This is a genomic window from Alicyclobacillus sacchari (assembly GCF_004366795.1).
In the GTDB taxonomy this organism is placed as follows: Bacteria; Bacillota; Bacilli; order Alicyclobacillales; family Alicyclobacillaceae; genus Alicyclobacillus; species Alicyclobacillus sacchari.
The window spans coordinates 115343-173013 of the sequence record NZ_SORF01000001.1 but is presented as its reverse complement, the minus strand read 5'-3'; the positions used below and the strand labels follow the sequence as shown (position 1 = coordinate 173013).

Genomic DNA, 57671 nt, shown 5'->3' with positions numbered 1-57671 from the left:
GAGCAGGCTGTATTGTGCGGCGGCCTTTCGGCATTGATCAAGGCAGGTTTCGAGACCTTGGTGGAAGCTGGATATCAGCCGGAAATTGCGTACTTCGAATGTTTGCATGAAATGAAGTTGATTGTCGACCTCATTTACGAGGGTGGATTGGAATACATGCGTTATTCCATTTCCGACACGGCTCAATGGGGCGATTTTACGTCGGGGCCTCGAGTTGTCACCGAAGCGACCAAGGCTGAGATGAGGAGAATCCTGGCCGAGATCCAGAACGGAACGTTTGCCAAGGGGTGGATTTTGGAAAATCAGGCGAATCGACCGATGTTCAACGCCATCAACCGCCGCGAGCAGGAGCATCCCATCGAAGTGGTTGGTCGTGAGTTGCGTTCCATGATGCCGTTTATCAAATCGAAAAAGCCAGTGGAGGCTGCATTTCCTGCTCCAGCAGCACGGATTTGATCGTTTCCAGGGGAGCTGGTTGCCGGCTTCCCTGATTTCCTCTTGGAAGCTCGTGAAGCGAAATTCTACTATGACTCTCAACTCACCTCATCATGGATATAAGGACAGTGTTTACTATGACGAAGCGAATCGTAGTTTTGCCTGGCGATGGCATCGGCACGGAAGTGACAACCGAGGCTCGGCAGCTCTTGGTCGAGATTGCCGCTTTATTGGGGGTACAGTGGGAACTTGACGAAGGGCTGATTGGCGGTGGCGCTTATGACCAAACTGGCTCGCCATTGCCCGAAGAGACAGTTGCGAAGTGCTTAGAGGCGGACGCTGTACTGCTTGGTGCCGTCGGCGGTCCGCAGTGGGACAATTTGCCGGGGGATGTACGTCCAGAGGCAGGGTTGCTCGGCATCCGGAAGCGGTTGAACGTGTTTGCCAACTTGAGACCCATTCGCACGTGGCCTGGGCTGATGCTCGCTTCTCCGTTGAAACCAGAATTACTGGAAGGCGTTGATATGATCATCGTCCGCGAACTGACGGGGGGGCTCTATTTTGGACAGCCAAAAGCCCGCGTCGAAGGAGGGCGAGCGGTCGTCGATACCTTGTACTATACTCGCGGCGAAATCGAACGTGTCGTGCGCCGAGCGTTCACATTGGCGCAGGCGCGCCGGAAGAAACTGACATCCGTAGACAAAGCGAACGTCCTCGAATCGAGCCGGATGTGGCGTGAAGTGGTCAACGAGTTGTCCGTAGAATATCCCGACGTCGTCGTTGATCATGTGCTTGTCGACAATGCGGCGATGCAGTTGGTAACGCGGCCGAACAGTTTTGACGTGATCGTCACCGAGAACATGTTCGGCGATATTCTCAGCGATGAGGCTGCGATTCTCACGGGCTCCATTGGCATGTTGCCGTCGGCCAGCATTGGTGGCGACGGACCGGGGCTGTACGAGCCCGTTCATGGATCGGCACCGGATATCGCGGGGCAGGGTGTCGCCAATCCGCTTGCGACGTTCTTGTCCGTCGCGATGATGTTGCGTCATTCCCTCGGATATCCGGAGGCGGCTGATGCCATCGAAGCTTCGGTATTGGCTGTCATTGAGCAGGGGGTGCGCACGCGCGATCTCGCTGGTTCGGGCCAAGCTTGGGTCGGTACGAAGGAAATGAGCCAATTGGTGCGCGCCGATGTACAAAGGAGGCTGGCATAAGAAAATGGGCAAAACGTTGTTTGAAAAGGTATGGGACGCACATGTGGTCAAACAACTTCCGGATGGGCAGGCCCTGCTCTATATCGATCTGCATCTTGTCCATGAAGTGACATCTCCACAGGCTTTCGCCGGCCTGCGTTTCGCAAAACGGGCTGTGCGTCAACCGGCGCAGACGTTCGCCACGATGGATCACAATGTGCCGACGGTCAACCCTACCGACGTGCGTGATGCAATTGCGAAAAAGCAGATCGAAACACTGATGGAGAACTGTCGTGAATTCAACGTCTCACTTGCCGGACTCGACAGTCCGTTTCAGGGTATTGTGCACGTCATTGGCCCGGAATTGGGGCTTACTCTCCCTGGGAAAACCATCGTATGCGGGGATAGCCATACGTCGACACACGGTGCGTTTGGCGCATTGGCGTTTGGCATCGGTACGAGCGAAGTGGAACATGTCCTGGCAACGCAATGTCTGTGGCAAAATCGTCCCAAAACGATGCGTATCCGACTCAACGGTTCGCTGCAGTCTGGGATTACGGCAAAAGACGTGATACTTGGACTCATCGCCAAATACGGTGTAAACTTCGGAACCGGCTACGTGGTCGAGTACGCAGGTACATTGATACCGCAGTTGTCCATGGAACAGCGGATGACCATTTGCAATATGTCGATTGAATTCGGTGCGCGCGCTGGTATGATGGCACCCGACGAAACGACCATTGCCTATGTCAAGGGCAGGCAGCATGCACCAGCGGGCGAGGCCTGGGAAGCCGCTGTGACTGAGTGGAGGACGCTTGTGTCTGACGCGGATGCTCAGTTTGATCTCGATATCGAATTTGACGTGAACGCACTTGAGCCACAGGTGACGTGGGGTACGAACCCGGGGATGGGCGGCGGTGTCAACGGGATCGTGCCAGATCCAGCTGATGCGGCGACCGAGACAGAAGCGCGGGCCATCCGACAGGCTTTGGAATACATGGGGCTGGAACCTGGCACAAAGATATCCGAGATACCCATCCAGCACGTATTCATTGGCTCCTGTACGAATGCGCGGATCGAAGACTTGCGTCTTGCCGCAGCGATTGTCGAAGGACGCAAGGTGGCAGCTGGCGTACACGCGATGGTCGTACCAGGATCCAAGCAAGTCAAACAGCAGGCGGAGGAAGAGGGCCTGCATAAGATCTTTTTGGCCGCGGGATTTGAGTGGCGCGAACCGGGCTGCAGCATGTGCCTTGGCATGAATCCCGACATCATTCCGGCTGGTGAGCGTTGTGCGTCCACGTCAAACCGCAACTTTGAAGGGCGTCAAGGCCGTGGGGCGAGAACGCACTTGGTCAGTCCCGCAATGGCTGCTGCGGCGGCTATCGCCGGCCATTTCGTAGACGTGCGCACGTTTCAATCGGAAGGAGTTACGGCCTGATGGAACCTTTGGTAAAACACGAAGGTAAAGTGGTATGTATGAATCGACTGAATGTCGATACGGATCAAATCATTCCGAAACAGTTTCTAAAGCGGATCGAACGCGATGGATTTGGCGAATTTTTGTTCTACGATTGGCGCTACGAAGCGGATGGGACGCCGAATGCGGAGTTTGAGCTGAATACGGCTCGCGCCCAAGGGGCGACCATCTTGCTCGCCGATGAGAACTTTGGCTGTGGATCGTCACGGGAGCATGCTGTGTGGGCACTCGCCGACTATGGGTTTCGCGTCGTCATTGCGCCATCGTTTGCGGATATCTTTTTCAACAACTGTTTTAAAAATGGCGTTTTGCCGATTGTCATTCCTTCTGATCTCCGAAAAGAATTGGCAGAGACTCATGCCAAAGGTCAGTGGGAGCGAGCGACGGTTGATCTAGAAGCGCAGGTCATTGAGACGGACTGTGGGCAACGATTTCAGTTCGAAGTCGATCCGCACAAGCGCTACATGCTACTGAACGGGTTGGACGACATCGGGTTGACGTTGCAGTATGAGGATGACATTCGCGCCTATGAGGCGAGCCGCAAGGCGTATCAATTCGTGTATTAAATAGCTGCGAGCAGATTCTACACAACATACCACCTTCGCCAGACGAGGGTGGTATTTTCGTGTGTTTGTCCCCGTGGTACACTAGCGACGAGAGTGAGGGGCTTTGCATTGGCGTCGTCATGGGCAGAACAAGTGACAAATGCGATTCGATTTGTGTTTGCATCGTATGGCCGGCTCCCGAAGGAACGGCACATCGGTTTTGATCGCGACATACGGCACCCGGAGTGGACGGGCCGGGCATTGGATGCATTAGGGCGCCCGGATCGACACGGCTACAATATTGCCGTGACCGGCAGCAAGGGAAAGGGATCCCATGCGATTCTGACGGCTGCGATATTGGAACGCCTGGGATATCGCGTTGGGCTCTTTACGAGTCCGCACCTCGTGGATTTCTTGGAGCGAATTCGCCTGAATGGCGAGATGATTCCAGAATCGGAATTCGTTCGCGTTGCGGCGACCGTGCGGCAGGTGGTGGACAAGCTTCCTATTCCGCCGGACGAGTACATAGGTCCTGTTGGTGTTGTCGCTGTCATGGCGGCTCTTTGGTTTATGGAGCAGCAAACTGACTTTAATCTATTTGAATTGGGGCGCGGTGCACGCCACGATGATGTGAATCAAATCGTGCATCATGGAGCCATCATCACGCCCGTTTTTCCAGAGCATTTGGATCGACTGGGTCCAACTTGGGAAGACGTCGTCACTGCAAAAATGGGCATCCTTACGGATGACGTGTCATGGGTAGCTGTTAGCGAGCAGGCTCCGCGAGCGATGGCTGCGATGAGGCCATACCTGGCACGCGTGCGCAATCTTGCGTACAGCGGCGAGGCGTTTCGGGTTGATGTAGTGCCCGTCGAACGTTCGGGGATGTATCTGGTGCGCGCGTGGCATCAAGACAAGGTGCACTCTGCGCACATTGATGAAGGTTTGCTGCCATATCCGGACAATGTAGGTCTTGCACTGGTTGCGGCTGCGCAGGCGATTGCTGATGAGTCTCGCGGTCAACGTGACCTGCAGGCCCAATCCCCCATCAATGTCGATCTCCGTGATCTCATCCTACCAGGGCGTTTGCACGTCGTGCGGGAATCGCCGACGGTTGTTGTGGATGGTGCCATTCACGCAGTGAATGCGGCCTTTGTGCGCAGGTTTGTCGAACGCCGCCAGGCCGAGCGGCCGGGACGAGTGGTCGCCGTGTTATCCTTGCCCGATGACAAAGATGCGGATGGCGTCGTGTCCACGCTTGCTCCGGTCGTAGACGGCTTCATCTTCACGACGGCCAGCAATCCACATTTGCAATATACGCGCGATCTCGCACGCCATACCAGAGATCAAGGCCTGACTGCTGTGTCTGTTCCCGACGTCGAACGCGCAATTGAGCGTGCCATATCTTCGGTGGGCGGAAACGATCTCGTTCTTTGCGTCGGTACACAATCCTTTGTAGGTGACACACTGCGCTTCTTTCACGTGGCAACCGGATCGATCTGGAGATCCAGGATGGGGGATGAAACACACTGATTTGGCAATTGATTCTTTTCGGCCTTGCGATGGGATCGAACAATGCACTGGCCTCGGTCGGCCTTGGGACTTCACAGTTGACGCGGGCACAACAGTGGCGGACAGCGCTCATTTTTGCGGTGTTTGAGGCCATTATGCCGGTTATCGGCATGGTCATTGGCGAGTCAGTGGCTGGTGATATCGGCCGACGAGCGAAACTGGTCGGGATTGCCGTCCTGGTCGTCATGGGTGTCTATAGCTTACTTCGGCGCGAGGATGACGATGATGAAGCGGAGCAGGCGGCAAAAGCGCGGGGTATGAAGATTTTGTTTCTCGCGATCGCGCTGTCGTTGGACAACCTCACCGTTGGCTTTGGCATCGGTATGTTCAACGCGCCACTCGGTGTGGCCGCGGTCGTCTTTGGCGTCATCAGTCTTTGTCTAACGCTCCTAGGCCTGGAATTGGGGCGGCATCTCGGCAAGCGCGTAACGGTTTCGCCAGATAAGTTGTCCGGCGCTGTATTGCTTATCGTTGCCGGCGTCATGGCTTTTGTGTAAGACGGCGCACCTCACTTTGATTTGGGCAAAGTTTACACTTTTTGAGGGCGACTGTGATTGTAGTATAATGGCCGAGTACAGCAAGCGGCATTTGGCCCATGGCCCGCATATGTGGGCCTCTAGCAGCAGGGAAGAGGAGGTTCTGCTTTCATGGCAGCGGATACAGGTTTTAAAGCCGGGTTGGAAGATGTAGTGGCAAATACATCGGAAATTTGTTTTCTGGATGGTAAAGAAGGACGCTTGATATTTCAAGGCTATGATATTCACGATCTCGTCAATGGTGGGTCCACTTTTGAGGAAGTAGTCTACCTTTTATGGCACGGCGAACTTCCGTCCAAGACGGAACTGAAAGCGTTCACGGAGAAATTGGCGAGCGAGCGTGCCTTGCCTGAGCCAGTTTTGGATATGTTAAAACGCTTGCCGAAAGATGCGAACGCCATGGCGGTTCTTCGCACAGCTGTTTCCCACCTCGGTTTGTACGATCCAGATGATGGCGACGAAAGCATCGAAGCCAACCTTCGCAAGGCGGCCCGATTGGTCGCGAAAATCCCCACCATCGTCACTTCATTTGAGCGCATTCGCCAGGGACTCGAACCAGTAGTACCGCTTCCGGAACTCAGTGCCGCGGCAAGCTTTTTCTACCAGTTGCGAGGGGAGCAACCGTCGGAATTTGAGGAGAAAGCGTTCAATACGGCTCTGATTTTACACGCCGATCACGAACTCAACGCATCGACGTTCTCTGCCCGCGTCACGGCGGGGACCTTGTCCGATATGTATTCGGCGATCACTTCTGCGATTGGCACCCTAAAGGGCCCATTGCACGGTGGTGCAAATGAGCAGGTCATGCGTATGCTTCTTGAAATTGGCGACAAGGATAAGGCGTTGTCGTGGATTGAAGAGGCGCTTGCCAACAAAAAGAAAATTATGGGCTTTGGCCATCGCGTCTATCGCACGGAAGACCCTCGTGCCACGCACTTGCGCCAGTTGAGCAAGCAGGCCGGCGAGTTGGCTGGGGAAACCAAGTGGTTCGAGATGTCGCAAATCATTGAGCAGTTCGTGAAGGAAAAGAAGGGGCTCAACGCAAACGTTGACTTTTATTCTGCATCCACGTACTACTCCATGGGTATTCCGACACACCTGTATACACCCATTTTCGCGTGCAGCCGCATTTCCGGTTGGACCGCTCACGTTTTGGAGCAGTACCGGAATAATCGCTTGATTCGCCCACGTGCGGAGTACGTCGGCAAAGTCGGACGCAAGTACGTTCCCATTGCGGAGCGTTAAGCTACGAATTGCCACTTGATCCTCGATTGTCTTGGCGTGATGACATCCCTTTCGGGAACAATGTGTTCAGGGAGGGATGGGGCATGGCCAACAACAATCGGCTGTTGCTTTCGCAAGCTTCCAAGGCGTTGCAGGATCTCAAGTATGAAATCGCAGGAGAACTCGGCATCACGCCGCCGGCAGACGGTTATTGGGGATTTGTCTCGTCATTCGAGAATGGTTCCATCGGCGGCAGCATTACGCGCAAACTGGTTGCATATGCGCAACAAAAGTTGGCCGAAGGCTCCACAGAAATCGAGTAACACACACAGAAGGGCTGTACCTTTCTCGGACAGCCCTTCTGTATTTTTTTGGCCATTCAGGCCAACAAAAAAGGGGCCGCAGCCCCTCCATAGACAGTGTGTCAATGTAGGACACTATTTTGTGTTTCCGTGCGAGCCGAAATTTTGCTGAGGGCATCGCCGGCTTCGTTGATGTGAATGTCGACCGTGGCCAAGTCGCCAATGGAAACAATCCCGCACAACTCGCCCTGAGCATTGACGATTGGCAAACGACGAATTTGGTGCTGAGCCATCAGGTCAGCTGCCTCATGGGCATCCATGTCAGGCGTCGCTGTTACGACTGTATTTGTCATGCAATCTTCGACACGCGTGTCGATTTTGCCACGTGCAACCGCTTTTAGGACGATGTCGCGGTCCGTGATCATTCCGATCACGCGTTTATTGTCACAGACCGGAATTGAACCACAGTTTTGATTCTTCATTGCCTGTGCCGCTTTCTGAATCGAGTCGGTACCACAGCAGCAGGTGACGTCGGTGGTCATGATCTGTTGCAGCTTCATGCAATATCCCTCCTGTGGACTAAGCGTTCACAGGGTAGTATGCCCGGGCAGTTTGGTTTAAGAAGCGGAAGATGTTTGTTGCCGACGCCAATCCAAGATTTCGCGAATGGCGCTACCGCCGCCCCATAATGCAATCAATTCCCGAATCAGAACATCCAGTGGTTCTTGTTCACCGATATAGCGAGCCCATTCGTTCGCGGGTGCAGTCAAGCCGAGGATGGCCCAAAGAAAACACGCGATCCCGACGGCAAACAGCACGGCCACGGCTGTACGGTGCCGCCGTCTTGCGGCCCATATGGAAATGAGCCCAAACGCAAGGTAGATATAGGATTCTGCAGACGTAAAGTGCAGGTAAGATCCAAGTTGCCCGTATACGATGCCAAGTGCCCCTAATGTGGTACATGTCCAACCAATCAGTCGGCACACCGTTTTACTCCTGGTCATGCTCCCATCCCTCGTCTTCACACACTGGGTATGTCCCATGTCTACGCGTCGGATGACCAAATATGCAGTGAGTAATCACCAATTCGTATGGTATGTTAGTTGGTGATGAATGTAGGAGGGGTTCGGGTGCTGCGCGAAGGCTACGGCAAGAGGCGAAGGTTGGTCATCTTGGTGATTTTCTGCGTGATCGTCGCTGCCAGCCTTGTATCCGCTGTCTTTTGGCGATCGCGACACGCCATTGTACAAGTTCAAACGGCAAGCGTACAACTTCAGCATATGCAGCGAGTGACCATTAGCACGGGTGACGTCCGTCCGGTCAACAGACAAATCGTCGAAGCGGCGAGTCTGCCGCAGCCCGTTGCCCGTCTCTACGTGTCGGTCGGTCAACACGTACGGGTGGGACAGCCTTTATTGCAGTTGAATACCAGTGCGGCCTCGCTCGCGGTAAGCCAGGCAACGACGGCTGTGACGCAGGCACAACTCGCCTATCAGCGTACGCTTACACAATATCAACAGGCACCTGCTGCCTTGAAAGGTCTTTGGCTGCCACAGGTTGACGCCGCACAATCAACTTTGGTACAGGCGGAGGGACAACTGGCTCAGGCGAAGGCGCAGCTCAACCAGATGACCATTGCGGCAAGTGTAACTGGAATTGTCCTGATCGCGAACGCAAACGGACTTGACGCCGAAGGCAATCAAACGCCTGTGGTGGAAGTCGTCAGCCCAAACAAGCAGGTGGTCTTGGAATTGTCGGAAGTGGATGCGGCCCAAATACAGCCGGGGATGGCGGTGAGCATGACGACCGACGCCTTCCCCAATCAGGTGTTTCGAGGTGTGGTACAACAGGTTGCACCCTTTGCCAGTGTGTCGGCGAGTGGGACGCCGCAGGTACAAGTGCTCATCGCCCCGCAAGGAGCCTTGCCGGTCCCTTACGGGTATCAAGTGAATTGTCGGATCAGCAGCGTTACGCCGGAAAAAGTTCCAACCGTGCCGTACGGCGCATTGGTTCAGGAAGGCACGAGTTATGCAGTGTACGTGGTGCGGGGTGACCGTGTGTCGTTGGTCCCAGTTAAGCTTGGTATGACGAGCGACACCGCCGTGCAAGTGATTTCCGGGCTTCGTCCCGGGCAAACCGTGGTCGTCAATCCACCTGACACGCTGACGAATGGAGAGGTAGTGAAGCCGACGTGATTGAACTTCATGGCGTGTACAAGACATACAGGGTCGGTGACGAGCCATTGACGGTCCTGCACGGCGTTGATCTGCGGATCGAAGAAGGGGAGTTTGTCTCGATCATGGGACCGTCCGGCAGCGGAAAATCGACCTTGATGCACATCATTGGCTGCTTGGACACGCCGTCCGTGGGCGAATACCGCTTGCGCGGCACGTTGGTAAGCAACCTTTCGGCGCGGGAACTCGCCGTGTTACGAAACCGCATGATTGGCTTTGTGTTTCAAAATTTTCATTTGCTCCCTCGCATCACAGCCGTGCGCAACGTGGAATTACCTTTGCTCTATGCAGGCGTAGGGCGGGCTGAGCGGCGTGCTCGCGCGCTGGACTTGCTGGCGCGTGTGGGTATGGCGGATCGGGCACAACACCTGCCCACGGCGCTCTCAGGTGGACAGAAGCAACGGGTGGCCATCGCTCGTGCTTTGGCGAACGATCCGGCACTGATCCTGGCGGATGAACCCACGGGAGCACTGGATCAGCGTACGGGTCTCGAAATTATCCATTTGCTGCGCGATTTACATCACGCTGGGCGGACGATTGTCGTGATCACGCACGATCCGACTGTTGCCGCGGCGGCGGATCGCACCATTTATATTGTTGACGGCCAAATACGGCGCGAGGAGGTACGCCGAAGATGAACGCCTGGGAAATGATCAACATGGCGTTGATTTCCTTGCGCACGAATAAACTGCGCTCGTTTCTGACCATGCTTGGCATTTTAATCGGTGTGGCGTCCATTATTGCCATCGTCGCTATCGGCAACGGTGGAAAGGCGGCCGTTTTAGGTGCAATTGCAAGCGGTAGTGCACAGAACACGATTCAAATTGTTCCGCGCGAGCTCGTCGCGCCTGGCTTGCCGCAGCCTGGCCAAGTGCTGGCCATCGATGAGTCTGACTTGGCGATAGCGGCTTCATTTTCCGGTGTGCAACAGGTCAATTACACCTTGTACGGCACGGCTGTTGTCAGTTCCGGCAATCGCTCCGATAACGCGTCCATTGAGGCGGGGCCAGCGAACTTAAACGAATTGACGAGACTGCGCATCATAAGCGGTCACATGTTTAGCCAAGCGGACGTGATCGGCCATCGCGACGTGGCGGTTCTAAGTCAGTCTCTCGCAAATAAACTGTTTGGCAGTGGGAATCCCATCGGTGGGTTGGTGAACGTGTCCGGAGTGCCTCTACAAATCGTCGGTGTGGCAGTCTCCCAAGAGACGAGCCTGTTCTCGTTGTTTATGGGAAGCGACGCCTTGTACATGCCTGCAACGACGTGTCAGGACTTGTTTCCAAACTGGAGCGTCAGCGAGATGGACGTTCAGGCCGCACCTGGCGCCAACGTGCAAAGTCTCGCGCAGCGCATTGTTACGGCCCTGAATATTCACGCAGGAGATGCGACTGCCTTTGCGGACTCGTCAGGACTGGCTTCGAGTGTGGGGGCGCTGCTGTCGAAGGTGACAACGATATTGACCTTGGTTATTGGTGCTATTGCGGGCATTGCTCTGCTTGTTGGCGGCGTCGGGGTCATGAACATCATGTTGGTATCCGTGACCGAGCGGACGCAGGAAATTGGTATTCGCATTTCGCTCGGCGCCACCAGAACAGTCATATTGCTGCAGTTTCTCGTTGAGTCGGCGACGATCACGGCGATAGGTGGGCTTGCAGGCGTCGTGATCGGCTGTTTCATCGGCCTTGGCATCCGAATTACAACCGGAATTCCTGCGTCTGTTCCGTGGCCGGTTGCGCTCATAAGCTTTTTGTTTTCTGCTGCGATTGGCGTCATTTGTGGACTGTATCCAGCAAACAAGGCGGCTCGCTTGAATCCCATCGAGGCGTTGCGTTACGAATAAGGGCGCTTCGTTTGTTTGGCGATCCGCCGTCCGCTATACTGAAATCAGTGGTTCTTTGCCACCGTCAATCTCAGATTTCGTATTGCGCGATAAGGATGGTTGTCATGCGCCTGGGATTCAATATCGAATACGATGGCAGGAATTATGATATTCTGGAACTGCCGAACGAAGCGTTTGTATGCATGATTCCATGCATGAGCAAGGATCAATTCAATCGTATGAATCGTAGATTTCAAGAAGTCTGGCCGGATCCGACGGTCCGTCGCAATCACATGTTGGCTTTCACGGCGGATCGCGTGCATACATCAATAGATTTTCTGTTTCTATACCGAGGAACATTTTGGTTTGATGACGAAGATCTTGATCGTTATATTCACACACATACGAAGCAGGGACATCGTCCGTCGTAAGTGGCTGCGGGGGAAATAGATTGCGCACTGTCATGGTGTTTTTTGCAGGAAACGAGGTGGGGGGAGCGGCGTCTCACCTGCGCACGTGGGCCGAAGGGCTCATTGAGGCGCAAACGCAATATCAATATCGATTTGTCAGCTTGGGCGATGGCCCATTAGCGTCTGCCATGGAGTACGGAGGGATTCCACTGACCAAGATCAGGGGAGGCTTCCGGAGCGCTATCGACGAGCTTGCTCGCCTCATCCGGCAGGAACGGGCATGGCTTTTACATTCACACGGGCCTCGCATGAACATACTGGCGTCGTATGCCGCGAAGCGTCAACAAATATCTTGGACTGCCACCATTCACAGCAATCCGCTATACGATTTTCTTGGACATCCACTCAAAACGTTTTTATTCCCGAAATTGCACCTTTGGCATCTTCGCCGGGCCTCAGGCTTATTCGTTGTCCAGCCGTCACTGGGTGACCTCTTGCCCTGCAAGACCATCCTGGAGGTTCCAAACGCCATTTCGCTCCCAGTCGCGGCTCGGTCCCAGGCTGAATACCGGACCTTATGGCAAGCGAAGCTTGGGTTGCCTCCATCGGCGAGATTCATGGGCACGGCGGCTCGCCTCGACCCTGTGAAGAATCTCGATGTATTGATTCAATCGGTGGCAAAATTTCCGGAAGTAGATGTGCACCTTTGTATTGCTGGCGATGGAAGGGAAAGAGCGGCACTTGAGGCGTTGACCGATCGTCTTGGCGTCCGGGACCGCGTTCATTTCTTGGGATTTCTCGAATCGCTCGAGGATTTTTATGGGGCGCTCGATGTACATGTCTTGCCATCGAGGAGTGAAGGTGCCCCGACATCTGTTCTAGAGGCCGGCTTTTATGGCGCTGCAAACGTCGGATCGGACATTCCGGCATTGCGCCGCATGCTGTTGGACGGTCAGGCAGGTGAAATTGTGCCGGTTGGCGATGCGCAGGCATTGGCAACAGCCTTGCGTCGACTATTTGCGGATGACATGCTGCGAGCGCATTACGTGCAGGTGTTTCGAGAGCAAGTGTTGCCATTGTACTCTCGCGATCGCATGATTGCCGCATATGAGCGTGGGTATACCGTTTTGGAAGAGGATGCTGTACGAGCAGGGAAGATTGTACCGTTAGAGAATTGAACGGAGTGGTCGCGCGAATGAGGCGCTTTCGAATGCAGTTTCGGCCGGCGGGCGGAGACCCGGTACCGGCGGGATGGACTTTGCTGGTTCTCAACGTTGCGTGGTACGTGATTGTCGAATCGGCAACCGGCAGATCCGCAGCCGGGCTGTTGCGAGCAGGGGCCATGCTGCCTGTACTCGTGCAACGAGGGCAAGTATTCCGCATTTTGTCTGCTATGTTTGTTCACGTAAGTCCAGTACATATCCTGGTTAATATGATTTCTCTTTGGACGCTTTTCATTGTTGAACGGTTATTGACGACGCCTTTTTTTATTGTGCTCTACGTTATTTCCGGCGCGATTGGAAATCTGCTGAGCATGCCGTTTCTCCCTAATGCAGTGTCGGGTGGGGCGTCAGGCGCTATTTTCGGACTCTTTGGTGCCATGTTGGCGCTTGCTTTCATGGGCCAGTTTCCAGCCTTCGTTCGCAACCAACTCCTCATTGTGCTTGCGGTGAATGTCGTGATCGACATCGCCAACTTAGGGACCATTGGGTGGATCGCGCATTTGGGAGGCATGATTTCGGGTGCTTTGCTCACCTTATTATTTGTACGATACGCCCGTCACCGGCGCCTTTGGCTTGGCGTTTGCGCCGTCTGTTGTGTTGCAACGGCACTGAGCCTCGTATGTGCCTTGGTAACCCCACTGCCTTTTGGTTAAGGAGCCCACATAATTCCTTATTGCAAATTGCGGGTCCACAACGTATACTACACATCGTAATGTTTGCAAGTTGGACTGCGTACTGAAAACACGGATTTGGACTTACACTTAAAGGGTTAGGACCTCGACGGACTAACTTTCCCCCGTGGTGTAGGGACGATTCCACATGCCTTTGCAACGGCATGGCCGATTTGGCTTAAAGGGGGATTTTTGTCATGGATACGATGGGACGTCACGTGATTGCAGAACTGTGGGGCTGCAACCCGGAAAAGTTAAACGATGTCCATGGAATCGAACGAGCTATGGTAAATGCGGCCTTGGAGGCGGGCGCCGAGGTTCGCGAAGTGGCGTTTCACAAGTTCGCTCCGCAGGGTGTGAGTGGTGTCGTCATCATTTCGGAGTCGCACCTGACGATTCACAGTTTTCCTGAGCACGGATATGCAAGTATTGATGTGTATACGTGTGGAGATCGAATTGATCCGAATGTGGCATGTGATTTGATTACAAAGCATCTCGGCGCACAGCGCCTCGAATCTATAGAAGTGCCACGCGGTGTCGGTCCAATTCAAGTTCAAGACGTAAAAGTGCGCGCGTTTTAATCGGACGAGATCCACGTGGAGGGCGCCGGTTTGTCCGGCGCCTTTTGTCGTGTTCTCACAGTGTCGTTTATTGGCGACTATTCAGCCTTCCCGTTGTCGGGGCCATTTGCAAAGACCCGCTCATGGTGTGTCGGAATACGGCGATCCATCAAGATATTTGCGTTTCCGGCGTCGACAATGACCAGGTATTTGTCTTCGTCGTCCCGCGCGATGGCCATATACACAAGATTGGTACGGATGTTGCGCAGTTGAACTTCCTCGATTTTGGCACCAGGGTGTTCACCGAGGACTGCCTTGCGCGCGTCCGCTTCTGAGCACTTCGCGTACTTTTGAAGTTTCTTCGTGTATGCGTCGTGGCTTGCCTGATATGCTTCTCGTAACGTTTCGCGCGAAACTTGTATGCTCGACTTCACTTCAAATTGGTGGCTGGGACTTGAGGACGGCACTGTTGCATCCGCTTGCTGGGGAACTGCCAAAACGCCGGACGGAGATGCCTGCGCTGCCCATGTTGTCGGATATGCGCACGCAAGCGTACAAAGCGTCGAAATGGCGGTGATCCAATGTTTCACAGAATTTCACTCCTTTGTAGACGGACTGGTTTTAGATTACCCAATAAATAGGAAATTATGACCTGCCCATTGAAGTGATTTTCATAGCAATGTGGATACTTGCACAACAGGCTTAACCCATGTATAATAAAGAGCGTTCGTTCGGGGCCGTAGCTCAACGGGAGAGCACTACGCTGGCAGCGTAGGGGTTGTGGGTTCGAGTCCCATCGGCTCCACCAGGTTTAAATAACACGTTTAACTTGACACAACGTGAAAAGTTATGTAAGATTACATAGCTGTTTGCGGCTCGGTAGCTCAGTCGGTAGAGCAGAGGACTGAAAATCCTCGTGTCGGCGGTTCGATTCCGTCCCGAGCCACCAGCAACCGAATATGCGGAAGTGGCTCAGGGGTAGAGCATCGCCTTGCCAAGGCGAGGGTCGCGGGTTCGAATCCCGTCTTCCGCTCCAGGGCAGACGCCATCAGCCCGACTGCGGGCAAGGACCGGGGACGACTGATGGCGGTTTTGGCGCCATAGCCAAGTGGTAAGGCAGAGGTCTGCAAAACCTTTACCGCCGGTTCGAATCCGGCTGGCGCCTCCAATTGAAAATCCTTGTGTGGCGCGGCTTCCAGGTATGTGGAATCCGCGCTGTTTCATTCTTCCGTATTTCGTGATACGTTTTCTCGTCATGACAATGATGGTCTCAATTGTGCGACATATAGCTTGACTCACGAGCGTCGACGTTGTTGTGTATCGGCAGGGCTTACGTCGAAAGGTGTCGAATATGATCTGTCTCGGTTTCATCACCACCTCTGTATGTGGAGAGACGGTATGATCAAGACCCTGTTTAGCAATGCGTGTATTGTGTTCACATTGTTGGTGATTGGCTTTTTGCCATACAGTCGTCTGCGCACTCGACGCGTCCCCAACACGTTGGATCAAATTTTGACTGGGTTGGGTGCCGGGGTGGTTGGTCTCGTATTAATGCTGTACGCGTTTGCTGTCCCCAATTCTGGGCTTATTCTTGACCTCCGCCATTTACCTGTCGTGACGTGTGCTTTGTTTCTGGGGCCCTGGGCTTCATTGGTTGCAGGCTTGGTTGAGTGTATAGGGCGCATTGCCATTTTCGGGCTCAATCATACATCGCTCCTGGCAGGCTTAAACATGCTTTGTATTAGTATGGTTGCACCCTTGCTAGCTTCTATCAAGCGCAAGTTAGCCATACGCGTGCTGGTCGTCAATGTTTACGCGTTGGTGCAGATTTCGTTGTTAGTCGAGTGGTTAATGCCCCTGCACGGGCATCTCGGGTGGGTTCTTCTTACGTATTGGCTCGTCTCACTCGCTGCCGGGTACGGAAGTGCGTGGGTGGTCACACAGTTATTTGCACATTTTCGGCATCACCATGAACTTGAACAATTGTCATCGGTCGACTTCTTGACAGGACTTAATAATACCCGCCTCTTCGATGCCGCCTTGAACGAACTTACGGCACATGCAATCCATGGTGCGGAGCCATTGTCCATCCTTGCGATTGACATCGACCATTTCAAAAGCGTCAATGACACATACGGCCATCCAGCTGGGGATGCCGTCTTGCAACAACTTGCGGTTTTACTGCGATCGTGTAAGGGATCTCGGGATATTGTATCGCGCAACGGCGGGGAGGAGTTCACTGTTCTGATGCCGCAATGCTCGTTGATCGAGGCACGAGACATGGCAGAGAAAATTCGTGGTACTGTTGAGCGCAATCCGTTTGCGCTTCCGGATGGGAGGGTCATTTCCATCACGGTTTCGCTTGGTGTGGCATGCCTGCCGGAGTCGAGTAACGACACAGACACCTTTCTACAACTGGCGGACGATGCCCTTTATTTGGCGAAGAAACAGGGAAGAAATCAGGTTTGTGTAGCCTCGACATGAAGGAACGCCAAGCCTGCGCAAGTCGGCGCAAAGCTCGGCGTCTACTCGTCTTATTTTAATCGCGTAATTTTCGGGGTCGGCTTTGGCGGTGTAGGTGGTTTTGGCGTGAACGAACCCTCCATATCGTTTGTGACTTGCTTCAAAGCCTCATAACAGTGCTCCATCGGCACGGAAGAGTCCCACATGACCTCGCAGTGCCCATCTTCGTAGACGATCACGCTGATCACGTATTGTATATCGCTCATGTCCGCTGCTCCTTCCAAACTTCCGATCGTTACACACGCTCCATTGTATCCTGTCTTGTCGAAAATGCGAAACGTAAGGCGCCTGGTTGAGCACCTTTCTGAACTGTGTCACAATGGGCATGAAACACGAGTCTGACCCAATGGAGTGGAATGGTTTAGAAAAGCTTGCTTGATATGAGGAGGAAGTCTATGAGGACCATCAAACTGGGGACGAGCGCGCTTGAAGTACCGGTTGTCGCCGTTGGTTGCATGCGGATCAATTCGCTCACCAAGACGGACGCCGAAAAGTTTGTACAAGCCGCTTTGGAAGAAGGAGCAAACTTTTTCGATCACGCTGACATTTACGGAGGCGGTGAATGCGAATCCATATTTGCCGAAGCCATTCATATGAATGACGACGTTCGCGAAAACGTTATCTTGCAGTCCAAATGTGGCATTCGCAAAGGCATGTTCGACTTTTCGAAGGAACATATCCTCGAAGCCGTTGATGGTAGTTTGCGTCGTTTGAAAACGGATTATTTGGATGTGTTGCTGCTACATAGGCCGGACGCACTGGTCGAGCCAGAGGAGGTCGCCGAAGCGTTCGACATACTCGAACAGGCTGGAAAGGTGCGCTACTTTGGCGTATCCAATCAAAAGCCGATGCAAATTGAACTGCTTAAACGCTATGTTCGTCAACCGCTCGTCGCCAATCAGCTTCAGCTCAGCATTACCAACGCGACCATGATTTCGAATGGTATCAACGTGAATATGGAAAACGACGCGGCCATCGATCGCGACGGTAGTGTGCTCGACTACTGTCGTCTACACGACATCACCGTTCAACCTTGGTCACCGTTCCAATACGGGTTTTTTGAAGGCGTATTCTTGAACAACGACAAATTCAAAGAACTCAATCAAAAAATTGACGAGATCGCAGCGCGTTACGGTGTATCGAATACAACTATCGCCATCGCTTGGCTGCTTCGGCATCCGGCAAAGATGCAACCAATTATTGGCACCATGAACATCGGCCGCCTGCGTGACTCGTGCAAAGCGAGTGACATTCATCTCACTCGTGAAGAGTGGTATGAGATTTATCGAGCAGCAGGCAACATCCTCCCATAATGCAAGCGAGCCAGCCGGAAACATGGTCCGGGCTGGCTCGTTTTACGCACGCAGTCACTAGCGAAGCGAGAATTGCTGCAAGGCGGCTTGCATCTGTTCTGCCAATTCCGCGAGGGAGGCTGCAGATGCCGAAATCTCCTCCATGGACGCGAGTTGTTCCTCGGTCGATGCGGAGACGGTTTGCATGCCAGCAGACGTTTCGACGGTCGCCGATTCGACTTGCGCGATGAACTCGCGTAGAGAGTTCGCGCTCGCCGCCATCGCTTGTGAAGCAGACGTGACACTGCGAATCTCTTCCGCCAGGGCGACGACACCCGCTCGAATGTTGCCAAACAGGTCCCGTGCATGATCGACGGCTTCGATGCCATGCTGCACATCTTGTTGGCTGGCTTCCATGAAAGATGAGACATCTTCCATGCGAGTTTGCATCGATTCGATTAATTCCTGAATTTCACTTGCCGATGACGAGGATTGATCCGCCAATTTTCGGATTTCTCCTGCGACGACAGCGAATCCACGTCCGCTCTCACCAGCTCGCGCTGCTTCGATTGCGGCATTCAGGGCAAGCAGGTTCGTCTGCGTCGCGATAGACTGAATGACTTCGATGATGCTGTGAATTTGTCCCGAGTAACCTGTCAGTTCCTGAATCGATGTCGACAATTCTGTGAATGAGCGGCCCAATACTTCCATCTGCTGCACGGCGCTTTCAGCGCTCTTGGACCCGCGGTCGGCTTCTTCTGCAGTTGCTTCCGCCACTTGGGCCACAACACTGGCACTCGTCGCAACTTCTTCAACGTTACTCGCCAGGGAATCCACCCGTTCGCGATCGCGCTTAGCACGGTCTGACTGTTCCATAACGCTTGCCGCAAGCTCACCGACCACATTCGTGATCTGTTCGGTTGCCCGAGTATTCTCCTCTGCGCTTGCTGTGAGTTGCTCCGACGATGCTGCGACTTGTTCCGCGTTCATCTCGACACGGCGGATGATGTCGCGCAGGGAGAGCAGCATGTGATTACATGCACTTCCCAGGACACCAAGCTCATCCCGTGCCGTGATCGTCACTTCTTTGGTCAAATCGCCGCGACCCACACGCTCTGCAAAGTGGACGAGCGTGCTTAGCGGACGCGTGATCGACCGTACGAAGTACCAAATCGTGAAAAAGCCGAGAACGAGCGAGATGCCGAGCACAATCAACATGATGTCCAAGATGGGATACACGGCGCGCATGTAGGACGAAGTTGGCAAAACCCCAATGACTTTCCAACCCGTTGCTGCATTGGTGACATACGTGAAACGGTAACTTGAGCCTTTTACCGTAACGGTGAACAGGCCGCTGTTGTGTTGGTACATTTGTTTGAGAGTTGCGAGATGAAGACTTGAACCAGGTGTCAGACCGTGCATGGCAATCACGTCAGATTGTCCGTCCATCAACCCCAAGTATCCGTTGGAGCCAAGCGGCACTTGATTGACAAGACGATCAAAGGTCTGCAGGGAGATGTCTGCGCCCACGACGCCGCGGCCGTTTGGCAAACGCTCGGCGACGGTCACCGTCAATTGCTTCGTGATGGCGTCGACGTAAGGCGGCGTGACAATCGGCGTCGTGCTTGTCATGGCTAGTTGGTACCAGGGGCGTTTACGAGGATCATATCCGGCGGGCATCTTGGCCGCTGGACTCACGTAAAAGGCACCTGTCTGGGTTCCGACATAAACGTGAAGAAAGTCCGAATACGACTGCGCTGCGCCCTGCAGTGCGGGAAGTGTCGACGATTCGTCCAAGCTGGTGTCATTTAATAGCTTTGCGAGATAGGTTAAGGTTTGCTCACGCTGTGAGATGAACGTGTTCACGTCTTCGTTGAACACCTTCACGCTCGTCATGTCGTGCCGGTCTAATTGCGAAGAAAAGTTGGTTTGTGCGGCATGAAACGAGGTGAAGCCGATGACAAGAGACGGAATGATTAACAAAGCTAGGCTAACGACGAGTAGTTTCAGACCAAGGCTCCATCCTCGTACACCTGTTTGTGCCGGTGCTGCAATTTGATTCTCCACTGGCGCGACCTCCTCTGGTGAAAGTTCAATTCATTTTCATCAAGCATCCTTGCCACTGCGTTCACGGGCCAACACAAAAGGCAGCCTTCTGGATCTTCGCAGAAGGCTGCCTTGGTATGATACCTGCCGCTTTCAGTGCTAGCTGACGGCTTGGCAGCCCGGCCATCTTAGATCCCAAGTGGAATCCGTAGACCCGTGGCTTTGCGCCCCAGCGTTTCCGCTGGTTTGCCTTTTAATCGGGTACGTAGATGAGCCCGAATATCACAGCCTGGCATATTATCCAACAATATTCGACAACAGTCAATCTAAACCAAAGCTAGATGGGGTATTGACACGTCCGCAGTAACGAATCATAATCCATTACAGAAAATGATTTTCTATAAGGTGTGATGCTGATGGAACTGAAAGATATTCAACAATTGTTACATGAACATAAATTTCGTGTGACAAAGGAACGAGAAGCCGTTTTGTTGGCTTTTATCGATGCGGGGCGCATGTTTACCCCAGCTCAGCTGCACGATTACGTGAAAGAGCGTTACGAGCAGGTTGGGCTTACCACGGTATATCGGCTGTTAGAAACACTGACGAAGGTTGGTTTGGCGACGCCGTTTCTCATTGATGGCGAAATTTATTATACGTTTTGTCCCAATCAACATCATCACCACTTTGTGTGTCTGCAATGTCACCAAGTGAAGGAACTGTTCCAGTGCAGTGCCCAACAGGCCGTGGATGTGGACCATCAAGTTGGTACGGTGGAGTATCACAAACTCGATTTTTTTGGTCGTTGTCGTTCATGTGAGGAGGAGAAGCATTGCTAAACTTATGGAATCCGGAACATGTATCGCTCGCGATTGGACTGATCACAGCCTGTTTACTAGGTCTGATCCATGGAATTACCCCGGATGAGCATACTTGGCCTATCACGTTCAGCTATTCAATTGGCAGTTACAGCAGCAAGGGTGGCATGCTTGCAGGTTTCTTCTTTTCACTTGGATTCACCTTGCAGAGAGCGATAGGTTCTGAACTTTCATATTTTGCTTTAACTGGATTTCTCATGCATGTGTTTGTCGAAAATATTGTCTATATCATCGTTGGACTTGTCATGGCGTGTTCTGGTTGGTATATTCTCATGCGCGGACATTCCATTCATCTGATACCATGGGTTGACAAATGGGTACCGCATTTGCCGCACGACAGAAACGTAGATGCACCTGTTCCGTTGCGCTTAGCGTTCGTGCACGGCGTCATTGCAGGATGGGGAACAGGGGCATTTGCGACGATTTTGTACACCGTGATCGCGCCGACCATGCCGTCTCCTTGGCTTGGGTTTGTTCCAGGGGTGCTGTTTGGCATGGGTACCTTGCTGATGCAAGTGGCGATCGGTGCAACATTCGGATGGTGGCTCCAGCGTCGACAAATTTCATCCGAGGGGAAGGCGTTTATCGGCCGCTATGTCTCTGGCAATACCCTTTTGTACGGAGGAAGTCTGTTTGTTGTCGCTGGGAGCTTGGCCCTTATCGCTCCTTCTCTAGCTGAATGGAGCATCAACACGGGTGTACATGTGCACAATTTAGATGCCATCAATTTGGGATTGGTACTCGTTGTCGCTGTCGTCGGCGGAGTCGGCGGGGTATCGATGTGGCGGGCGATGCAAATCGTAACCAAGGGGAGGCATGTCACGAGAGAGTATACAGGCAAGCATGTTGGCTGAAATTGACCTTCGTGGTGCACTCGCAGTGCGCCTAATACGGTGGCAGTCCCGTGACAGTGCATACGGGAATACATATCTGAGGAGGTGTACATTCGTTGCATGCGTTATTTCATGCAAGCGCTGTAGACTACATCATTATTGCACTGTACTTCGTTTTTGTGATTGGCGTCGGCTTTGTGTTGCGCAGTCGCGTTCGGACGGGTGAAGACTTCTTCCTGTCGGGGCGTTCCATCCCAGCTTGGATCACCGGTTTGGCCTTTCTCTCGGCAAACCTTGGTGCGCTCGAAATTATGGGAATGACGGCGAGCGGTGCCGAGTATGGCATGCTCACGACCCACTTTTACTGGATTGGCGCTATTCCGGCGATGCTGTTCCTCGGCATTTACATGATGCCGTTCTACTACGTTTCGAAGGTTCGTTCTGTGCCTGAGTATTTAAAGCTTCGCTATAACGAGGCAACGAGAGCGGTCAACGCAATCGCGTTCGCCGTCATGACGGTTTTGACGTCAGGCATCAGTTTGTATTCGATGGCCTTGATTTTCCAAATCCTTATCGGCTGGTCGTTTACAACAAGTATTTTGATTTCAGCCGTCGTCGTCTTGGTTTACGTCGGACTTGGTGGGCTCACGTCTTCTATTTTCAACGAAGTCGTTCAGTTCTTCTTGATCTGGGCTGGTCTTCTACCGATCCCGCTTATCGGTATGCACAGCCTTGGTGGTTGGAACGGCATGATGGCCCGTCTACCGCAAGGGTTTGGCCACCTCTGGCAGAACCTTGGGAACCCGTCGCACAACCCGATGGGTATTGGCTGGCTCGGCGTGGTCCTTGGCCTTGGGTTCGTGCTGTCGTTCGGGTATTGGACGACAGATTTCCTGGTCGTACAGAGAACACTTGCGGCCAAAGATTTGCGTGCGGCGCAAAACACGCCTATCTATGCAGCATTCTTCAAGATGATTGTCCCGATTTTGGTGATTATTCCAGGACTTATCGCCCTGGCCATTTACCCGAAGATCGGACATTCGCCAAACATGAGTTATAACCTGGCGCTGCCATTGCTCATCGCCAAGTATTACCCTCCGGGTATGCTCGGTCTCGGCCTGACTGCGATGCTGGCAAGCTTCATGAGCGGTATGGCAGGTAACGTCACGGCGTTTACAACCGTCTGGACCTACGACATTTATCAGGCGTATATTCGAAAGGACGCAAGTGACAGGCACTACGTCAACATGGGTCGCTGGGCTGTGGTGGTCGGCGTGATCATCAGTATCGGTACTGCCTATTTTGCAGCCGGTTTCCCAAGCGTCATGGACTACATGCAGACGCTATTCTCCTTCTTCAACGCCCCGCTTTTCGGCACGTTCTTGCTTGGCATGTTTTGGAAACGGACGACGCCTTGGGGGGGCTTCTGGGGGCTTATCTGCGGTATTGTCAGTGCGTTTTTGATGTACTTCTTACTACCGGCGAGCACGTTCACGAGTCCAGATGCCGGGAACTTCTGGCGAGCTTGGTGGGCTTGGTTTATCACGGTTGCCGTTACGGTACTGATCAGCCTGTTCACCAAACGCCGCCCGGTCGAAGAACTTCAAGGGCTTGTATATGGTCTGAGCAAGCGGCCGGACTACAGCGGCTATCCTTGGTATAAGCGGCCCGGATATCTCGCCGGGATCGTCTTCGTCATCTTGGTTGGTTTGAACATCGCCTTCTGGTGATTGGATTGGAGATGATGGTATGCAAAGCAGCCGTTGGTTTGACCTGCGTTTTCTGATCGGGATTTTGTTTACCGTGTATGGGATTGTCCTGGCTGTTTACGGCGCGGTGTCTGATCCGCGCACACCGAGCTTACACTGGAATATCGACCTGTGGTGGGGGCTCGTCAGTCTTGTGTTCGGATTGTTGTTCTTGATTGTTTCGATCGCTCGCCGACCGAACGACGAAGCCTAAATTGGAGGAGGGGTTGTCTTTTCATGGACAGTACCTTTCTTCCTATTTTGATTAGCGGGGCGTGCGCCAGAAATTGTCTGGCGCACGCTTTCTTTGTCATCGTATGTCGGATTTGGACGAGTTCAACTCGTTGTGCTATCTTTTCGGATCAAAGGAGGTGTAGAATTTCGATAGAAAGCGCTTTCGAAATGCGGTGAACATAGGTTTGCGATTGGTTTGTCATGAAGGTCACCTTCAGGGGGGGTTCGTGTGAACCGAAAACAGTGTGCGTTAAGGCTTGGAGGGTTGGCAGCCACCATCGTGGCACTTTCATCCGTTGCTGCGCCCGTGATCGCAAATGCGGATACGACGACGTCCAATGCGTCTTCTACGGTTCGTGTGACAGTGAACGCCGCGGCGACACTCGGCACGATACCGAGTACCGCGCTTGGCGTCAACACGGCCGTCTGGGACGGTCACTTACTAGACGCTGCCGTCCCATCTTTACTTCGAGGAATCGGCGCAACCATGCTGCGCTTTCCCGGAGGATCGACATCCGATGAGTACAATTGGCAAACAAATACGGTGACAGGCGGCTATGCAGATCCCAACAACACGTTTGATAACTTTATGGGGGTTGCGCAAAAGGCTGGTGCCCAACCTATCATCACGGTGAATGCAGGAACGGGTACGCCCAGTGAAGCGGCCGCATGGGTTCAAGATGCAAATGTGACTCATCACTACGGTGTGAAGTATTGGGAAATCGGAAATGAGATGTACGGGAGCTGGGAAGCGGGGAATTTTGCGAACAACCCGGCCGGTTATGCGAAAGAGGCTGTATCTTTTATTCAGGCAATGAAAGCGGTTGATCCGTCCATTCGGATTGGCGTAGATCTTATCGCACCTGGTACTGGAGAGGATGACTGGAATTCAACTGTCCTAAGCACGATGCAAAGTCTCGGCGTTCTTCCGGACTTCGTCATTGTGCACTGGTACGCGCAGAATCCAGGCGGCGAGACGGACGCTGGGCTACTCAGTTCGACGAGTCAAATCCCGACGATGATGGATACGCTAAAACAGCAATTGAGCTCGTATGGAACCATTCCTGTCTTCGTTACCGAAACGAATTCGGTTTCGTACAATCCAGGCCGTCAGAGCACGAGTCTTGTCAATGCACTGTTCCTTGACGACGATATGGCGGACTGGCTCGAAGCTGGTGCACAAAACGTCGACTGGTGGGATCTGCACAATGGCATCGTCACGCAACAGGACGGGGCGAATATCGATCCCAATCTGTATGGGCAGTACAACTACGGTGATTACGGGCTATTGTCCAATGGTTCGAGTGGAAACGGAATTTCTGAGCCGGCAGCCAATACTCCGTTTCCAACCTATTATGGATACCAAATGCTAGCTGCTGTGATGGTGCCAGGAGCGACAATGATTGGCGCTGGATCAAATAACGATATGGTTGCCGTACACGCGACGAAGCTCCCCAACGGGGCTATCGACGTCATGATGATCAACAAGGACCCGAAACAGGCGTATTCCGTGAACTTGCAAGCGGAGGGATTTGCAGCGCAAGGCCCAGCGTTGACTCTATTTTATGGGCAAGGCAGCACGGCCGTGACGCCTGGCAAGCTAAATGATCTGCAGGATGTCACGCTGTCGCCTTATTCTGTGACCGATGTTATCATTCCGGCTGTTCCTGGGCACCAGCCGCAAGGACCGCAATTTACGGACAAGACGACGCTAGCCGCCTCCCAGGTGAAACCTAGTGCGCAAGAGACGTTGACAACCACGTTTATCGACACGCGCGGTGCCGTCAAGAACGCTACACTCGATGTGGAAATTTATAATCCGTCGGGTCAACTGGTTGGGCAACAGGTTCAGCCTGGCGTGACATTCACGCCGGGGCAATCGTCACAGCCACTCACGTGGAACTGGACGGCGCCCGATTCTCCTGGGACGTATACGGTGAAGGCTTTTGTCTTGAGCCAAGACGGCACGAGCGTCTATGCGGCAGACCAAAGTGCAGGCGCGTTCACCGTAACCCAACCCGATCCGCCAACCATTTCGGCTGCCGTTCAGTTGTCCGCGACCACAGTCAAAGTCGGTACCCCGGTGACCATTACGACAACCTACACGGAAACGGCACCGACGGGATACCTGAACAACGGGTTGCTCGTACAATATGCAGTTTACAATAACTGGGCATCGTCTCAACAATCCAATCCAACTGCGTCGTTGACGCCTGGGCAATCTGTGACTGAGACCTGGACGTTTACGCCACAGCAGGCTGGAACCTACACGTTCCCGGAAGGCATCTTTACGAGCGGATGGCAGCAATTGCAGTGGATCAATCAGAATGTGACATTGACTGTGACAAACTAAATGTTTGGTGATAACCTGAGTATCCGCCCTGTGCAAGGGCGGTTTCTTTTTTTTTGGACTGAATATCGCCGCGATTTCGTTTATGATGAGAGTGCAGATTACGAGCACTTATGATAGGAGTGGTGATATGTCGAAAACCTTACGCGTTACCGTGTGGAACGAATTTCGCCATGAAAAACAGGAACCGAACATCGCGTCGATTTATCCGGAGGGCATTCATGGAGCCATTGCGAAAACCCTTACAGAAGCAGGGCATGACGTTCGCACGGCAACTTTGGACGAACCTGAACATGGACTGAGCGAAACGGTGCTTGAGAACACCGATGTCCTCGTCTGGTGGGGGCACATGGCACATCACGAAGTCACAGATCAGGTGGTCAACCGCGTTGTGTCCCGAGTACATGCGGGCATGGGGCTCATCGTTCTCCACTCGGGTCATTTTTCTAAGGTGTTTCAAAGATTGATGGGCACGTCTTGCAACTTGCGGTGGCGTGAAGAGGATGAGAAGGAACGTCTGTGGGTTGTCGACCCGACTCATCCGATCGTAGCAGGGTTGCCGCCATACTTCGAGCTTCCGCAAGAGGAGACATATGGCGAGCATTTTGATATTCCGGCACCGGACGAGCTGGTACTCGTGTCTTGGTTCTCCGGTGGAGACGTATTCCGCAGTGGCTGCACATTCCGTCGAGGATTAGGGAAAATTTTTTATTTCCGGCCGGGGCACGAAACCTACCCGACGTATCACGATCCGAATGTCATGCGTGTCATTCAAAATGCCGTCTTGTGGGCTTGTCCATCCGGAGAAGGACCACGACCTACATATGGGCACGCGCCAAGCTTGGAACAGTCGTGAAATGTCATATGGGTGAATTTGTTAATCTAAGTCCCTGAACGTGTAGGACTTTATTGTAGGGGCTTATTCGATCCAGTTGCACACCCGTGTCGGTCGGTCGCGGGGCGGCACATGCCGCCCCATGCCGTGAGTTATCCTTCGTTCGCATCGATGGCGTCGATTGTACGGCGGCTGACTTCGTCAAGGCGGTTCAGGTCATCGTGGGTCAGTTGAATGTCGACGGCACGCACGTTGTCTTTCAGATGCTGTATGTTTTGAGTGCCAACGATGGCGGATGTCACGCCAGTCTGGTGAAGCAACCAAGCGATCGCGATTTCCGCCGGGCTAACGTTATGTGCGTCTGCAATCTCTTTGACCAGCAGCACCAATTCCCTTTCTTTTTCCATGTGTTCGGGCTTAAACAGGCGACGGCCTTGCCGGAAGTCTGTCTTCTTCAAAGTCGCGCCGCCGATGTGATAGGCGCCTGTGAGGATACCTTTGGCAACCGAGCTGTAGGTCAGGACACCGATGCCGTGATCGCGGCAATACGGAAGCACTTCCGTTTCGATCCGCCTGTCCAACAAGCTATATTCCGGTTGAATCGCTTCTACCTGGACGATGGCCATCGCCTGTTCTAACTGTTCTCGCCCAAAGTTGGATACCGCAACAGACTTGATTAAGCCTTCATCACGCAATTGGCGAAAGGTTTCCATGGTCTCCGTGAGAGGGATTTCAGGGTTGGGCCAATGGACATAGTAGATGTCCACGTAGTCCGTGCGAAGGCGCTGTAAACTTTGCTCAATCGAGCGTAGAATGTCATCGCGTTTGAGGTGATGCGGTGACACTTTGGTTGCGATCACGCAATCTTGACGTTTTCCTTCGAGTGCCAAGCCAACGATTTCTTCCGAGTGGCCTTGTCCGTATCCTTCTGCAGTGTCAAACGAGTTGATGCCGAGTTCGAAGGCCGTTTGGATGGCTTGAATGTTCACTTCATCGCTTTCCTTTTCCCACTGTCCACCCCCGAGTTCCCAACATCCAAATGTAATCCGGGAAACGCTTACACCATTTCGCAAGGTACTGTATTTCATGCCTAACATCCTTTCTTCAAGGGATATGTATGTAAATCTATGATACACGTTTTTCAGATTCTCTGTTTACCCCCATATTTCCGTGACATGTTTCGGATGATTTGTTGAGGAACAACAGAAGCGATAAATTGACGTTTGCAGCAATTTTCAAGGCAGTTTTTCTATGATGTCTATGAACTTATTTGATAAGGAAGAGGGGAATTTGGCCATGTATTCGAAACGTCGAATCATTGTTCGGTCGGGGCTGGCAGTCGGCGCGGCGGCTGCATGCTTCCTGGGAGTTGATAGCATCCATCGCTCCATGCAGACACAAGCTCGTCTGACGTATGACCATTCACGGTTCGCTGCCCACATGGCGCAGACGAGTCCATACATGGACCTGGCATTGCCGGTGGGTACGCAAGGATCGGCCAATTGGAGTGGGTATATCGCCAACCCAAACGGATCAAACGGCTATACGAGTGCAACGGGAAATTGGGTTGTACCGACCATTTCGGGCGCTGACGGTGCCATGGCGGCGCAGTGGATTGGCTTGGGTGGCGTGGAAAACGCAGATCTGTTACAGATTGGTACGACCGAACAAATGATGAATGGGCAAGAAGAAGCGGACGTATTTTGGGAGAAGCTCCCGGCGGCTGCACACTCCATCATGAGCATTCCTGTCGGATCATCGGTCGCAGCGAGTATTGAAAAGGGTGGTGGATCGGATTGGGTCCTATCTATACAGGTGAAGACGCCATCAGGACAAACAGAAAACAAAAACGTATCCGTCTCGATTAGCAACCAGTACGCGGCGAATATTGGGACGTCTGCGGAATGGATCAGCGAAGATCCATCCACGGTGCAGGGAAATCTTTATCCACTTGCCAACGCAGGAACCGTGCAATTTACCAATGCCACGGTCGATGGGCAGCCGATCTCGGCCTCTGGCAACTCGGTTCAGCCTGTCGCGATGGTTGACCAAACAGGCAATGTTCTCATCAGTCCCTCAAATCTCGGAAGTGACGGGGAGTCGTTCTCCACGTCAACGCTGAATACGACGTCAAGCGCTGCTGGAAATGGCTATGGGATCGGCGCTGAGGGCGGTTGGTCACCAGGGTGGAGCCAGTGGTCCGTGTCTGGATACGGTGGACGACATCATCAGGGTGCATCCGGCTGGAGCGGCTGGACGCCAGGGGGCAGTTGGTCGATTAGCATTCCAACAAGCGCAGGTAACGGCTATGCCATTCAATTCTCGTGGAGCTGGCAATAATACGTTTGGAAAATAAAAAGCCACCCAAGCAATGCGCAGGGTGGCTTTTCTCGATTGCAGAGATCATGCATGTCAATCCGCGGTCTGCCTCCCGTTCATGTCAAAGAAGGTGGCAATCGTACCAGCGATAATCAACACGATCCCGGGCGGAATATACGAGAAGCTCGCGAATACAAAGCCGATTACGGCGCATGCGTACATGCCGATTCCAGCCGCTCTGGGGCGGGTTCGCGAGAGGACCGAAAGCGCCATCGCGATGATGGATATGGCGATGGCACCGTATCCGCGCCAGCTAAAGTCGGGGGTGTAACCCTGTTTTGAAAGCATATCAAGCAATGTCTCGATTACGCCGATGAGACCTGCAATCAATCCAAGCATAAACGTGACCAACGCAGATTCCCCTTTTCCGAAGTGGCAGCAGAGAGGGATATCCCGACTGAACACTACGTCATGAATGTAACATGGAAATCATGACACAAAAAAAGCCCATGTCGCAACATGGGCTCGAAATCTGTGATTAATATTTCACAACGTTTGCCGCTTGTGGACCCTTCGGGCCTTCCACGATATCAAACGTGACACGTTGTCCTTCGTCGAGCGTCTTAAACCCGGAGCCTTGGATGGCGCTGAAGTGAACAAACACGTCGTCGCCGCCCTCAACTTGGATAAATCCAAAGCCTTTTTCCGAGTTGAACCACTTAACAATACCTTCTTGCATCCTAATTCCTCCATGGTGCTTCCATCAGCACTTACCAAATTCATTTGCATTGAGAAAGCCGTTCTTCCGACCCATTGAGGCCAGAATGAACGGCTCATGCATCTCTCATCATCGTATGCAAATGGGTATTGATTAGTATTATACGCGTGATCGGCGAAATGTCAATCGTACAGGCGGATATCCATCTTCAGACGGATACCACCTCGCCTTGCTCAAGTTAGTTTGGATGGCATTACCCAAACGGTGAACCATTGCCGGGATGAAGCTCTGGCGGCAGTCGACAATAAGGAACAGCGGACGTGTGCCCGCAGTGTGAACAGCAGGGAGGAGAGTGCGATGATGGTCGATGTCAAGTGCAGTGTGTCGAACTGTTATTTTTGGAAGCAAAACAACGAATGTGCCGCTCCGGGAATTATGGTGACGGTCGACAATCAAAGCCGCGCGAATTTCCGCGAGGAGATCGCCAACGAAATCGCAGTGGATACAACGCGAACCGATTACGCTCAATCTTCGATGCAGACGTGCTGCCATACGTTTCGGCCGAAATCAAAAAATCAGGCGTCCAAGTAAGGAGGCAGCTTATGCACGTGTCGGATAGCGAGCTCACGCAGATCATGGGAGATGCACAGATTATCGCCGCCGTGGGTTTGACTTCCAATCCGCAAACGGATCCGTATAAGGTGGCATCGTATCAGCAGTCTCAAGGGTATCGTGTCATCGCGGTCAATCGCGAAGGTGAAACCGTACTTGGGCATCCTTCGGTGCAACATGTGCATGATATTCAAGGTCCTGTTGACATTGTGGAGGTTGCGGGCAACTCGCGTCATGTGGCGGACGTGGTTCAGGAAGCCATCCAGGCGAACGCAAAGGTGCTTTGGCTGGATCCAGGTGCATACGATCGCGTCGCCATTGAACAGGCCGAGCAGGCAGGAATGAAGGTCGTCTCGAACAAGCGCTTTGATGTGGAACATCGCCGCTTGTTGGCACATAAACCAATGTGAAACGCCTCAAGAGATATTTTTTCGCTATAATGGTCAGTATATTTTACGGCACCCCTCGCATTGGCGGGGGGATCGTCTGTTTGGAGGATTTCAGTGAACCGCTGGCAAGAACTGCCGGACCGCCTCGCACGCAACATCGCCGGTTGGCGAGTCGCATACATGATGTTTTTCGCCGTGTATGCGACGATTGCGAATTTGGATACCAGTGCAAGCGCCGCATGGATTGCCTGGGGATATATCCTGCTCAGTGTTTTTGCTTTGCCCGTTGTCCTGCCGCACTTTCGGCGTTCGTTGTTTCGTACTTGGGACCCGTTGCGATCGCGCCTGTACGCGGGCAAGCGTGCCACTTTGTTGACCTGGCGCTTGTACATATACATCTTGACGCCGATTGCTTTCATCGCGTTACTCGAACTATTCAGCATCTTGGAGAGCGTATTCTTACAGTTTACACAATCCAACGTCTCCACCAAAGTGGGTGTTATGGACTACATCATCGCCCTTTTGGCTGGATTGGAGGAGTTATGGCGGTGGAGCATGATTGGTACCGTCGTGATCGTCTGCCGTTGGCTCGCAGGTGACAGGTGGCGGCATGGTCAGGTGCGTGCCATGGCGTTTGCGATTGCCGTCATTCTAAGTTCTTTGTCGTTTGGCGCCGGTCACATTCTCGAATTCACGCACGGTCGCTTGCAGGCCTGGTATTTATTCAGTGGTCTGGGCTTGCTTTTGGCGTTGATGGCGATTGTCACTGGGCGAATTCTGTTGATCATGGCCGTACATAGTGGATATGATCTTTGGATTACATGGGTTTCTGCAACCTCGGCCCCGACGGAGTTGTGGGCCTTACTCATGTACGGGCTGCTTATCGCCTGGATAGCTGTCGTCGTCGCGCGCCGCCAGTTCGGTTTTCGCCCGCCTGCGCTTGCCCTGCAGCCGGTCGTTCTAAGCGATGAGCCAGCCGTGTGGAAGGACTGGTTTGCAAGAGAAAGGCGTGTGCTGAATCAGGTATTTGCCCATCGCACGATTCTTTACGTTCGCCACATTGGCGCCACCGCGCTGCCTTATGGCACAGCAAACGGCGTGATCGACATCTTGATTGAACTGTCCAAACCACATGTAACAGCACAGGAATATGAACAGTTGGAGCGGCTGGGCTATCAATTTTGTGGAAATGCGGGTGTAAAAGGTCGATTGTATTGGATCAAGGATGGAGAAGTCAGGTGCCACGTGCAGATTGTCAAAGCAGGGGGACGGTTGGCAAAGGCTGCGGTGGAGGTCACGAATTTGCTCGCGAGCCGTGATGATTTGTTACAGGAGTACAGTGCAATGAAACGAAAGTTGGTCGCACGAGGCTTGGACGATTGGGCATCGTACACGGAGGCGAAGCGACCGGCGATGGAGAACCTGCTTCGCCGTCTTCGCATGCGCAGGGTATATTGACGAGCGAAGACGGCTGGCTACCATATATTGAGCGTTACATCGACAGCATCCATTCGAAGATAGCGTCGTTCAGGCCTGGCAGCCATTCGTGCTGAAAGTCTGGGTATACCAACAGTCGTTTGGGACTGCGAATGCGGTTATAGGCGGCGAATTGCGTCGAAGGTGGGCACACTTTGTCCATGAGTCCGATTCCCCATAGCACTTCTGCTTGCACGCGTTCTGCCAAGTGCTGAATATCGATATATCCGAGTTTCTCAAATACGAGTTCGTGCTGGGCGTGCAGTGGATCGTGGTTGCGAAAGTATTGCACCAGCTCGTCGTGCACGCCGCCAAAATCCATCTCCCAGACTCGCAAATAATCACTCAGGAATGGGTATACTGGCGCGGCGCGCCGAATCCGTGGCTCCAGTGCGGCGCAGGCTACCGTCAAAGCCCCGCCTTGCGACCATCCGGTGACGGCGACCCGATTCGGATCGACCTCAGGCAGGCTTAGGACAATGTCAGCCAGTTGAGCCGTATCGAGGAAGACATTGCGAAAGTACAGATTGTCCGGATGGTCTTCCAGTCCGCGAACGACATGGCCGCTGCCTGTTGTGCCGCGGACAGGGTGTATGTCCTCAGAAAGCCCGCCTTGCCCGCGGCAGTCCATCGCAACCACGGTGAAGCCGTGGGTCGCATAGGCGATTTTGTCCAGCCAATCGCCTGCGTGCCCTTTATAACCGTGAAACTGAAGAATAGCCGGGTGCGGCGTGGTTGTGTGACGTGGGCGAGCATATAGTGCGTGAATGCGGGCGCTCTTGACGCCGGTAAAGTAGAGATCGAAACACTCGACCTGAGGTGTGGAAAATGAATTGGGTACGATCTCGACCCTGGGATTGACTGCTTTCATTTCGGCGAGCGCTCGGTCCCAGTACGCATCGAAGTCGTTTGGGCGCGGATTGCGTCCCTGATAATGCAGCAGTTCTTCGTACGGAAGGTCAATCATCGGCATGTGCATCGTCTCCCAATCTGCAGTGATGTTGGCGAGGGACTCGTAGGAGACTGTAGCACATGCGCAATTGGTGAAATGGTACATTTCGGGCTATTTTATATGATTGGTTTGTTGCCGTTGCTCTGCCGCGGGATTGATTGGGTTTTGTTCCGTTTTGTCTTCGCGATCGGACGTGGGCAATACGCTCAGGCTGCCCGTGGGCTCCAAGATGGCGTATTCCACCTTGCGGTAGTCGAAATAGCCTTGCTCCCGCAGCATTTGTTGCAGAAGATCAAGGTCGATTTTACTGCGTTTCATGTGTTTGAGGATGTATTGTCCACGGTGCACGAGGACAATCGGTTCACCCGTTGCGATTTTGCGAAAGCGCCTGCTCTTGAGTGACAAATACGCCGCGGCTATCGTGACGGCTGAGAAGAGAAAGAGCTGAACCGCACCCATGATCATAGGCTGCCAGCCACCAGCGGTGATCATGTTGGCTGCGATGTTGCCCATGCACGCACCTGCGACCCAATTGAAGTAGGTGGCTTGGCTAATCTGCGTTTCGCCAATCCAACGCACGAGCACAAGTAAGATAACAAACGTGAACGTCGTGGTCCCAATCGTCATCAGCCAATGTCCATTCATGCGAATGTCAACACCCAATCTGATCTCCACATATCACAATCTTGTTCCATCCGTGATAAAATTATCCGGGTCCCCTTGCCCGTGCTGTCCCAACAGAATAGTATGGAGTTGCAGAACGCGTAGGAGGAGGCGTGAATATGGGCAAACGCTACTTTTACGTCCACTCTTCCGACCCGCGCCAGGACAACATGAACCTTGAAGGCTTTGACATCCCGATCAACGAGGGGGATGCCCGGCGAATTGCTCGCCTCGTCAACATGTATGAAGAGAATATCCTCTCCCAGATTGATGAGGAGTATGTCAGTAAGACCCGATGGGCGGACAAACTGGCGGATCGCATTGCATCGTTTGGCGGCAGTTGGACATTTCTCATGATCTTCGGTGGCATCTTGGCGGCATGGATGGTCTGGAACACCATTCCGTTCACGGCGCGATATCATTTTGATAAGCCACCATTTATATTGCTGAATTTATGTCTTTCTTTTATTGCGGCGTTTCAAGCGCCCATCATTATGATGAGCCAAAATCGGCAAGCTGCTCGGGACAAGCACGAGTCCATCATCGACTTTGCCATCAATTACAAGGCTGAGCAGGAAATCGACGACATGCAAAGTCATCTGCACCGCATTGAGGGAAAGCTCAATCAGTTAGAGCGACTTCTACGCAGTCTCGAACAACTGGAACGTCTTCGCCATGACGATCTTCAGGACGAGGAAACGCGAGATTAAAAGAGGAATTCCACCCGAATTATCGAACAATTTCGTTGTCGGTTCATTTTTGCATCGAGGCGGGTGGTGCTGTTGATCCAAAATTCCGAACCAGGATGGCTGAATTCCATCCAGTCTGAACTTAATGAAGCCATGATTCTTCTCGATCCGCTGATGGATGACTTTGAACAATGGCCGGAGCGCATGGATGTGTTCACGGGCGATGTTCGGCGTTTAGGGCATTTGTGCACAAGCTTACGAGATGAGTTCAATTCCATCGCTGACGCGTCTTTGGCTATGCGGCGGATCGCGTTGACGCTCAGCGTTGAGGCAACGCGGACCACATCGGACCTGCACGGGTTGGAGACGATTGTGGGCGACTTGTGGAAATGGTCGGAGCGGATGGCAGGAGCCTCAAAATCGTTCATTGGAACCATTTCGAAGGTACAACAGATTGCCCGCGGGTTAGAACAAGGTATGCATGAAGCGCATGAACGGGTATGCGTGGGCAGAGAGAGACTGGATGAGATGTCGGCTACGTTGGATCGGCTGCATCGGGTTGTGACGGCGGGGGCACCGGATTCGCAATAGAGTTTGAACAATCCTGAAGTCCGTAGTATAGTACTATAGTAAATGCATAATGCGCCGGGGTGGCGGAATTGGCAGACGCAGCAGACTTAAAATCTGCCGGGGGTATCCCCGTACGGGTTCGAGTCCCGTTCTCGGCACCAGATGTGAAAAGGGATTTCGGGGTGTGTCCGAAGTCCCTTTGTTATGTTCTAGAGCTGGTGTACCCGATGTCTTCCCTTCGTTCCGAGATGGGATGGGCAGTTGTTCTCCCTTTGCAATCTACCGTATATTGGATCGGTGTTGTTGTCGTGGGCGATTCGGTGTCGACACAGTCCAGGCGCGGGTCACGCGAATAGGGGCGCGTTTCGCCCCGTGTCGAATCTGTCAATGCATGTTGCGGCTGCCTTTAGGCATTTCCGTATTCGGAAATTGGTTCGCGAGCTTGCGTAACCCCCCCATCAATTCATCACCATACATTGGGAGACCGTGCCCTGTAATGACCGCTTGCGGCTCCAGTGCCGCAATGGCTTGTACCGATCGCCATGCACGTTGCCAGTCCGTTGTGAAATAGGCCGGGGGACCATGAAGTTCACGTTTTTGCGTGAACACGTCATACAGCGACTCTTGTTGTACAGTTGTGATGGCATCCCCGGCAATCAATGTCCGGTCCCGCTCGCGAAACAGAGAAATGTGCCCTGGAGTGTGTCCAGGGGTATGGATCCAATGCCATTCGGGCATACCCGGAACCGATCCGTCCTCCGGCAGTGCCTGTACATGGTTGTCCAGATCGATACCTTGGTTCGGGAAGGTTGGTGACAGTTTGGCGATCAGGCCGCTTGCCGCTTCGGGATCGGCCGAGGGATAATCGGATTTACCTTGTAAAAATGGAAGTTCGTCATGATGGGCGTATACAGGCATACCCCAATGCTCAATGAGTTCCAGAATGGATCCGACGTGGTCGAAATGGCCATGCGTCAAGATGAGTGCGTTTGGGCGCGCATGAGCTCCGAAGTGGCGTTCGGCGAGATTGATGATCTCATCCGCGGCATTGGGAACGCCAGCATCGATCAACGTAAATTGTCTGCCGTCGCTCCCGCTGTCGACGTAGATCACGTTGACAATTTGGGTCGTTAAAAAGAGGACATCATTCACAACCCGCAACGGGTGTCCGCTGACAAGCGAAGTCAGTGGTATGAACCTGTGTTCGAATTCGTTGCGCATCGTTCTCACATCCCAGTGGGCAAAGTGTAATCGAACATATAGGATGGCCTTCATGGTGGAACATAGTCGCTGAAAAATAACAATTTTTTTGCGTTGACACCTGACACAACAGGTGGTACAACAAATGAGGATTGCGTTTTGTGTTGGCATAAGGGGCAAAGGCCGGTGGCCAATGCGTTAGTCCTTTCATATGGTTTACAAGTGCATACGTCCTCGTTAGGCGAGGCGTCTATGTGAACATAAGCCACTGCCCGGAAACGTCGAAAGACGCCAATGGGTAGAACAGGTATGGCCGGCTTAAGGCTTTACTCAACGTGGCTGAGTGAAAACTCTACGTCGCATAGTGCTAAAGCTCAACTAGGGGGATTTGTAAGTTGCAAACGTTTAGCTTGCAATGGTGATTCCCCCTGGGCTCATGCTTAGGGGGAATTTTTGATCCCGAGGGGAGGTGGTAGTTGTGGATATAGGTCCTAGTCCCAGTTGGCCTAGTGAAATTTCTGTGTGCTGCACACTGTATATGGGAGGGATCTGTCCCTTCTGCCGCTGCTCGAAAGGGGTCGTTCGTCGTGAGCAAAAATGTAGCATGGAAAGAACACGATGTCGTGCATCATGGTCCAGGTGACATTCATGGCGCTTTTGGAACCGTGCGCGTTCAAGACACGGGACCACGCAAGGGTTGGAAGACCCGGTTGTTGACCTTGTTGGCCATTATGGGGCCTGGATTAATTGTTATGGTCGGCGACAACGATGCTGGCGGTGTGTCGACCTATGCGCAGGCCGGTCAGAATTACGGAACCAGCTTGCTGTGGGTGTTATTGCTGCTCGTACCCGTACTCATCGTGAATCAAGAAATGGTCGTTCGACTCGGGCTTGTAACGCGTGTCGGACATGCGAAACTGATTTTCGAACGCTTCGGCAAGTTCTGGGGAGCCTTTTCGGTCATTGATTTATTTCTTCTTAACATCTTGACCATTGTCACGGAATTCATTGGCGTTCGCGAGGCGATGGCTCATTTCGGTGTATCTCCTCTCATTTCGGTCGTGTTAGCCGGTGTTTTGTTGATCGCGATGACGGTCACCGGAAGCTTTCGACGCTGGGAGCGGTTTATGTACGTGATGGTAGCGGCGAATTTTTTGGTCATTCCGCTTGCTTTCATGAGTCACCCAGAGGCCGGGCCTGTTCTCCAAGGCTTTGTTGTACCTGGGGTCGCAGGTGGGTTTACGTCCAACGCAATGCTGCTCATCATTGGTATCGTTGGCACCACGGTGGCGCCTTGGCAATTATTTTTTCAGCAGTCGAACGTGATCGACAAGCGATTGACATCGCGGTGGATGGCATATGAGCGAGCGGATACGGTCATCGGGTCGGTGGTTGTCGTCATCGGTGCTGCGGCGATCATGGCTTGCACGGCGTTTGCGTTCCACGGCACAGCGCTGTCGGGTCACTTTGTTGACGCTGGCGGTGTTATTGAGGGCCTTTCGCAGCACATCGGTCGCGTTGCAGGTGACCTGTTCGCGATTGTCCTGCTGAACGCATCGCTCATTGGCGCTGCTGCAGTCACGCTGTCGACGTCGTACGCCTTCGGCGACGTGTTTGGTACTGATCATTCCCTTCACAGAAGCGTGAAGGATGGGTTATCGTTCTACCTGATTTATGCAGCCATCATCGCTGTGTCGGCAGGTATCGTCGTCATCCCACACGCGCCGTTGGGGTTGATTACGACGGGCGTGCAGGCGCTCGCTGGCATTTTGTTGCCGAGCGCGACGGTGTTCTTGCTGTTGTTGTGTAATGATCGCGATGTTCTGGGTCCTTGGGTGAATCGTCCCTGGTTAAACGCCATTAGCATCCTCATCGTCGGGGTGCTCGTGATGTTGTCACTGATCCTGGCGGTCACGACGTTTTTCCCGGACGTCGATGTGCGCTTGCTCAGTCTTGCGGCTGCGGGCGTGCTCCTCGCGGGTCTGGCGGTTGCAGCGGCGGCCTCATTGAGCAGGCGGCGCAAGGCAGTTGTGCTGGCGCCGCTTATGGGTAGAGAGGCTCGCCACGCATGGCAGATGCCACCGGTACACGAGTTGCCCAAAGCGACTTGGTCGCCGATGAAAAAATTGGCGATGATGACGTTGCGCGGATATCTTCTGGTTGCCGTCGTGATGCTCGTCATCAAAATTGTCGAGTTGTCATTGCATCATTAAAAGAAGTGAAACATCTGCGGCGAATTTCAAGGTTACTTCAATTTGGGGTTGCTATCATGCTTCTTGCGGAACCCCCCTGAACCCCCTAGAATACATCTTTGGCCACCGTGGTAAGCGGTGGCCCTTTTTTGAACCAAGTTGGGCGGTTTCAAGGGCAATTCAAGCTTTGCTGTGTAGCATATGCTCAAACCCTTCCATTCCCCCTGGGTTTTCCATGCTTGACCGCTGCCCAAATCGGCAGCGGCTTTTTTGTAATCCCCGACAGACTAGCCGCGATGTGCGGCTTGTCCACCATCTTCGGCGTCTATTTGCGTCCGATCCGGCAACAGCCAATAGATGGCGAGACCCACAACGGTTGCAATGGCAATCCCATTACTCGGTGCACCTATACCAATGATGAAGATGACGGCGACAACAATGAGGTTTTTGGTGTTCGTGAGGTCGACCTTTGCCTCAATCATGTGGCGAATTCCCATCGCCGCAATCATGCCGTACAAGAGAATGCCAATGCCACCGACCACGGCCGCTGGAATGGACTGAATGACAGCGTTGAACTTGCCAAACAGCCCAAGCAGAATCGCGACCACGGCAGCGCCTTGAATTATACGGCTGGAAAACTGACGGGTCATTGCTAAGACACCCAAATTTTCGGCATATGTCGTTTCAGCTGGGCCGCCGATCAACGCGGAGACGAGAGTGGCCACACCATTGCCGAGCAGGATGGACGAGAAGCCAGGGTCTTGGGTGACGTCGCGATCGATAATTTCATTCAAGACAAACATGTGGCCCAAGTCCTCGACCATCGTAACGAGTGCGATGGGTGCCATGGCGAGCACGACTTGCCAACTGAACGCTGGTGCGTGAATGGATGGGAACTGCACCCAAGGTGATGCACTGGTGTTGCCGAAGTGAACGAGGCCGCGGACGATGGCGTAGCCATATCCGACGACGATGCCGACAAGGATGGGAATGATACGCAGTTGCTTGGGGCCGGCGACAGCGCTGATGATGGCGGCCGCAAGGCTGACGACAGCCACATCCCAGTGGGTCGATGCGTCAGTCGATACCGCTGTGCCTGCCAGGGACAATCCGATGATGGCGACAACGGGACCGACGACGACAGAGGGAATCAGACGTTTGACGCGATTGAAGCCGATGGCCGCGATGAGTGCGGAAAATACGAGATACACGATGGAGACACTGATAAGTCCGGTGACCGCCTGATTGGGTGCGTGGTGCTTCGTCACGTACAACGTCAACGGTGCGATGAAGGCGAAGGATGAACCTAAGTACGCCGGAACTTTGCCACGTGTAATCAGGTGGAACAAGAGTGTGCCCACGCCGCTGGCGATGAGTGTGGCGCCTGGATTTAACCCGGTCAGAATGGGAACCAGCACAGTGGCGCCAAACATGGCGAATACGTGCTGTACGGAAAGTGGAAAGCGTCTAACAGCGGGGTGCAACGGAATACCTCCCAGATTTGGTTCGGCGTTTTTCAACGCAACCAAACAAGATTCGACAATGTATACATGCATGTGTGCATGCATGGAAAGTATAACCACAATCGTATTCGAGCACAAAGGGGGATTTTTTACTGTTGAGAAAGCGCATGTTGATTTTGCTGGCCGTAACCATGTCAGGATTGGCTGGATGTGGGCCCATGGAGAAGGAAAGTCAAAATTTTATAGGTGACAGCACAAAACAAACGTCCAACAGTTCTATGGGCAACAGTTCTATGGGCAACAGTTCTATGGGCAACAGTTCTATGGGCAACAGTTCTATGGGCAACAGTTCTATGGGCAACAGTTCTATGGGCAACAGTTCTATGGGCAACAGTTCTATGGGCAACAGTTCTATGGGCAACAGTTCCGTGAACAACCGTATTTTTGGAAACCACACGTCTTCGTGATATGGTGCCTACATATTAAATTAAAGAAGAAAGGGCTGGCTTGTGACAACCGCGCCAGCCCTTTCGGTTATTGTGGGTTCGTCATAATCATGCTTGCGGTCTTTACGACGACGCGAGGTGGCAGTTGTAGAATCGACGTCACCAACTCTGCGATATCTTCAGGCTGCATCTGATGATTTTCATCGCCGATTTTGAGCCCCGCAGCACGCGCCAGTTCTGTATTGACTGTGCTCGGCGTGAGCGCCATCACGCGAATATTGTGTTTGCGAACTTCGTACATGAGCGACTCCGTGAAGCCCATGACCCCGAATTTCGATGCGGAGTAGGCGGATGTGGTTGCCGAACCCCGTTCACCCGCAGTTGAGCTGATGTTCAGGATGTTACCGCTGTTGCGCCCAATCATGTGCGGCAGGACGGCTCGCGTTGCGTAATACGTTCCTAGCAGATTGACGCGAATCATGCGTTCCCATTCTTCGACCGGCATATCGACAACGGTGCCAAACGTGGCGGTTCCGGCGTTGTTAATGAGAATATCGACAGCGCCGAGCTGTTCTGTGAGTGTGGCGATCGCCTTTTCAATTTGCTCGCGTTCGCCGACGTCCGCCTGTGCGGTGAATACTTGGACGTTGTGAGCAGATTGCAAGCTCTTTGCGAGATTGTCGAGATCGGACTGCGTGCGTGCAATCAGGCCCAAGTTGACCCCGGCTTTGGCAAGATGTTCTGCGATACTACGGCCGATGCCTTTACCGGCGCCAGTGATGACGGCGTGCATGCCTTGAAGTGATTGTGCCATGTTCTGTCCCTCCATATCTGTATCTAACAGGACAATTATAAATCTCTATCGCTATATCTTGCAAAATTCCCCCAAATGCAACCTCAGTATTCGATGGTCACTTGAACCGCTTGATACCCAGGTAGGCGACTCGGTGTATAGGTGTATGACATCGCTTGGAAACCACTCAATTGCAGTCCGGCCATCGCTTTCGCCAATGCTTCCGCCGATCCGGCGAATTCCATCGTGAACTGCGTGTCGCCGTGGGCGATATGACGGGATATCGCGCTACCAATGGTCTGGGTATTCACCTTCTCCTGAAATTCCGCCATGACGGTCGAATTGTTGGCGATAGCGTGAAGAATCGGATCTGTGGAGTCTGCACTTATCGATCGAACGACCTGAGCAAAATCTGTTGTTGCTTTTGGCAGACTCGATTCGTTCCACGTATGGGTAGCCGCCATCTGTGCGTTTGTCAGGTTGTAATACAGATAGCTAGGTCGATTTCCACCACCTATCGGATCGTCCCATGTGACATCGAGTTGATACCAGTGTCCCCTAATTTCCACCTCATTCCACAGGTGCGATCCGCCTCCCGCCGTGCCATCGACAAACCGCACAGGAATGCCAGCGAACGATAACATTCGATAGGCGAGGGCCGCTATCCCTTGGCACACGGCTGAACCTTGGAAGGCATCATATGGCGTGTAGCGCTTGAGCGATGTGTCGTAGCTGACATGTTGAACAATCCAGTTGTGAATGACCCACTCCTTGTCGTAGTCGCTCATCCCAGGCTGCAGCAGTCTGTGCTCAACAGAGCGGATCGATTGATCCAATGCTCGGGTCTGTGCCGCCGATTGCAGCCACGCGATGGTGACGCGTGTAGAAGTTCCGTCTGATTCGTAGCTCACGTTTGAAAACAGTTGTGCGAAATAAGGTTGCTGTTGGAAGCTCTTTTGGACAAGCACTTCTGTCTGTTGCATGGGTAGGCTCACAGAAAATGACGTGCGTTGCGCCGCGATGGCTTGTGCCACGACTTGCGACGGCAACGTAGCACCGAATACCGTGGTCGGGAATAGGCTGGCAATAGGTTGGACGAAAACGGCTGCCGTCAGCGCGATCGCAACGGTGCGATGTGGTACAGACATGAAAGAAACCCCTTCCGCATCATAAGCGTTGGTAGCCCCAGTTTAACCTATTTGCGCGATCGATTGTCTTGGTGGCTTTCGCCAAAGACTTGTCGCCGCTGCGACAGGTTGTCTGCATCTGAAATATAGAAACAACAGTGAGGTGACGAAGGATGAACATCTCGAAAATCCTGCAAGCACTCGTCCAGCTGGCGCAAACCAAGCGGCTCACGACGTTGGTCATTGGCTTGCTTGGTGCTGCGAAATTGATCACGGACACCCTTGGCTTGCACGTCATTACGAACCCGGAGATCAACGCGATTGCCAACGCTGTCGCATCGATCGTTACGGTCATTTCCGTATTTATGTCGCATACCAAATATGTCGCTGGGACGCCAAGCCAAGCGAGCACCCCCGTGGCAGTGGGCATTGATACAGATGCGGCGGGCTCGGCTGGCGCCAAGAGCGGCGAGCCTGTGAGCGGCGCCGGGGCTCCAACGGCCACAGCCCCGGCGGGAGAAGGTTCGCCCCAAATGGCTTCGGATGGGTATGCACGGCCTTGAAACCAGGTTCAGATCATGTCGCGCGATGAGTCGTCTTCTCGAGTTTGCTACAATGAGGAGACATGGCCGGGCTAACCGGGTTTGCAATGGAGGAATCGACATGCCTGAACGTGTCACAACGTCCTTGGAAGTGCGATGGGGGGAATGCGATCCCGCTGGTATCGTGTATCATCCGTCATTTATCGATTGGTTTTCTATCGCACGCATGCATTTTCTTTCAGAAAACGGAATTCGCTATATGACAGATTTCCACGATGCGGGCATCACCGTCGTCGTGACGGACGTCTCTTGTCATTATGCGCGGGCCTTGCGCGCCGAAGACCAGGTAGCTGTTTCGGCACGGCTGTTGGAACTCTCGCGGACGCGCTTATGTTTTGCTTATGAGGTTTTGACTGCTGAAGGGGAGTTGAGCGCGGCCGGGCAAACGAGGCATGCGTTCGTGGTGAACGGATCGATACGGCCGGTCAACCTGGAACGTAAGGCACCACAATTGTGGAGCCGGTTGTCCCAGTTACCTATAGCCACTGTGACAGACGCCTGATTTGGAGTCGTTCAAGCCGTAGCCTATACGGTTTTTGCGTCGGGAGTGTAGGTTACTACAGACGGTCGTCGCGATATGTGGGAAGACGGGGTTGTAGGAACGTCTGTTGACATTAGAGCTCTCTGTTGCTAATATATCTACCTGTCCGCGTTTTGCGGCTGTAGCTCAGAGGGAGAGCACCACCTTGACACGGTGGGGGTCACAGGTTCGATTCCTGTCAGCCGCACCAAACGAAGCCGTCGACGTACATGCGTTGACGGCTTTTTTGCATCCGTGCAGCGGACTGTAAAGCATGTCGGCGCACCGTCAATTCGCGATCGGATTCGCGATGGAGGGACTGGTGAACGTGCACAGGTTGACCGTGACTGCTACGTATGCGTTCCCAGGCTTGGTTGGCTCGCTGCAGCAACTCGCAGGCGTAAAGGTGCTGCTCGGCGATATGGCCACGCAATCTCTGACTTGCACGTTTCAACCGCAGATTGCACAAGAGGTCGCGGCAACGATTGCTCATCATTTACTGACCGACTGGTTGCGTGCGGAAATCGCTCGCGAGGGGAGCCGACGCACTGGAGGGTTTGAAAGTGATACGGCAATTTGTGTCGATCAGATTGTCGCGAAATTTGCCGCAGGAAAGTTGTCACTGGCCGATATCGCCTTTTCGACATGGCTTCGGCGTATTCAGGTAGAACTGCTGCCGTTTTGCTCTGGTGATGCGATTATCTCGCTCGACGGATTCGCTCGTTTCCGTTTGCGCGAAGTTGTCGCGGCACTACGTGACGAAATCGATCGAGTCTGGCAAGACGATGGGCGAGAAAGGGACTTTGAGCGATTGGTCGCGGGACTGCGCGAGGTTTTACGTGAACAGGTGATGCACGACGAAGAATTGCATGTGTTTACGACGCCCGACTTCGTCTGGATTGCGGATGCCGACGGATTCAGCTTGGACGATGACGCGCTTGAGGAAGCGATGGATGCGGCCTTAGCGGATCGTGACGGCATTGACAGTGAGGACCTTGCGATTGCATCACTGATCGCACATTCGCCGCGGCGGGTCGTTTTGCACGATCTTTATCCTAGGGCGGTTTGGCCCAGTTTTGCAGAAACCGTGAGCTGTCTTTTTCAAGAGCGCGTCCAGCGATGCGATGGCTGCGAGGTTTGCCGTCAGCTGGCGCACATGGAGCAGCGTTTCCGTATACAATGGACTCAGAATCACAGGCGGCATCAGCGCTAAGGGGGGATGGCAGGTGATCTTCGGATGCGCCGCGGCGGCTGTGGCGGGCTTTGGAGCGCTGTTCTACGCGACGAGTGTTCTTCCGACACAGTGGCTCAAGGTGGAGCGCGTGAATTGGAATCTCGGTATTGGCAAGAAGATTCTCCAAATCAGCGATATTCACATCGAGCGCAACCGAATTTCGCCGTCTCGCCTGGCAACTGTCCTCATCGCCGAACACCCTGATCTCGTGTGCTTGACAGGTGATTTTGCCGATCACGACGAATCGCTGTTGTTGCTAGTACCGTTCTTGCGCGTGCTTCGCGAAGTTGGTGCACCGGTCTATGCGGTGCTCGGAAATCACGATTACCGCTTGCGGAGCGTCCAGAGATTGATTGAAGTCTTGCAATCGTTTGACGTGACTGTTCTGATCAATCAAACTGTTGTTTTAGACGGAATGAATCTCGTGGGGATCGACGACTACTGTACGCGGCATAGCGACGAACGGGCGTTTGATCAGATTGACGACGAATTGCCAGTGGTTGTGATGACACACGATCCGACCTATACGCTCGTTGCCGGACGGCCGTTTGCCTGCTTAATTGCCGGTCATCTGCACGGGAAGCAATTCAACGTGCCATTCCTGTTTACGTTGAAACCCATGGGGCCGCTCGCCGCATCCGGCGTATACAAAGGTCAGCATCGCTGTCCGCAAGGACCGTTCTACATATCGAAAGGCATTGGTCAATCAGGCATCAATTTACGGTTTTTGGTGCGCAGTGAAATCACGGTCCACGAACTGTGATTCAAATTTCTGTATGTAAGGGAGGACAAGCATTGGCAAACCGATCAGAAGTAAATCTTTTGACGCGGCTGGATCGGATACCGCTTACACCCCGTATCGTTGGCATCATTCTTCTACTTTCGCTCGTCTGGCTTGCGGAAGCGTTTGACATTGGGATCGTTGGTCCCGTGTTGACCACGTTGGAGAAATCCTGGCATCTGGCGTCTTGGCAGGTCGGCCTTTTGGCGATTGCCTCGACGATTGGCATCGTGCTCGGGATGCTGCCGTCCGGCATGATTGCGGACAAGTTTGGGAGACGGCGAGTGATTCTGTTCGGTATCTTATGGTTTTCTGTTTTGACGCTGCTCGGTTCCCTCGTCTCGAACGTGGGATCACTCTTTGCCATTCGCCTCTTGGCGGGTATCGGTGAAGGTGCGGTGTTACCCATGCCCTATCTGATTTTGTCGGAGTTTACAGGCAATCGGCGGCGCGCGGTAAGTGTCGGCTATGCGAACGGCATCCTCACGGCCGCCTATATTGTGCCCAGCGTCGTTTCGCTTTGGGCGCTGCATAACTACCCGGCCGATTACGCATGGCGTGTCCCCTTTTTGCTCGGCGGCATTCCCCTTATCATGTTGATTCCGATTTATCTGTGGCTTCCGGAATCGCCGCGTTATCTGTTGGAACGGGGGCAAGCCGGCCGGGTGCAAAAGCTCGTGGAATCGTTGGAAAATCAGGCGAGTTTGCCACACGACGAGGATTTGCACGACGAGGTGATTGCGGACATGCTTGATGCGACGCCGCACGACATGTTGAATACGTTGAAAGCGCTGGTTCGCAGGCCGCTCGTTGGTCGCAGCGCCATGGTTGTCATGCACCTGACTGCGGCTCTCATCTTGTTTTATATCCTGCAGGTATTCGGGCCGGCGCTCTTGGCGACGCGCGGAGTTGCCATTTCGAACTCGATTTTGTACACGGGAATCATGATGCTGCTCGCAGGTTTTGGATCGGTATGCCAGGGGTATTTGTCGGACAGATTTGGCCGCAAAGCGATCTTGGCGATCTATGTTGGACTTGCTACGGTAGGCTGCCTGTTGTTCGCATTTGCGGGCAGTGCGCCTGTCGCCTTTGCCGCAGGGTTTCTGACGGCCTTCTTTGGCCTTGGTATCTTCCCGGTATCGAAGCTCTGCGTGGCAGAACAGTATCCGACCGACGTGCGCGGCCGTGGCGTGTATATCGTCGAAATGGCCGCCCGTGGACTGAGTGGCATTGTGACCACGTATTTCATTCCGTTCGTGCTGAAAGCGGGGGGTGATCTCGTTATTTTTCTCGGGATCGCCACAGTTCTAGTCTTGCTCAGTATCCCGTTTCTCGTCTTTGGGCGCGAAACTGCACGCGTGCAGTTGGAGTACGCGAGTGCCATCGCGCCAACCAAGCCTGCAGAACGGAGGTTGTCCCCCAAGTGACTGTCGACATCGAGCAGCCGTCACAGACGCTTTGATAGTTCAACTCACTTACGATTGGCACTTTTCTCGATGAGTCCATGGCGCGTCGCCGCAGACTTCGAGGAGGTGCCTTTTTCGCGCGTTCGGGTCCGCATGGTCGCTGGATGTCGAGATATCGACGGAAGGTCATTGCTATGGAAGCAAAGCGATTTCAGAAGTTCCAATTGAAATCTGGGTCTCGTTTTGTTAGCATAAAATAAGTTTGGTGCACAAACTATTTGTCGAGAAAGGTGATGCCTTGTGGCGACCTACTTCCCTGAAGTCAGTCGTATTGCTTATGAAGGTAGAAAGTCGGAAAATCTGCTCGCATTTAAGTATTACAATCCCAACGAAATCGTGCTGGGTAAGCCGATGGCAGAGCATCTTCGTTTTGCAGTGAGCTACTGGCACACATTCACCTTGCCAGGGAGCGATCCATTTGGCCTTGCCAACATGATCCGCCCTTGGGATGGCTACACCGGCATGGATTTGGCGAAAAAGCGCGTTGAAGCTGCATTTGAGTTTTTCGAAAAGCTTGGTGTCGAATACTTTTGCTTCCATGATCGCGATATTGCGCCAGAGGGCGACACTTTGCGGGAAAGCAACCGCAATCTGGACGAGATCGTCGCCATGATCAAAGAGTACATGAAAACAACCGGGGTCAAGTTGCTGTGGAACACGCAGAACATGTTCTCGAACCCTCGTTTTGCGCATGGGGCCGCCACTTCTCCGGATGCAGATGTATTCGCTTACGCTGCTGGCCAGGTCAAGAAGAGTCTTGAAATCGCTCTCGAACTTGGTGCAGAGAACTACGTTTTCTGGGGTGGCCGTGAAGGCTACGAGACGCTGCTGAATACGGACATGCAGCTTGAGCTCGATAACCAGGCGCGTCTGTTGCAGATGGCGGTTGACTATGCGGACGAAATTGGTTTTCGCGGTCAGTTTTTGATTGAGCCGAAGCCGAAAGAGCCAACGAAGCACCAATACGACTTTGACGCGCAGTCGACGATCGCGTTTTTGTTGAAGTACGGGCTTGCGGATCGGTTCAAGTTGAACATCGAGGCCAACCACGCCACGCTGGCAGGCCACACATTTCAGCACGAACTCCGGGTGAGCCGGTTGCATGGCATGTTGGGTTCGGTCGACGCCAACCAGGGCGATCCGCTGCTGGGCTGGGATACGGACGAGTTTCCGACCAATTTGTATGATACGACTCTCGCGATGTACGAGATTCTCAAAAACGGAGGCCTGCAACCGGGCGGCCTGAACTTCGACGCGAAGGTGCGCCGAGCGTCGATGACGCCTATCGATCTGTTCTATGCCCACATTTCGGGCATGGACAGCTTCGCTCGCGGCCTTAAGGTGGCGGCGAAATTGCTCGAGGATGGCGTGTTTGAAAACGAGATCGCTAATCGTTACGAGAGCTACAGCAAAGGCGTCGGTAAGGAGATCGTGGAAGGCAGGGCGACTCTCAAGTCTTTGGAGGATTATGTGATCGACAAGCGCGTCACGGCAGCGCGCTCCGGGCGCCAGGAAGTCTTGCTTGCCAAACTGAATCAGTACCTGCTTGAAGTGGAATGATAGCGATGGCAGCGCAGGCATTGCTCATCGGAATTGACGTAGGCACGTCGGGTGTAAAGGTCGTGCTGGCCGATCTCGACGGAAGAACGATCGCGCAGTCGACCCGAACCTATGGCGTGTCACAGCCGCAGCCTCTATTTGCCGAGCAGGATCCGGAGATCTGGTGGGATCAGACATGCCGGGCCCTGCAGGATGTGTTTGCAAAGTCGGGTGCAAACCCGAGTATTGTGCGCGGTATTGGATTAACCGGGCAAATGCACAGCCTTGTGCTCTTGGATCGAGATGGGGCGGTCATCCGCCCAGCTATTCTGTGGAGCGATCAGCGCACACAGGAACAGTGCGACTGGATTCATAGCGAACTTGGGCTTGAGAAAACCATCGATTTGGTCGCAAATCCCGCGCTGACGAACTTTACGGCGACGAAGCTGATCTGGGTACGTCAGCACGAGCCTGAGAACTATCGTCGCATTCATCGCGTGCTTTTGCCGAAGGATTACATCCGGTATCGTCTGACGGGCGAATTTGCATCAGATGTCTCTGACGCTTCTGGAACCCTCCTGCTGGATGTTGCCGGCCGCAAGTGGTCGGAGGAGATGTGCGAACGCCTGTCGATTCCGCTTGCCTGGTTGCCTTCTGTGCATGAATCGGTCGAGGTGACCGGGCGGGTGCACGCGAAGGCCGCTGCGGCAACGGGGTTGGCAGAGGGAACGCCAGTTGCAGCGGGAGCCGGAGACCAGGCGGCTGGAGCCATTGGCAATGGCATCGTCCGTCCGGGTATCGTGTCGAGCACCATTGGCACTTCCGGTGTCGTGTTCGCGTACGCGGACGGGATCGTTCGCGATCCGAAGGGGCGCCTGCATACGTTTTGCCATGCAGTTCCAGGTGCATGGCACGTGATGGGCGTAACCCAGGCAGCAGGCGGTTCGCTGCAGTGGTATCGGAACGAGTTCGCCCAAATGGAGCAAAGCACGGCGGAGTGGATTGGCCGCGACGTCTATGAACTGCTCAGTGACGAGGCTGCGGCGGTGGCGCCGGGAAGTGAGGGGCTTGTGTTTCTGCCTTATTTAATGGGCGAACGCACACCGCATCTCAATCCTCTCGCGCGGGGCGTGTTCTTCGGCATCACGAGCCGCCACCGTCGTGCGCACTTCGTGCGTTCAATCATGGAAGGAGTCGCCTTCAGTTTACGGGATTGTCTTGAACTGATTACAAGTCTTGGACTTCCCGTTGAGCAGATTCGGGTCTCGGGCGGCGGCGCTCGCAGCCAGGTATGGAGATCCATTCAGGCCGGCGTCTTCGGGCAGGATGTTTGTACGGTGGAGGCCAACGAGGGCCCTGCCTTCGGTGCTGCACTGTTGGCAGGTGTCGGCAGTGGCTGTTTCGAGGATCTTGTCTCTGCGTGCGATGCTCGCATTCGCGTGCAAGCGAACGAAGCGCCGGACGAAATACACGTGCCCGTCTATGCGAAGACGTACGATTTGTATCGCGCACTGTACACATCTCTGGAACCGCATTTTGTAGAGCATACATGATGCGCGAAGGGTGTCAGGCTAGAGCGAGGGTGCGGCCCTTTGGTGCCGCACCAGCTTGTAATGGTAGGTAAGCGTATTCCATTTATCGCATGTGAAGAAGTGACTTTGCGGCAGTTTGGACAACCCTTCAAAAGACAGAGAAGTTGCTTTGCTTAGAGAGAAGGAGTATGGAGATATGAAAATCAGAATCAGTAACTCCCTGATTTACTTTTTCGGGGCTCTTGGTGGATTGCTGTTTGGTTACGACACGGGAGTTATTTCGGGTGCCATATTGTTTATTCGCCAGACGCTTCATCTAAATTCGTTTGATCAGGGTTTTGTTGTGAGCGCTATCCTGATTGGTGCTATCATCGGTTCGGCTGTCAGTGGTCCGCTGACGGATAAGATGGGACGCAAAAAGGTTGTCTTGATCGCTGCCTTGATTTTCTGTATCGGCGCCATTGGTTCAGCTCTCACGCCGAGCACAGGCGTTTTGATCCTGTTCCGGATTGTGTTGGGCCTGGCAGTGGGCATCGCGTCGACTATGGTTCCCATGTATCTTTCAGAGATGGCACCGACCGAAATTCGTGGTGCATTGTCCAGCTTGAATCAGTTGATGATTGTCATTGGGATTTTGCTTGCGTACATCATTAACTACGTGTTTGCACCCAGCGGGCAGTGGCGCTGGATGTTAGGGTTGGCGTTTGTGCCTGGGGCGATTTTATTCATCGGCATGCTGTTTCTTCCCGAGAGTCCGCGTTGGTTGTTAAAGCATGGACGTGAAGATCAAGCGCGTGAGATTTTGACCTATCTGCGCAAGGGGCGGGGCGTCGAGGAAGAGTTGAGCGACATTCGGCGCGCAAATGAACTTGAGACCGGCGGATGGTCGCAGTTAAAGGAAAAGTGGGTGCGCCCGGCGCTCTGGACTGGCATCGGACTTGCTGTCTTTCAGCAATTTATCGGTTGCAACACCGTGATCTACTACGCGCCAACGACGTTCACGGACGTCGGACTTGGTTCGTCCGCCGCTATTCTTGGCACGGTCGGCATTGGCAGTGTCCAGGTGATCATGACTGTGATCGCGGTGCGCTTGATCGATCGCGTAGGCCGCAAGCCTTTGTTGGTCAGCGGCAGCATTGGCATGGCCCTGTCGTTGTTGTTGCTCGGTTTCATTCATATGGCATTTGGCAATTCGGCAGCCGCCGGCTGGACAACGCTGATTTTTTTGGCGATTTACATCTTCTTTTTCTCGATCAGTTGGGGCCCTGTCGTCTGGGTCATGCTTTCGGAAATTTTCCCGCTTGGCATTCGCGGGGCAGGGATGGCCGTCGGCGCCGTCGCCAACTGGGCGTCAAACCTCGTCGTATCGTTGACGTTCCCACCATTGCTGAAGGCTGTCGGAATCAGTTGGGCATTCATCATCTATGGTGTGTTTGGGATTCTGTCCGTGATTTTCGTGATCGCGAATGTCAAAGAGACGAAAGGCCGCAGTCTCGAGCAAATCGAGTTCGATTTGCGAAGCAGGATATCGTGACATGTGCTGCGTAATCATTGTATAGCAGCCTCACCGAATCTTTGATGCCGCGTCTGCGGGTATCATAGGGGATGGGACTGGCTCGCGTTGCGGGCTGGTCCTGTCGCATTTTCCGGCAAAGGTGCAGCGTGTAGACAGATACATGAAAGGGTTGATGGAGGATGTCAGTCCAAGAGACGACTTACGCGGGGGAATCTGCCATCTTGTTGCAAAACGGAGATTACGAGGCGATTTTACTTCCCAAACGCGGCGGCAATCTGGTTGGGTTCCGGGATGTGAAGCGCGGCTACCGCTTCCTGCGCGAGCCGGAATACGAGATGGATCAGTTTGAAAAGTCTCCGATCCGCTATGGCATTCCAGTTCTTTTCCCGCCTAACCGATATCGGGACGGCGTGTTTACGGCCGCCGGGAGAACCTATCACTTGCCGGTGAACGAAGAATCGACGCACAACCACCTGCACGGTTTCTTTTCTCGCCTCGAGTGGCCGGTTGTCGCAAAGGGCGACAGCGGCGAAGGGGCGTTTGTGGAGATTCGCCACGACGTCGATGAGAACCATCCTGTGTACGAGCACTGGCCACATCGCTTTGCGTTTTCCATTCGCTACACGTTGACACCGTCATCGCTCGTCCAAACGGTGCATATCAAGAATGCGGGCGACACGCCCATGCCGTGTATGCTCGGCTTTCACACGGCAGTGTCGGTTCCGTTCGCATTGAGTAGTGCGGCGTCGGACTGCACATTTACCTTGACAATTGGTGAACGTTGGAAACTCGATGGCCGCAAACTTCCGACCGGGCAGTTCCAGCCTCTAAACGCCGGTGAGCAAAACATGAAGTCCGGCGGCGTCAGTCCGTTCTTCGAAGCGATGGACAATCATTATTCGGCAGAGCCTGTCGACGGTCATAACCGGATGGTGCTGACGGACAACAAGGCGGGGATTCGGTTCATTTACGATGTCGATCTCGGCTATCGTCACTGGATGGTGTGGAACAACAATGCAGGTGGTACATTCTTTTGCCCTGAGCCACAAATCAACATGGTAAATGCGCCAAACGTCGACCTTCCGGCCGATGTTACTGGCCTTGTCATCTTGCAGCCTGGAGAAGCGTGGACGGGCACCAGCCGGATGTATACGGAACCCGTCTAAACGGGCGATATGATGCGAAAGGGGGCGAGAGAAATGTCTTTGCGTTCACGGAGCGACGTGCCGGAGCTGGAGACTTGGGACTTGCGTCCGCTGTTTGCCGACGTTGAGGCTTGGGAAGCGACGGTCGAACGCATTCGAACACTCGCTGAGCAATTGATTCAACGAACGTCCGCTGAATCGTGGGCAGATCCAGAGGAGCTTGCCGCTTGCCTGCGCTTACACGATGAGTTGCGCAGACTGTGTATGGATGTTGAGCGTTACGCCATGTCCCGCTTTGCCGAAGATGCGACGAACAACGAAGCGCAAACCCTGATCGGCAAAGCCCGGTTGGCCTCGCAGCGATGCGGCGAAGCTTCCGAACATCTGAGGGCAGCTATCCGTCGCTTGCCAGCGAGCACGTTGGCAGCATGGCGCCAACATGCTGAGATTGCGGCATATGCAACGTATCTGAGGCGACTGGAAGAAGAACGAGCACACACATTGCACGACGACGCGGAGCGCGCGCTCGCCGCGCTAGCAGGGAGTGTGGGTGTACCAAGCGGCGTCTATGAGGCGGCGACAGGTGCTGATATGCGATTTCGAACCGCTCACGACAGTTCTGGCCATGAAGTCGCTATCACGCCGTTCGCGCTGTTGATGAACATTGAAACATCGGCAGACACGAAGTTGCGCCATGAGGCGTATCACAGCGTGATTGACGGTTTGCGGCCGTATCAACACACGCTTGCGCGTGCGCTCGCCGGAAAGATTCAGGGCGACGTCGCGGCCGCGCGCTTGCGCAAGTACAAAAGTGTCTTTCACATGCTGCAGATGGCCGACATGGGCGGGACCATTTCGGCCAACCAGGTCGATCCCGAGCATTATTTCATGGTCCAGGACGTGATGTTTAACGAACTGGCGCCGCATATGCGGCGGTATATGCGGTTGCGTAAGCGCGTGCTGGGACTCGAACGGCCGCTGTTATGCGACACGAAGGCGCCGCTTGTGCCGCTGTCCGGCGCCGCGATGTCGTTTACACAAGCGCGATCGCTCATTCTCGACGCGGCCCGGCCGCTTGGCTCGGTCTACAGCGAAATGTTGGAACGGGCGTTTCGCGAACGCTGGATTTATTGGGCACGCAACGCCGGCAACTGGAACGGGGCGTTTTGTGGGGAGAGTTCGGTTCACCCGTACGTATTTTCGCCATTTGGCGGTGGCATGTACGACGTGTTCGTTTTAGGGCACGAACTTGGGCACGCGGTACACCTGTCGTTGGCATGTGCCTCTGAGCTGCCGACCAACCTCGCGTTTTCCTGTCTGTTCATTGAGACGCCATCGACGTTGATGGAGCACATGATTGCAAACAGGCTCATTGCGACCGCAGCCGACTCCATGCGTCGTGCGCAGGTGCGGATGATGCAGATGTTCACGTTCCATCACGATTTTGTAACCCACCAGACTGAGGCAGAGATTTTACGGCGACTGTATCGTTTGGCCGATCAGGGAGAGCCTTTGTCGACAGAGGTGTTCCGCCAGACGTCGCGGCAGGTGCTGGCTGAGTTCTGGGGAGGAGAAATCGATCTCGACGAAGGAGCCGATTTGTACTGGATGCGCCAGCCGCATTATTACATGGGACTCTATCCGTACACCTATGCCGTCGGCTTAACCGCGTCCACCATTCTGGCCGAGCGATTGGCTGCAGGTGAGACAGCGCTTGTCGATGACTGGATCCGCGTCCTGTCTCATGGTGCAGGCAAGTCGCCGCTTGAACTGTTTCGAGCCGTTGGGCTCGATATGGACACACCGGAGCCGTACCGGCAGGCGATCCGCCACGTAGGCGCAATTATCGATGAACTGGAGGCCGTGTTCGCGGACGCCTGAGTTGCACCGCGCTTGGCCGCTGTGTATAGTCGAATGCCCCCAGTTCCATACTGGAATCGTCTGGATTTGTATGGAAGTGCATTGGGGGCGACAGCGTTGTATGTCTTTGAATGGGCTCCAGGCATGGACGTCGAATCGTTATGTGAAAAACTCGCATCCTGTGTGAGCACCGTCCGCTGGTGGAGCGGTGAGGTGGTGTATGTCGGGTGTGAATGCCCGCCGGATCGAAAAACACTTGTTGCATCCATCTTGGCGGGGGCTTTGTTGCGCGATTGGCTGTATCGCCAACTCGTCGTTCGCGTGCAGCAAAGCGAGCCCGCGTGGACAGGTGACGAGATTGAGTACACGGTGCTAATTCAGCTGCATGACTTACGCGTGGCCAAGGCGCGCTTTGCAGGCTTTGACCTAGATACTTGGGAGACCAAGGTGGCTTCAGATCTGTGCGCCTGGATGGAGCACGAGAATTGGCTGTCCTTGCCTGCATTTGCCCGTTTTCGCATGCGGCCGCTCGTGACAGCCCTCTCGGCCGAAGTGGAGAGGCGCATGCGGCAGTTGCGACTGGAAGACGAGTATGAAGAATCTCTCCGGATGTTGCGCTATATGCTCCATGAACAACCGATTGTGCAGCGCGAGTTGCACGTATTCTGCGCTCCGGAAAGAATCTGGATGACCGACGCCGAAGGCGAATTGGTTCGCGATGAGGAAGTGTTGGCAGCCGCATTGGCGGACGAGTCGGACGTCGACAGCGAGGATTTGGCCATGAGCATTTTGATCACGCGCTCGCCATGTCGCATCGTTTTGCACGATCTGTATCCCGAGGCACCCTGGCCAAGCTTTGCGGAGACAATCCGGCGCGTCTTCCGCGAGCGCGTGACACCGTGCCTAGGCTGTATCGCCTGCCGGCTGCACGAGGCGCAACGGCTACGTGGTGACGACGGAGCGCTGGATCTGACCTGGAGCGACGGGACGGCGGAAGGGCAAGGTCTTGACATCTAAACGGTTTGTATCGTACTGTCCATGATAGAACAAAGGGTCGCATGCGACCCTTTGCCATGAAAACATGCGATGCGGAAAGACGCGCTTTGACGCATGAAGCCGTGTGCAGAGAGAGGACATCGAGGCTGTAAATGTTCTCCATGGTTGCGTGAAAGACACCACTTTCCAAGCAGTTCACGGGTCGCAACGTGGACCGTGTAGCCGCGTTATGGCTTAGAGCCTCTGTTGCTGACGTGCAGAACAGAGGGAAGTTGGGTGGAAACACGAGACTGACGTCGTCGTCCCATAGGGGTGACGGCGTTTTTTGTCGTTTCGCCAATGAAGGTCAGAAGGGAGAACGAATAGTGGCACAGGACATCGTCATTCGGTTGAAAGATGGATCGGAAAGAAGCATGCCTGCTGGCAGCACGTATGCGGATCTTGCCGCCGCCATTAGCGCGCGCCTGGCCAAGGAGGCTGTGGCGGCGAAGGCGGATGGACAAGTTGTCGATCTCGCTCGTGAAATCGCCGACGGCGCACAAGTGGAGCTGTTGACGTTAAAAGATCCGGAAGGTGTCGACGTGATGCGGCATACGTGTGCGCATGTCATGGCGCAGGCAGTCGCGCGGTTGTTTCCAGGCACCAAGTTCGCCATAGGGCCCGTGATCGAAAACGGCTTTTATTACGATTTTGCCGATCACGACTTCACACCGGAAGACCTGCCGCTCATCGCACAAGAGATGCAGAAAATCATTGATGCGGACTATCCGGTCGTTCGCGAGGTCATTTCGCGGGAAGATGCCTTACAGATGTTTGAGGCACGCGAGGATCGGTTTAAGGTCGAGATCATCCGCGATTTGCCCGCCGAGACGACGTTGACCATCTATCGCCAGGCCGAGTTCGTCGATCTTTGTCGTGGTCCTCATCTTCCGTCCACTGGCCGGATCAAAGTGTTCCAACTGGGTAACCTGGCTGGTGCGTACTGGCGGGGGGATTCGGATCGCGAGATGCTGACGCGCCTGTACGCTGTGGCGTTTGCGAAGAAGTCCGATCTCGACGAGTACAATCGCCTTCAGCAAGAGGCACGCGAACGCGATCACCGTCGCTTGGGCAAGGAACTCGACATTTTTATGCTGTCGCCAGAGGTTGGGCAGGGTCTGCCGCTTTGGCTGCCGAATGGCGCAAAGATCCGGCGCACGATTGAGCGCTATATCGTCGATCTCGAGGAATCGCTTGGATATCAGCACGTCTACACGCCGCACCTAGCGAGTGTGGAGTTGTACAAGATCTCGGGCCACTGGGAGCATTACCACGAAGACATGTATCCACCTATGCAGATGGACAATGAAGAGCTCGTGTTGCGCCCGATGAACTGTCCGCATCACATGATGGTGTATAAAAACCATCTGCGCAGCTACCGTGAACTGCCCATTCGCATAGCTGAGCTGGGTATGATGCATAGGTACGAGATGTCTGGAGCGCTTGCCGGCCTTCAGCGAGTGCGTGCAATGACCTTGAACGACGCGCACATCTTCTGCCGTCCAGACCAAATTCAGAGCGAATTCACCCGCGTTGTCCGGCTGATCGAGCGCGTGTACAAGGATTTTGGCATCCGCGATTACTACCACCGCTTGAGTTATCGCGATCCCGCCAATACCGAAAAGTACGTTCAAAACGACGAGATGTGGGAGCTGGCGCAGGGTATGCTGCGGCAGGCGATGGAGGAACTGGGTCTCGAATTCGTCGAGGCACCCGGCGAAGCGGCGTTCTATGGTCCGAAATTGGATGTTCAGGTGCGTACCGCGCTGGGCAAGGATGAGACGCTGTCTACGGTTCAACTCGATTTTCACTTGCCTAACCGATTCAATTTGGAGTATGTCGGCGAGGATGGTGAACGCCATCGTCCCGTCGTCATTCACCGG

57 protein-coding genes, 6 tRNA genes and 2 riboswitches (2 of these 65 running past the window's edge) are annotated in these 57671 nt (G+C 53.8%); of the genes, 49 read left to right on the top strand and 14 right to left on the bottom strand.

The features are described from left to right. The 8 genes from ilvC to C7445_RS00800 form a co-directional block, all read left to right on the top strand. On the top strand, nt 1-456 hold the 3' end of the coding sequence (gene ilvC, locus C7445_RS00835; protein WP_134158149.1) for a ketol-acid reductoisomerase. The gene continues 579 nt to the left of window position 1, outside the view; the window shows 456 of its 1035 coding nt (coding positions 580-1035); its start codon lies off the left edge, out of view; the stop codon is at nt 454-456. Nucleotides 457-572: 116 nt separating this feature from the next. Then, nucleotides 573-1652: a 3-isopropylmalate dehydrogenase gene (leuB, locus tag C7445_RS00830; RefSeq protein WP_134158148.1), complete on the top strand. Its 1080-nt coding sequence runs from the start codon at nt 573-575 to the stop codon at nt 1650-1652. Nucleotides 1653-1656: 4 nt separating this feature from the next. Then, the gene (gene leuC, locus C7445_RS00825) at nt 1657-3072 is read left to right on the top strand and encodes a 3-isopropylmalate dehydratase large subunit (RefSeq protein WP_134158147.1); all 1416 of its coding nucleotides are present in this window, start codon (nt 1657-1659) and stop codon (nt 3070-3072) included. Next, nucleotides 3072-3677 carry a 3-isopropylmalate dehydratase small subunit gene (leuD, locus tag C7445_RS00820; RefSeq protein ID WP_134158146.1) on the top strand — a complete coding sequence of 202 codons (606 nt, stop codon included), beginning with the start codon at nt 3072-3074 and terminating at the stop codon, nt 3675-3677. The genes leuC and leuD overlap by 1 nt, the downstream gene beginning before the upstream one ends. Before the next feature lie 108 nt (nt 3678-3785). Next, nucleotides 3786-5189, top strand: a complete 1404-nt coding sequence (locus C7445_RS00815) for a bifunctional folylpolyglutamate synthase/dihydrofolate synthase (RefSeq protein ID WP_243834860.1) — start codon at nt 3786-3788, stop codon at nt 5187-5189. An 8-nt stretch (nt 5190-5197) separates the two neighbouring features. Further along, nucleotides 5198-5725 (top strand): manganese efflux pump MntP, encoded by a 528-nt coding sequence (locus C7445_RS00810; RefSeq protein WP_243834859.1) that lies wholly within the window; start codon nt 5198-5200, stop codon nt 5723-5725. A gap of 150 nt (nt 5726-5875) precedes the next feature. After that, complete coding sequence (locus C7445_RS00805; RefSeq protein ID WP_134158144.1) at nt 5876-7009, top strand: citrate synthase; 1134 nt, start codon at nt 5876-5878, stop codon at nt 7007-7009. Between the two features lie 83 nt (nt 7010-7092). Next, nucleotides 7093-7311: an alpha/beta-type small acid-soluble spore protein gene (locus C7445_RS00800; RefSeq protein ID WP_134158143.1), complete on the top strand. Its 219-nt coding sequence runs from the start codon at nt 7093-7095 to the stop codon at nt 7309-7311. Nucleotides 7312-7412: 101 nt separating this feature from the next. Here the strand turns inward: C7445_RS00800 and C7445_RS00795 are convergent, their stop codons facing one another. Both C7445_RS00795 and C7445_RS00790 read right to left on the bottom strand, forming a co-directional pair. Further along, nucleotides 7413-7850: a CBS domain-containing protein gene (locus C7445_RS00795; protein WP_058093737.1), complete on the bottom strand. Its 438-nt coding sequence runs from the start codon at nt 7848-7850 to the stop codon at nt 7413-7415. 57 nt (nt 7851-7907) lie between these two features. Then, nucleotides 7908-8294, bottom strand: a complete 387-nt coding sequence (locus tag C7445_RS00790; RefSeq protein ID WP_134158142.1) for a hypothetical protein — start codon at nt 8292-8294, stop codon at nt 7908-7910. Nucleotides 8295-8420: 126 nt separating this feature from the next. Between C7445_RS00790 and C7445_RS00785 the strand changes: the two genes are divergently transcribed. The 7 genes from C7445_RS00785 to speD all read left to right on the top strand — a co-directional run bounded on the left by C7445_RS00785 (nt 8421) and on the right by speD (nt 14231). Continuing rightward, a complete protein-coding gene (locus C7445_RS00785) occupies nt 8421-9485 on the top strand; it encodes an efflux RND transporter periplasmic adaptor subunit (protein WP_243834858.1) in 1065 nt (354 codons plus the stop codon). Then, on the top strand, nt 9482-10162 hold the full coding sequence (locus C7445_RS00780) for an ABC transporter ATP-binding protein (RefSeq protein WP_134158141.1): 681 nt from the start codon (nt 9482-9484) through the stop codon (nt 10160-10162). The genes C7445_RS00785 and C7445_RS00780 overlap by 4 nt, the downstream gene beginning before the upstream one ends. Next, nucleotides 10159-11367, top strand: a complete 1209-nt coding sequence (locus C7445_RS00775; protein WP_134158140.1) for an ABC transporter permease — start codon at nt 10159-10161, stop codon at nt 11365-11367. The genes C7445_RS00780 and C7445_RS00775 overlap by 4 nt, the downstream gene beginning before the upstream one ends. Before the next feature lie 104 nt (nt 11368-11471). Continuing rightward, nucleotides 11472-11777: a hypothetical protein gene (locus C7445_RS00770; protein WP_134158139.1), complete on the top strand. Its 306-nt coding sequence runs from the start codon at nt 11472-11474 to the stop codon at nt 11775-11777. Nucleotides 11778-11797: 20 nt separating this feature from the next. Then, a complete protein-coding gene (locus C7445_RS00765; protein WP_243834857.1) occupies nt 11798-12934 on the top strand; it encodes a glycosyltransferase family 4 protein in 1137 nt (378 codons plus the stop codon). A gap of 32 nt (nt 12935-12966) precedes the next feature. Then, nucleotides 12967-13632 carry a rhomboid family intramembrane serine protease gene (locus C7445_RS00760; RefSeq protein WP_243834856.1) on the top strand — a complete coding sequence of 222 codons (666 nt, stop codon included), beginning with the start codon at nt 12967-12969 and terminating at the stop codon, nt 13630-13632. A gap of 215 nt (nt 13633-13847) precedes the next feature. Next, nucleotides 13848-14231: an adenosylmethionine decarboxylase gene (gene speD, locus C7445_RS00755; protein WP_006448028.1), complete on the top strand. Its 384-nt coding sequence runs from the start codon at nt 13848-13850 to the stop codon at nt 14229-14231. A gap of 77 nt (nt 14232-14308) precedes the next feature. Here the strand turns inward: speD and C7445_RS00750 are convergent, their stop codons facing one another. Next, nucleotides 14309-14800, bottom strand: a complete 492-nt coding sequence (locus tag C7445_RS00750) for a hypothetical protein (protein ID WP_134158137.1) — start codon at nt 14798-14800, stop codon at nt 14309-14311. Nucleotides 14801-14943: 143 nt separating this feature from the next. Between C7445_RS00750 and C7445_RS00745 the strand changes: the two genes are divergently transcribed. From C7445_RS00745 to C7445_RS00725, 5 genes are all read left to right on the top strand, one after another. Beyond that, a tRNA-Ala gene (locus C7445_RS00745) sits at nt 14944-15018 on the top strand. A 65-nt stretch (nt 15019-15083) separates the two neighbouring features. Further along, nucleotides 15084-15159, top strand: a tRNA-Phe gene (locus C7445_RS00740). Nucleotides 15160-15171: 12 nt separating this feature from the next. Next, nucleotides 15172-15246, top strand: a tRNA-Gly gene (locus C7445_RS00735). A gap of 58 nt (nt 15247-15304) precedes the next feature. Continuing rightward, a tRNA-Cys gene (locus tag C7445_RS00730) sits at nt 15305-15378 on the top strand. Nucleotides 15379-15608: 230 nt separating this feature from the next. After that, a complete protein-coding gene (locus tag C7445_RS00725; RefSeq protein WP_166668924.1) occupies nt 15609-16694 on the top strand; it encodes a GGDEF domain-containing protein in 1086 nt (361 codons plus the stop codon). 50 nt (nt 16695-16744) lie between these two features. Here C7445_RS00725 and C7445_RS00720 read toward each other — a convergent pair whose 3' ends face one another. Then, nucleotides 16745-16939 (bottom strand): hypothetical protein, encoded by a 195-nt coding sequence (locus C7445_RS00720; protein ID WP_134158135.1) that lies wholly within the window; start codon nt 16937-16939, stop codon nt 16745-16747. 189 nt (nt 16940-17128) lie between these two features. On the opposite strand from C7445_RS00720, the gene C7445_RS00715 reads away from it, so the two are divergent. Further along, nucleotides 17129-18046 carry an aldo/keto reductase gene (locus tag C7445_RS00715; protein ID WP_134158134.1) on the top strand — a complete coding sequence of 306 codons (918 nt, stop codon included), beginning with the start codon at nt 17129-17131 and terminating at the stop codon, nt 18044-18046. Nucleotides 18047-18103: 57 nt separating this feature from the next. On the opposite strand, the gene C7445_RS00710 is transcribed toward C7445_RS00715, so the two are convergent. Next, nucleotides 18104-20092 (bottom strand): methyl-accepting chemotaxis protein, encoded by a 1989-nt coding sequence (locus C7445_RS00710; protein WP_134158133.1) that lies wholly within the window; start codon nt 20090-20092, stop codon nt 18104-18106. Nucleotides 20093-20241: 149 nt separating this feature from the next. Then, nucleotides 20242-20332: riboswitch (cyclic di-GMP riboswitch) on the bottom strand. 155 nt (nt 20333-20487) lie between these two features. Between C7445_RS00710 and C7445_RS00705 the strand changes: the two genes are divergently transcribed. From C7445_RS00705 to C7445_RS00680, 6 genes are all read left to right on the top strand, one after another. Continuing rightward, nucleotides 20488-20910 (top strand): Fur family transcriptional regulator, encoded by a 423-nt coding sequence (locus C7445_RS00705; protein WP_166668923.1) that lies wholly within the window; start codon nt 20488-20490, stop codon nt 20908-20910. Further along, complete coding sequence (locus tag C7445_RS00700) at nt 20904-21803, top strand: hypothetical protein (RefSeq protein WP_134158131.1); 900 nt, start codon at nt 20904-20906, stop codon at nt 21801-21803. Before C7445_RS00705 ends, C7445_RS00700 begins: the two co-directional genes overlap by 7 nt. 95 nt (nt 21804-21898) lie before the next feature. Then, complete coding sequence (locus C7445_RS00695) at nt 21899-23512, top strand: sodium:solute symporter family protein (protein WP_134158130.1); 1614 nt, start codon at nt 21899-21901, stop codon at nt 23510-23512. A gap of 19 nt (nt 23513-23531) precedes the next feature. Beyond that, nucleotides 23532-23744: a hypothetical protein gene (locus C7445_RS00690; protein WP_134158129.1), complete on the top strand. Its 213-nt coding sequence runs from the start codon at nt 23532-23534 to the stop codon at nt 23742-23744. Nucleotides 23745-23993: 249 nt separating this feature from the next. Further along, the gene (locus tag C7445_RS00685; RefSeq protein WP_134158128.1) at nt 23994-26117 is read left to right on the top strand and encodes a cellulose-binding protein; all 2124 of its coding nucleotides are present in this window, start codon (nt 23994-23996) and stop codon (nt 26115-26117) included. Nucleotides 26118-26244: 127 nt separating this feature from the next. Then, nucleotides 26245-26970 (top strand): ThuA domain-containing protein, encoded by a 726-nt coding sequence (locus C7445_RS00680; protein ID WP_134158127.1) that lies wholly within the window; start codon nt 26245-26247, stop codon nt 26968-26970. A 131-nt stretch (nt 26971-27101) separates the two neighbouring features. Here C7445_RS00680 and C7445_RS00675 read toward each other — a convergent pair whose 3' ends face one another. Beyond that, entirely contained in the window at nt 27102-28037 is a 936-nt protein-coding gene (locus tag C7445_RS00675; RefSeq protein ID WP_134158126.1) for an aldo/keto reductase, read from the bottom strand. Nucleotides 28038-28245: 208 nt separating this feature from the next. Here C7445_RS00675 and C7445_RS00670 point away from each other — a divergent pair, with 208 nt between their 5' ends. Beyond that, on the top strand, nt 28246-29289 hold the full coding sequence (locus C7445_RS00670; protein ID WP_134158125.1) for a G1 family glutamic endopeptidase: 1044 nt from the start codon (nt 28246-28248) through the stop codon (nt 29287-29289). A gap of 72 nt (nt 29290-29361) precedes the next feature. Here C7445_RS00670 and C7445_RS00665 read toward each other — a convergent pair whose 3' ends face one another. Continuing rightward, nucleotides 29362-29679, bottom strand: coding sequence for a hypothetical protein (locus tag C7445_RS00665; protein WP_134158124.1), 318 nt, complete (start codon nt 29677-29679; stop codon nt 29362-29364). A gap of 127 nt (nt 29680-29806) precedes the next feature. Beyond that, entirely contained in the window at nt 29807-30007 is a 201-nt protein-coding gene (locus C7445_RS00660; protein WP_006448009.1) for a cold-shock protein, read from the bottom strand. Nucleotides 30008-30343: 336 nt separating this feature from the next. Between C7445_RS00660 and C7445_RS00655 the strand changes: the two genes are divergently transcribed. The 3 genes from C7445_RS00655 to C7445_RS00645 all read left to right on the top strand — a co-directional run bounded on the left by C7445_RS00655 (nt 30344) and on the right by C7445_RS00645 (nt 32445). After that, the gene (locus tag C7445_RS00655; protein ID WP_243834855.1) at nt 30344-30577 is read left to right on the top strand and encodes a DUF1540 domain-containing protein; all 234 of its coding nucleotides are present in this window, start codon (nt 30344-30346) and stop codon (nt 30575-30577) included. An 11-nt stretch (nt 30578-30588) separates the two neighbouring features. Next, nucleotides 30589-31008, top strand: coding sequence for a CoA-binding protein (locus tag C7445_RS00650; protein ID WP_134158123.1), 420 nt, complete (start codon nt 30589-30591; stop codon nt 31006-31008). Between the two features lie 93 nt (nt 31009-31101). Next, nucleotides 31102-32445 (top strand): GrpB family protein, encoded by a 1344-nt coding sequence (locus tag C7445_RS00645; RefSeq protein WP_134158122.1) that lies wholly within the window; start codon nt 31102-31104, stop codon nt 32443-32445. Nucleotides 32446-32479: 34 nt separating this feature from the next. Here the strand turns inward: C7445_RS00645 and C7445_RS00640 are convergent, their stop codons facing one another. Then, nucleotides 32480-33436, bottom strand: a complete 957-nt coding sequence (locus C7445_RS00640; protein WP_134158121.1) for an alpha/beta fold hydrolase — start codon at nt 33434-33436, stop codon at nt 32480-32482. Nucleotides 33437-33526: 90 nt separating this feature from the next. Then, nucleotides 33527-34090: a DUF421 domain-containing protein gene (locus C7445_RS00635; protein ID WP_134158120.1), complete on the bottom strand. Its 564-nt coding sequence runs from the start codon at nt 34088-34090 to the stop codon at nt 33527-33529. Nucleotides 34091-34197: 107 nt separating this feature from the next. On the opposite strand from C7445_RS00635, the gene C7445_RS00630 reads away from it, so the two are divergent. From C7445_RS00630 to C7445_RS00620, 3 genes are all read left to right on the top strand, one after another. Beyond that, the gene (locus C7445_RS00630) at nt 34198-34788 is read left to right on the top strand and encodes a DUF1003 domain-containing protein (RefSeq protein ID WP_134158119.1); all 591 of its coding nucleotides are present in this window, start codon (nt 34198-34200) and stop codon (nt 34786-34788) included. Between the two features lie 72 nt (nt 34789-34860). Continuing rightward, the gene (locus C7445_RS00625; protein WP_134158118.1) at nt 34861-35358 is read left to right on the top strand and encodes a hypothetical protein; all 498 of its coding nucleotides are present in this window, start codon (nt 34861-34863) and stop codon (nt 35356-35358) included. Nucleotides 35359-35411: 53 nt separating this feature from the next. Continuing rightward, nucleotides 35412-35498: transfer RNA gene (locus C7445_RS00620), tRNA-Leu, on the top strand. A gap of 223 nt (nt 35499-35721) precedes the next feature. On the opposite strand, the gene C7445_RS00615 is transcribed toward C7445_RS00620, so the two are convergent. Further along, nucleotides 35722-36558 (bottom strand): MBL fold metallo-hydrolase, encoded by an 837-nt coding sequence (locus C7445_RS00615; protein ID WP_134158117.1) that lies wholly within the window; start codon nt 36556-36558, stop codon nt 35722-35724. 205 nt (nt 36559-36763) lie between these two features. Further along, nucleotides 36764-36929: riboswitch (M-box (ykoK) riboswitch) on the top strand. Nucleotides 36930-37124: 195 nt separating this feature from the next. Here C7445_RS00615 and C7445_RS00610 point away from each other — a divergent pair. After that, a complete protein-coding gene (locus C7445_RS00610) occupies nt 37125-38750 on the top strand; it encodes an Nramp family divalent metal transporter (protein ID WP_134158116.1) in 1626 nt (541 codons plus the stop codon). Between the two features lie 266 nt (nt 38751-39016). On the opposite strand, the gene C7445_RS00605 is transcribed toward C7445_RS00610, so the two are convergent. Continuing rightward, nucleotides 39017-40162, bottom strand: coding sequence for a uracil-xanthine permease family protein (locus C7445_RS00605; RefSeq protein ID WP_424922978.1), 1146 nt, complete (start codon nt 40160-40162; stop codon nt 39017-39019). A gap of 185 nt (nt 40163-40347) precedes the next feature. Here C7445_RS00605 and C7445_RS00600 point away from each other — a divergent pair, with 185 nt between their 5' ends. Continuing rightward, nucleotides 40348-40659, top strand: coding sequence for a hypothetical protein (locus C7445_RS00600; RefSeq protein ID WP_134158114.1), 312 nt, complete (start codon nt 40348-40350; stop codon nt 40657-40659). Nucleotides 40660-40726: 67 nt separating this feature from the next. On the opposite strand, the gene C7445_RS00595 is transcribed toward C7445_RS00600, so the two are convergent. After that, nucleotides 40727-41452: a 3-ketoacyl-ACP reductase gene (locus C7445_RS00595; RefSeq protein WP_134158113.1), complete on the bottom strand. Its 726-nt coding sequence runs from the start codon at nt 41450-41452 to the stop codon at nt 40727-40729. An 83-nt stretch (nt 41453-41535) separates the two neighbouring features. Further along, on the bottom strand, nt 41536-42579 hold the full coding sequence (locus C7445_RS00590; protein WP_134158112.1) for a transglutaminase domain-containing protein: 1044 nt from the start codon (nt 42577-42579) through the stop codon (nt 41536-41538). 152 nt (nt 42580-42731) lie between these two features. Here C7445_RS00590 and C7445_RS00585 point away from each other — a divergent pair, with 152 nt between their 5' ends. The 13 genes from C7445_RS00585 to thrS form a co-directional block, all read left to right on the top strand. Further along, the gene (locus C7445_RS00585) at nt 42732-43121 is read left to right on the top strand and encodes a hypothetical protein (RefSeq protein WP_134158111.1); all 390 of its coding nucleotides are present in this window, start codon (nt 42732-42734) and stop codon (nt 43119-43121) included. A gap of 100 nt (nt 43122-43221) precedes the next feature. After that, entirely contained in the window at nt 43222-43662 is a 441-nt protein-coding gene (locus tag C7445_RS00580; protein WP_134158110.1) for an acyl-CoA thioesterase, read from the top strand. Nucleotides 43663-43816: 154 nt separating this feature from the next. Continuing rightward, nucleotides 43817-43891: transfer RNA gene (locus C7445_RS00575), tRNA-Val, on the top strand. Nucleotides 43892-43954: 63 nt separating this feature from the next. Beyond that, on the top strand, nt 43955-44893 hold the full coding sequence (ytxC, locus tag C7445_RS00570; protein ID WP_134158109.1) for a sporulation protein YtxC: 939 nt from the start codon (nt 43955-43957) through the stop codon (nt 44891-44893). Nucleotides 44894-44906: 13 nt separating this feature from the next. Beyond that, complete coding sequence (locus C7445_RS00565; protein WP_243834854.1) at nt 44907-45677, top strand: metallophosphoesterase; 771 nt, start codon at nt 44907-44909, stop codon at nt 45675-45677. A gap of 32 nt (nt 45678-45709) precedes the next feature. After that, nucleotides 45710-47122, top strand: a complete 1413-nt coding sequence (locus tag C7445_RS00560; RefSeq protein ID WP_134158108.1) for an MFS transporter — start codon at nt 45710-45712, stop codon at nt 47120-47122. 279 nt (nt 47123-47401) lie between these two features. Beyond that, nucleotides 47402-48721 (top strand): xylose isomerase, encoded by a 1320-nt coding sequence (xylA, locus tag C7445_RS00555; RefSeq protein WP_134158107.1) that lies wholly within the window; start codon nt 47402-47404, stop codon nt 48719-48721. Then, complete coding sequence (gene xylB, locus C7445_RS00550) at nt 48718-50253, top strand: xylulokinase (RefSeq protein WP_134158106.1); 1536 nt, start codon at nt 48718-48720, stop codon at nt 50251-50253. The genes xylA and xylB overlap by 4 nt, the downstream gene beginning before the upstream one ends. Before the next feature lie 175 nt (nt 50254-50428). Continuing rightward, nucleotides 50429-51766, top strand: a complete 1338-nt coding sequence (locus C7445_RS00545; RefSeq protein WP_134158105.1) for a sugar porter family MFS transporter — start codon at nt 50429-50431, stop codon at nt 51764-51766. 161 nt (nt 51767-51927) lie between these two features. Further along, nucleotides 51928-52914 (top strand): aldose 1-epimerase, encoded by a 987-nt coding sequence (locus C7445_RS00540; protein ID WP_134158104.1) that lies wholly within the window; start codon nt 51928-51930, stop codon nt 52912-52914. 33 nt (nt 52915-52947) lie between these two features. Further along, a complete protein-coding gene (locus tag C7445_RS00535; RefSeq protein ID WP_166668922.1) occupies nt 52948-54774 on the top strand; it encodes a M3 family metallopeptidase in 1827 nt (608 codons plus the stop codon). 96 nt (nt 54775-54870) lie between these two features. Further along, nucleotides 54871-55770 carry a sporulation protein YtxC gene (gene ytxC, locus C7445_RS00530; RefSeq protein WP_208320795.1) on the top strand — a complete coding sequence of 300 codons (900 nt, stop codon included), beginning with the start codon at nt 54871-54873 and terminating at the stop codon, nt 55768-55770. A gap of 344 nt (nt 55771-56114) precedes the next feature. Continuing rightward, nucleotides 56115-57671 carry the 5' portion of a threonine--tRNA ligase gene (gene thrS, locus C7445_RS00525; protein WP_134158102.1) on the top strand. Its footprint extends 390 nt past the window's final position, so the window shows 1557 of its 1947 coding nt (coding positions 1-1557); the start codon lies at nt 56115-56117; its stop codon lies beyond the right edge, outside the window.

What these genes read in the sequence shown, in the direction of transcription:
- leuB (WP_134158148.1), top strand. Translation starts at nt 573, where the DNA reads ATGACGAAGCGAATCGTAGTTTTGCCTGGCGATGGCATCGGCACGGAA.
- leuC (WP_134158147.1), top strand. Translation starts at nt 1,657, where the DNA reads ATGGGCAAAACGTTGTTTGAAAAGGTATGGGACGCACATGTGGTCAAA.
- leuD (WP_134158146.1), top strand. Translation starts at nt 3,072, where the DNA reads ATGGAACCTTTGGTAAAACACGAAGGTAAAGTGGTATGTATGAATCGA.
- C7445_RS00805 (WP_134158144.1), top strand. Translation starts at nt 5,876, where the DNA reads ATGGCAGCGGATACAGGTTTTAAAGCCGGGTTGGAAGATGTAGTGGCA.
- C7445_RS00800 (WP_134158143.1), top strand. Translation starts at nt 7,093, where the DNA reads ATGGCCAACAACAATCGGCTGTTGCTTTCGCAAGCTTCCAAGGCGTTG.
- C7445_RS00795 (WP_058093737.1), bottom strand. Translation starts at nt 7,850, where the DNA reads ATGAAGCTGCAACAGATCATGACCACCGACGTCACCTGCTGCTGTGGT.
- C7445_RS00790 (WP_134158142.1), bottom strand. Translation starts at nt 8,294, where the DNA reads ATGACCAGGAGTAAAACGGTGTGCCGACTGATTGGTTGGACATGTACC.
- C7445_RS00775 (WP_134158140.1), top strand. Translation starts at nt 10,159, where the DNA reads ATGAACGCCTGGGAAATGATCAACATGGCGTTGATTTCCTTGCGCACG.
- C7445_RS00770 (WP_134158139.1), top strand. Translation starts at nt 11,472, where the DNA reads ATGCGCCTGGGATTCAATATCGAATACGATGGCAGGAATTATGATATT.
- C7445_RS00760 (WP_243834856.1), top strand. Translation starts at nt 12,967, where the DNA reads ATGCAGTTTCGGCCGGCGGGCGGAGACCCGGTACCGGCGGGATGGACT.
- speD (WP_006448028.1), top strand. Translation starts at nt 13,848, where the DNA reads ATGGATACGATGGGACGTCACGTGATTGCAGAACTGTGGGGCTGCAAC.
- C7445_RS00725 (WP_166668924.1), top strand. Translation starts at nt 15,609, where the DNA reads ATGATCAAGACCCTGTTTAGCAATGCGTGTATTGTGTTCACATTGTTG.
- C7445_RS00720 (WP_134158135.1), bottom strand. Translation starts at nt 16,939, where the DNA reads ATGAGCGATATACAATACGTGATCAGCGTGATCGTCTACGAAGATGGG.
- C7445_RS00715 (WP_134158134.1), top strand. Translation starts at nt 17,129, where the DNA reads ATGAGGACCATCAAACTGGGGACGAGCGCGCTTGAAGTACCGGTTGTC.
- C7445_RS00705 (WP_166668923.1), top strand. Translation starts at nt 20,488, where the DNA reads ATGGAACTGAAAGATATTCAACAATTGTTACATGAACATAAATTTCGT.
- C7445_RS00690 (WP_134158129.1), top strand. Translation starts at nt 23,532, where the DNA reads ATGCAAAGCAGCCGTTGGTTTGACCTGCGTTTTCTGATCGGGATTTTG.
- C7445_RS00680 (WP_134158127.1), top strand. Translation starts at nt 26,245, where the DNA reads ATGTCGAAAACCTTACGCGTTACCGTGTGGAACGAATTTCGCCATGAA.
- C7445_RS00675 (WP_134158126.1), bottom strand. Translation starts at nt 28,037, where the DNA reads ATGAAATACAGTACCTTGCGAAATGGTGTAAGCGTTTCCCGGATTACA.
- C7445_RS00670 (WP_134158125.1), top strand. Translation starts at nt 28,246, where the DNA reads ATGTATTCGAAACGTCGAATCATTGTTCGGTCGGGGCTGGCAGTCGGC.
- C7445_RS00660 (WP_006448009.1), bottom strand. Translation starts at nt 30,007, where the DNA reads ATGCAAGAAGGTATTGTTAAGTGGTTCAACTCGGAAAAAGGCTTTGGA.
- C7445_RS00655 (WP_243834855.1), top strand. Translation starts at nt 30,344, where the DNA reads ATGATGGTCGATGTCAAGTGCAGTGTGTCGAACTGTTATTTTTGGAAG.
- C7445_RS00650 (WP_134158123.1), top strand. Translation starts at nt 30,589, where the DNA reads ATGCACGTGTCGGATAGCGAGCTCACGCAGATCATGGGAGATGCACAG.
- C7445_RS00640 (WP_134158121.1), bottom strand. Translation starts at nt 33,436, where the DNA reads ATGCCGATGATTGACCTTCCGTACGAAGAACTGCTGCATTATCAGGGA.
- C7445_RS00630 (WP_134158119.1), top strand. Translation starts at nt 34,198, where the DNA reads ATGGGCAAACGCTACTTTTACGTCCACTCTTCCGACCCGCGCCAGGAC.
- C7445_RS00615 (WP_134158117.1), bottom strand. Translation starts at nt 36,558, where the DNA reads ATGCGCAACGAATTCGAACACAGGTTCATACCACTGACTTCGCTTGTC.
- C7445_RS00605 (WP_424922978.1), bottom strand. Translation starts at nt 40,162, where the DNA reads ATGTTTGGCGCCACTGTGCTGGTTCCCATTCTGACCGGGTTAAATCCA.
- C7445_RS00595 (WP_134158113.1), bottom strand. Translation starts at nt 41,452, where the DNA reads ATGGCACAATCACTTCAAGGCATGCACGCCGTCATCACTGGCGCCGGT.
- C7445_RS00590 (WP_134158112.1), bottom strand. Translation starts at nt 42,579, where the DNA reads ATGTCTGTACCACATCGCACCGTTGCGATCGCGCTGACGGCAGCCGTT.
- C7445_RS00585 (WP_134158111.1), top strand. Translation starts at nt 42,732, where the DNA reads ATGAACATCTCGAAAATCCTGCAAGCACTCGTCCAGCTGGCGCAAACC.
- C7445_RS00580 (WP_134158110.1), top strand. Translation starts at nt 43,222, where the DNA reads ATGCCTGAACGTGTCACAACGTCCTTGGAAGTGCGATGGGGGGAATGC.
- ytxC (WP_134158109.1), top strand. Translation starts at nt 43,955, where the DNA reads ATGTCGGCGCACCGTCAATTCGCGATCGGATTCGCGATGGAGGGACTG.
- xylB (WP_134158106.1), top strand. Translation starts at nt 48,718, where the DNA reads ATGATAGCGATGGCAGCGCAGGCATTGCTCATCGGAATTGACGTAGGC.
- C7445_RS00545 (WP_134158105.1), top strand. Translation starts at nt 50,429, where the DNA reads ATGAAAATCAGAATCAGTAACTCCCTGATTTACTTTTTCGGGGCTCTT.
- C7445_RS00540 (WP_134158104.1), top strand. Translation starts at nt 51,928, where the DNA reads ATGTCAGTCCAAGAGACGACTTACGCGGGGGAATCTGCCATCTTGTTG.
- C7445_RS00535 (WP_166668922.1), top strand. Translation starts at nt 52,948, where the DNA reads ATGTCTTTGCGTTCACGGAGCGACGTGCCGGAGCTGGAGACTTGGGAC.